49 protein-coding genes and 1 pseudogene are annotated in these 43838 nt (G+C 37.6%); 46 read left to right on the top strand and 4 right to left on the bottom strand.

From position 1 onward, the window contains the following. Positions 1-285 precede the first annotated feature (285 nt). Together ACW2QC_RS17720 and ACW2QC_RS17715 are read left to right on the top strand one after the other, a co-directional pair. Positions 286-717, top strand: a complete 432-nt coding sequence (locus ACW2QC_RS17720; RefSeq protein ID WP_106497203.1) for a BrxA/BrxB family bacilliredoxin — start codon at positions 286-288, stop codon at positions 715-717. Positions 718-846: 129 nt separating this feature from the next. Next, positions 847-1839, top strand: coding sequence for an aromatic acid exporter family protein (locus tag ACW2QC_RS17715; protein WP_457545266.1), 993 nt, complete (start codon positions 847-849; stop codon positions 1837-1839). 21 nt (positions 1840-1860) lie between these two features. Here ACW2QC_RS17715 and prli42 read toward each other — a convergent pair whose 3' ends face one another. Beyond that, positions 1861-1998, bottom strand: coding sequence for a stressosome-associated protein Prli42 (gene prli42 / locus ACW2QC_RS17710; RefSeq protein WP_457545265.1), 138 nt, complete (start codon positions 1996-1998; stop codon positions 1861-1863). 116 nt (positions 1999-2114) lie between these two features. Between prli42 and ACW2QC_RS17705 the strand changes: the two genes are divergently transcribed. From ACW2QC_RS17705 to ACW2QC_RS17685, 5 genes are all read left to right on the top strand, one after another. Continuing rightward, complete coding sequence (locus ACW2QC_RS17705; protein ID WP_457545264.1) at positions 2115-3770, top strand: acyl-CoA mutase large subunit family protein; 1656 nt, start codon at positions 2115-2117, stop codon at positions 3768-3770. Positions 3771-3876: 106 nt separating this feature from the next. Further along, complete coding sequence (gene mce, locus ACW2QC_RS17700) at positions 3877-4701, top strand: methylmalonyl-CoA epimerase (protein WP_457545263.1); 825 nt, start codon at positions 3877-3879, stop codon at positions 4699-4701. Further along, on the top strand, positions 4701-6248 hold the full coding sequence (locus ACW2QC_RS17695; RefSeq protein ID WP_457545262.1) for an acyl-CoA carboxylase subunit beta: 1548 nt from the start codon (positions 4701-4703) through the stop codon (positions 6246-6248). The genes mce and ACW2QC_RS17695 overlap by 1 nt, the downstream gene beginning before the upstream one ends. Before the next feature lie 26 nt (positions 6249-6274). Continuing rightward, positions 6275-7399, top strand: coding sequence for a M20/M25/M40 family metallo-hydrolase (locus ACW2QC_RS17690; RefSeq protein WP_457545261.1), 1125 nt, complete (start codon positions 6275-6277; stop codon positions 7397-7399). Positions 7400-7495: 96 nt separating this feature from the next. Then, positions 7496-8746, top strand: a complete 1251-nt coding sequence (locus ACW2QC_RS17685) for a DNA polymerase IV (protein ID WP_457545260.1) — start codon at positions 7496-7498, stop codon at positions 8744-8746. A gap of 242 nt (positions 8747-8988) precedes the next feature. Here ACW2QC_RS17685 and ACW2QC_RS17680 read toward each other — a convergent pair whose 3' ends face one another. Next, entirely contained in the window at positions 8989-9159 is a 171-nt protein-coding gene (locus tag ACW2QC_RS17680) for a hypothetical protein (RefSeq protein ID WP_457545259.1), read from the bottom strand. A gap of 212 nt (positions 9160-9371) precedes the next feature. Here ACW2QC_RS17680 and argC point away from each other — a divergent pair, with 212 nt between their 5' ends. The 37 genes and pseudogenes from argC (at position 9372) to ACW2QC_RS17495 (ending at position 40012) form a co-directional block, all read left to right on the top strand. Next, positions 9372-10415, top strand: a complete 1044-nt coding sequence (argC, locus tag ACW2QC_RS17675; protein WP_457545258.1) for an N-acetyl-gamma-glutamyl-phosphate reductase — start codon at positions 9372-9374, stop codon at positions 10413-10415. A 12-nt stretch (positions 10416-10427) separates the two neighbouring features. Next, positions 10428-11654 carry a bifunctional ornithine acetyltransferase/N-acetylglutamate synthase gene (gene argJ, locus ACW2QC_RS17670; protein WP_457545257.1) on the top strand — a complete coding sequence of 409 codons (1227 nt, stop codon included), beginning with the start codon at positions 10428-10430 and terminating at the stop codon, positions 11652-11654. 14 nt (positions 11655-11668) lie between these two features. Next, complete coding sequence (argB, locus tag ACW2QC_RS17665) at positions 11669-12454, top strand: acetylglutamate kinase (protein WP_457545256.1); 786 nt, start codon at positions 11669-11671, stop codon at positions 12452-12454. Positions 12455-12503: 49 nt separating this feature from the next. After that, positions 12504-13643, top strand: a complete 1140-nt coding sequence (locus ACW2QC_RS17660; protein WP_457545271.1) for an acetylornithine transaminase — start codon at positions 12504-12506, stop codon at positions 13641-13643. A 1-nt stretch (position 13644) separates the two neighbouring features. Next, positions 13645-16839, top strand: coding sequence for a carbamoyl-phosphate synthase (glutamine-hydrolyzing) large subunit (carB, locus tag ACW2QC_RS17655; protein ID WP_457545255.1), 3195 nt, complete (start codon positions 13645-13647; stop codon positions 16837-16839). A 285-nt stretch (positions 16840-17124) separates the two neighbouring features. Further along, entirely contained in the window at positions 17125-18057 is a 933-nt protein-coding gene (argF, locus tag ACW2QC_RS17650; RefSeq protein ID WP_457545270.1) for an ornithine carbamoyltransferase, read from the top strand. 22 nt (positions 18058-18079) lie between these two features. Next, positions 18080-19291 (top strand): argininosuccinate synthase, encoded by a 1212-nt coding sequence (locus tag ACW2QC_RS17645; protein WP_457545254.1) that lies wholly within the window; start codon positions 18080-18082, stop codon positions 19289-19291. 63 nt (positions 19292-19354) lie between these two features. Further along, a complete protein-coding gene (gene argH, locus ACW2QC_RS17640; protein WP_457545253.1) occupies positions 19355-20752 on the top strand; it encodes an argininosuccinate lyase in 1398 nt (465 codons plus the stop codon). 493 nt (positions 20753-21245) lie between these two features. Then, positions 21246-21388, top strand: a pseudogene (locus tag ACW2QC_RS17635) (DUF4017 family protein). 137 nt (positions 21389-21525) lie between these two features. Continuing rightward, the gene (locus ACW2QC_RS17630) at positions 21526-22107 is read left to right on the top strand and encodes a DUF4256 domain-containing protein (protein ID WP_457545252.1); all 582 of its coding nucleotides are present in this window, start codon (positions 21526-21528) and stop codon (positions 22105-22107) included. A gap of 399 nt (positions 22108-22506) precedes the next feature. Beyond that, the gene (locus tag ACW2QC_RS17625) at positions 22507-22716 is read left to right on the top strand and encodes a hypothetical protein (protein ID WP_457545251.1); all 210 of its coding nucleotides are present in this window, start codon (positions 22507-22509) and stop codon (positions 22714-22716) included. 142 nt (positions 22717-22858) lie between these two features. Beyond that, complete coding sequence (locus tag ACW2QC_RS17620) at positions 22859-23326, top strand: Rpn family recombination-promoting nuclease/putative transposase (protein WP_457545269.1); 468 nt, start codon at positions 22859-22861, stop codon at positions 23324-23326. A gap of 477 nt (positions 23327-23803) precedes the next feature. Then, complete coding sequence (locus ACW2QC_RS17615) at positions 23804-24004, top strand: hypothetical protein (RefSeq protein WP_457545250.1); 201 nt, start codon at positions 23804-23806, stop codon at positions 24002-24004. A 72-nt stretch (positions 24005-24076) separates the two neighbouring features. Then, positions 24077-24538 carry a GNAT family N-acetyltransferase gene (locus ACW2QC_RS17610; protein ID WP_457545249.1) on the top strand — a complete coding sequence of 154 codons (462 nt, stop codon included), beginning with the start codon at positions 24077-24079 and terminating at the stop codon, positions 24536-24538. A 259-nt stretch (positions 24539-24797) separates the two neighbouring features. Beyond that, positions 24798-24986 (top strand): helix-turn-helix transcriptional regulator, encoded by a 189-nt coding sequence (locus ACW2QC_RS17605; RefSeq protein ID WP_457545248.1) that lies wholly within the window; start codon positions 24798-24800, stop codon positions 24984-24986. A gap of 4 nt (positions 24987-24990) precedes the next feature. Beyond that, the gene (locus ACW2QC_RS17600; protein ID WP_457545247.1) at positions 24991-25488 is read left to right on the top strand and encodes a DUF3278 domain-containing protein; all 498 of its coding nucleotides are present in this window, start codon (positions 24991-24993) and stop codon (positions 25486-25488) included. A 347-nt stretch (positions 25489-25835) separates the two neighbouring features. Continuing rightward, positions 25836-26426 carry an AAA family ATPase gene (locus ACW2QC_RS17595; RefSeq protein ID WP_457545246.1) on the top strand — a complete coding sequence of 197 codons (591 nt, stop codon included), beginning with the start codon at positions 25836-25838 and terminating at the stop codon, positions 26424-26426. A 122-nt stretch (positions 26427-26548) separates the two neighbouring features. Continuing rightward, positions 26549-26749 (top strand): hypothetical protein, encoded by a 201-nt coding sequence (locus ACW2QC_RS17590; RefSeq protein ID WP_457545245.1) that lies wholly within the window; start codon positions 26549-26551, stop codon positions 26747-26749. A 17-nt stretch (positions 26750-26766) separates the two neighbouring features. Next, the gene (locus tag ACW2QC_RS17585) at positions 26767-27117 is read left to right on the top strand and encodes a hypothetical protein (RefSeq protein WP_457545244.1); all 351 of its coding nucleotides are present in this window, start codon (positions 26767-26769) and stop codon (positions 27115-27117) included. Between the two features lie 169 nt (positions 27118-27286). Next, the gene (locus ACW2QC_RS17580; RefSeq protein WP_457545243.1) at positions 27287-27538 is read left to right on the top strand and encodes a hypothetical protein; all 252 of its coding nucleotides are present in this window, start codon (positions 27287-27289) and stop codon (positions 27536-27538) included. A gap of 526 nt (positions 27539-28064) precedes the next feature. After that, positions 28065-28499, top strand: a complete 435-nt coding sequence (locus ACW2QC_RS17575) for a hypothetical protein (protein WP_457545242.1) — start codon at positions 28065-28067, stop codon at positions 28497-28499. Positions 28500-28577: 78 nt separating this feature from the next. Beyond that, positions 28578-28766, top strand: coding sequence for a hypothetical protein (locus ACW2QC_RS17570; RefSeq protein WP_457545241.1), 189 nt, complete (start codon positions 28578-28580; stop codon positions 28764-28766). A gap of 244 nt (positions 28767-29010) precedes the next feature. Next, positions 29011-29193 (top strand): PspC domain-containing protein, encoded by a 183-nt coding sequence (locus ACW2QC_RS17565; RefSeq protein WP_457545240.1) that lies wholly within the window; start codon positions 29011-29013, stop codon positions 29191-29193. Positions 29194-29459: 266 nt separating this feature from the next. Continuing rightward, on the top strand, positions 29460-29690 hold the full coding sequence (locus ACW2QC_RS17560; protein WP_457545239.1) for a hypothetical protein: 231 nt from the start codon (positions 29460-29462) through the stop codon (positions 29688-29690). Between the two features lie 592 nt (positions 29691-30282). Next, complete coding sequence (locus tag ACW2QC_RS17555) at positions 30283-30456, top strand: hypothetical protein (protein ID WP_457545238.1); 174 nt, start codon at positions 30283-30285, stop codon at positions 30454-30456. A 254-nt stretch (positions 30457-30710) separates the two neighbouring features. Then, positions 30711-31187, top strand: coding sequence for a DUF2975 domain-containing protein (locus ACW2QC_RS17550; RefSeq protein WP_457545237.1), 477 nt, complete (start codon positions 30711-30713; stop codon positions 31185-31187). A 10-nt stretch (positions 31188-31197) separates the two neighbouring features. Beyond that, positions 31198-31419 carry a helix-turn-helix domain-containing protein gene (locus tag ACW2QC_RS17545; protein WP_457545236.1) on the top strand — a complete coding sequence of 74 codons (222 nt, stop codon included), beginning with the start codon at positions 31198-31200 and terminating at the stop codon, positions 31417-31419. Between the two features lie 534 nt (positions 31420-31953). Continuing rightward, a complete protein-coding gene (locus ACW2QC_RS17540) occupies positions 31954-32904 on the top strand; it encodes an LCP family protein (RefSeq protein ID WP_457545235.1) in 951 nt (316 codons plus the stop codon). A gap of 235 nt (positions 32905-33139) precedes the next feature. Further along, positions 33140-33790 (top strand): hypothetical protein, encoded by a 651-nt coding sequence (locus ACW2QC_RS17535; protein WP_457545234.1) that lies wholly within the window; start codon positions 33140-33142, stop codon positions 33788-33790. A gap of 611 nt (positions 33791-34401) precedes the next feature. Beyond that, complete coding sequence (locus tag ACW2QC_RS17530) at positions 34402-35217, top strand: lipid II flippase Amj family protein (protein ID WP_457545268.1); 816 nt, start codon at positions 34402-34404, stop codon at positions 35215-35217. 507 nt (positions 35218-35724) lie between these two features. Then, the gene (locus ACW2QC_RS17525) at positions 35725-36030 is read left to right on the top strand and encodes a YfzA family protein (RefSeq protein WP_457545233.1); all 306 of its coding nucleotides are present in this window, start codon (positions 35725-35727) and stop codon (positions 36028-36030) included. 15 nt (positions 36031-36045) lie between these two features. Then, positions 36046-36417: a GntR family transcriptional regulator gene (locus ACW2QC_RS17520; protein ID WP_457545232.1), complete on the top strand. Its 372-nt coding sequence runs from the start codon at positions 36046-36048 to the stop codon at positions 36415-36417. A 5-nt stretch (positions 36418-36422) separates the two neighbouring features. Further along, positions 36423-37289, top strand: coding sequence for an ABC transporter ATP-binding protein (locus ACW2QC_RS17515; protein WP_457545231.1), 867 nt, complete (start codon positions 36423-36425; stop codon positions 37287-37289). Continuing rightward, entirely contained in the window at positions 37282-37887 is a 606-nt protein-coding gene (locus ACW2QC_RS17510) for an ABC-2 transporter permease (protein ID WP_457545230.1), read from the top strand. Before ACW2QC_RS17515 ends, ACW2QC_RS17510 begins: the two co-directional genes overlap by 8 nt. 360 nt (positions 37888-38247) lie before the next feature. Then, entirely contained in the window at positions 38248-38856 is a 609-nt protein-coding gene (locus tag ACW2QC_RS17505; RefSeq protein ID WP_457545229.1) for a LysE family translocator, read from the top strand. A 32-nt stretch (positions 38857-38888) separates the two neighbouring features. Continuing rightward, a complete protein-coding gene (locus tag ACW2QC_RS17500; protein ID WP_457545228.1) occupies positions 38889-39401 on the top strand; it encodes a GNAT family N-acetyltransferase in 513 nt (170 codons plus the stop codon). A gap of 80 nt (positions 39402-39481) precedes the next feature. Next, positions 39482-40012, top strand: a complete 531-nt coding sequence (locus ACW2QC_RS17495) for an AAA family ATPase (protein WP_457545227.1) — start codon at positions 39482-39484, stop codon at positions 40010-40012. 908 nt (positions 40013-40920) lie between these two features. Here ACW2QC_RS17495 and ACW2QC_RS17490 read toward each other — a convergent pair. Continuing rightward, positions 40921-41349 carry a GNAT family N-acetyltransferase gene (locus tag ACW2QC_RS17490; protein ID WP_457545226.1) on the bottom strand — a complete coding sequence of 143 codons (429 nt, stop codon included), beginning with the start codon at positions 41347-41349 and terminating at the stop codon, positions 40921-40923. Positions 41350-41456: 107 nt separating this feature from the next. After that, a complete protein-coding gene (locus ACW2QC_RS17485; RefSeq protein WP_457545267.1) occupies positions 41457-41882 on the bottom strand; it encodes a GNAT family N-acetyltransferase in 426 nt (141 codons plus the stop codon). 696 nt (positions 41883-42578) lie between these two features. Here ACW2QC_RS17485 and ACW2QC_RS17480 point away from each other — a divergent pair. Both ACW2QC_RS17480 and ACW2QC_RS17475 read left to right on the top strand, forming a co-directional pair. Continuing rightward, positions 42579-42719: a YpzI family protein gene (locus tag ACW2QC_RS17480; RefSeq protein ID WP_457545225.1), complete on the top strand. Its 141-nt coding sequence runs from the start codon at positions 42579-42581 to the stop codon at positions 42717-42719. 491 nt (positions 42720-43210) lie between these two features. After that, positions 43211-43615 (top strand): pentapeptide repeat-containing protein, encoded by a 405-nt coding sequence (locus ACW2QC_RS17475; protein WP_457545224.1) that lies wholly within the window; start codon positions 43211-43213, stop codon positions 43613-43615. Positions 43616-43838 lie beyond the last annotated feature (223 nt).

The raw sequence follows: 43838 nt of genomic DNA, 5'->3' as shown, positions 1-43838 counted from the left end.
TGGGGGAAGAGAGGCATCGGTGAGACCCCGCAGTGCGTTAGCACGAGGAGGCTCAACAGCCGCCCCCGGAAAGCGAAGTGTATTTCCGGAGCGGTGTAAGAGCGCCAATCATCGTCTCAAATAACGTCGCATTTTATCTATTGTGTAAAAACAACAATCATTTATGAAACATCCTTACTAAATGATTGGCACCTACAATCTATTTGAATTGAAATCTGTTGATAAAATTGATAAGCTAAGAATATGTTTTACAATACTTAATTATTTAAGGGGATGGATGTTCAGATGGATTTCAATCTATTTATGAATGACGTTGTCGACGCTGCTCGCAAAGATATAATGGAAGCTGGCTATGAAGAACTAAAAACGCCAGAGCAAGTAGACGACGCACTTAACCGTGAAGGTACAACATTGGTAATGATCAATTCGACTTGCGGTTGTGCAGGCGGCGTAGCACGTCCGGCAGCTGCAAATGCGATCAATTATGATAAACGACCAGATAATTTGGTTACCGTTTTTGCAGGTCAAGATGCCGAGGCAACAGAAAAAGCCAGAGAATATTTTGAAGGGTATGCACCATCATCACCATCTTTCGCTTTTCTAAAGGATGGAAAAATCGTGACAATGCTTGAACGCCATGACATAGAAGGTTTTACAGCAGTTTCCGTAATGGGCAAGCTTCAAAATATCTTTGATGAACATTGTGAGGAAGTATAATTTATACTAGGCTATCCTAGTTTTGATGGGGCTGTCTCAAGTAAACCGGGTCAGCCCCATTTTAATCAAAATTCGATTCCAGACAATTTCAATTTTCTTATATCAGCTTTTAATAGGGGAGATTTTATTGTGAAAATTGGCTATCGAACGATTAAGACAGCAATAGGAACTCCCATTGCAATTACGTTGGCTCAATTGGTCGGTGTAACGAATTATGTTTCTGCTGGAATTTTAACGATATTATGTATCCAACCTTCCAGGAAACGATCTGTCCTAAGCGCTTGGCATCGTTTTTTGGCTTGTACATTAGCCATTATATTTTCCTATGTTTTCTTTGAAACACTAGGATACAATCCGATTTCAGTAGGGATTATGTTAGCATTTTTTATCCCAGCAACCGTATTTTTGAAAATATCACCTGGCATCGCAACGAGCTCTGTTATTATTTTACAACTGTATGGTGCGGGACATATTTCGACTACATTTATTATCGAAGAGTTTTTACTAATTCTAGTTGGTGTAGGGACTGGGTTATTACTAAATTTATATATGCCAAGCTTAGATAATGAATTATACAAGAAACAAGTCAAGCTTGAGCAGAATTTCCAAGCAATTTTGCTGGAAATTGCATTATACATACGGGATAAAAATCAAGTATGGGATGGCAAGGAATTAACGGAGGCAGAAAAAACGCTGCAAGAGGCAAATGATTTGGTGGCACGTGATAGGGAAAACCATTTATTTCGCAACAAGCATCCATATTATGATTATTTTACGATGCGTTCGAAACAATTTGAATTATTACAACGAATGCTGCCGCTTGTGAGCAGGTTACCAAATACAGATTCAGCATCGGAGCCAATTGCGAGTTTTTTTGAAGAACTGGCAAATGCGGTTCATCCTGGTAATACAGCAGTCTTGTTTCTAGATGAATTGGATGATATACGCAAATCCTTTAACGAGGAACCGCTTCCAGTAACAAGAGAGGAATTTGAAACGAGGGCTAATTTATTCCGACTGCTGCATGAAATTGAGGATTATTTACGTTTGAAAAAGAAATTCAAAACGAGTGATGTCGTACGGAAAAATAAAAAGACTGGATCTCAGCAATCCGCTGATTAACCAGTCTTCTAACCTTTTTTATTATAGGAACATTGCCAAACCTGTTGTAAGCGATGTCAAAACCATAGCAAGTATCATAAGATAAACAACTAATCTAAATCGTCTGTCACGTTTTGAACGTTTCTTTGGCGCTTGTTTATTTGCTTGTTTTGTAGCCAACTTTTACTCCTCCTTCACTCCCACATGCTACCTGTATTTTATCGTTAAAATGACTATTGGACAAGTATAAAAAAAATAAGGAAAATAGAAACAACGCCTAGAGGAGGAACTACCCAATGACGAAAAGTGAATTCCAATCTGATCAGGAAAAAGAATGGATGGAGCACGTTGAGAAAACCGTTGAACGTTTTCCGGAACGAAAAGATACGTTCACAACCTCATCTGACATTGAAGTAGATCGGTTGTATAGGGATAAAAAGGATAAAGCTTACGAAGAGAAACTGGGATATCCTGGTTCCTTTCCCTATACACGTGGAATCCAGCCAACGATGTATCGCAGCCGATTTTGGACGATGCGACAATATGCAGGCTTCGGCTCTGCTCAGGAGACAAACAAGCGTTTTCGCTATTTACTGGAACAAGGTCAAACAGGGCTTTCCGTTGCCTTTGATTTGCCAACACAAATTGGCTATGATTCGGATGATTCAATGGCAGAAGGGGAAGTTGGCAAGGTTGGAGTCGCCATTGATTCCTTACATGATATGGAGCAACTATTGGATCAAATTCCACTCGATAAAGTTAGTACCTCAATGACAATTAATGCACCAGCATCTGTGCTGTTATGTATGTATATTGCCGTTGGGGAAAAGCAAGGTGTCCCCTTGGAAAAATTAACCGGTACGATTCAAAATGATATTTTAAAAGAATACATTGCTCGTGGAACTTATATTTTCCCACCGAAACCATCGATGCGATTGATCACGAATATTTTTGAATTTTGCCAGCAGTATGTACCAAAATTTAATACGATCAGCATTTCTGGGTATCACATTCGCGAGGCAGGCTCTACAGCGGTACAAGAAGTGGCATTCACCATTGCGAATGGCATGGCATATGTCGATGCAGCGTTGGAATCGGGACTTGACATTGATGCATTTGCGCCAAGATTAGCTTTTTTCTTTAATGCACACAATCATTTTTTTGAAGAAGTCGCAAAATTCCGTGCAGCTCGCAGAATTTGGGCAAAGATTATGAAAGAACATTACAAGGCAAAAAATCCAAAAAGTTGGAAGTTACGCTTTCATACCCAAACTGGTGGATCAACATTAACAGCACAACAACCGGATAATAATATTGTTCGCGTAACATTGCAAGCGCTAGCAGCCGTGATGGGTGGGACACAAAGTTTGCACACGAATTCCCGTGATGAAGCTTTGTCATTACCAACTGAAGAATCTGCTCGAATTGCCTTACGCACACAGCAAATTATCGCAAATGAAAGTGGTGTAGCTGATACCATTGATCCATTTGGTGGCTCGTATTATGTGGAGGAATTAACCGATCAAATCGAAGCTGAAGTGAACAAGTATATTGAACGGATTGATGAAATAGGTGGGGCAGTAAAAGCAGTTGAAGAAGGGTTTATGCAACGGGAAATCCATCATAATGCCTATGAAACACAAAAACGAATTGAGAAAGAAGAAGAAGTTATTGTCGGCTTAAATAAATTTAAATTGGATGAGGAAGTAAATCCTGATTTATTAAAAGTGGACGAGGCATTGGAACAAGCACAGATTCAATCGATCCAGTCGATTAGGGAAAACCGGGATCAGGAGAAAGTGGATCAGGCTTTAGCGGAACTGAAAAAGCATGCTAAAATAGAGAAAGCAAATTTGATACCATATATATTGGATGCTGTAAGAGTATATGCAACAATCGGTGAAATTTGTAATGTGTTACGTGATGAATTTGGCGAGTATGTAGGAGTGTAAATAAAAAGCGTTCTGATGGGAGGAGAATGCTGATAGAAATCATCGGCTTCTTTTTCCGGAGCGCTCAATGGTCTTCGTGACGTTTAACGATAAAGGGGAGAGACAGATGGGAAAAATACGTGTTTTAATTGCAAAACCTGGATTAGATGGGCATGACCGTGGTGCGCTTGTCATTGCACAAGCATTACGTGACCATGGGATGGAAGTAATCTATACTGGTTTACGGCAGTCACCAGTCCAAATAGCACAAGCAGCTGTACAGGAAGATGTGGATGTTATTGGGTTGTCATCTTTGTCTGGTGCACATCGGACTTTATTTCCAAAAATTATCGAAGCATTGGCAGAGCGAAATGCGAGCGATATTCCGGTTGTTGGTGGTGGTGTGATCCCAAGCGAAGATATTCCGTTTTTGATTGAAAAAGGGATTAAAAAGATCTTTACGAGCGGATCATCAACAGACGCACTGGCGAATTATATTAAACAGTTGATTCAGCCGGGAGCAACCTATATGGAAAAGCCAAAGAAAATCTCGCATATTGGGATTGCCGTTCAGTCAATTGATGATACGATTTCCTTTTATACGGACACATTAGGTCTGGAGCTTGAGGCGGTAGAGGAAGTTGAATCAGAAGGTGTAAAAGTAGCATTTTTAACGATTGGGGAAACACGCTTTGAGTTACTGGAACCACTTAGTGAAACATCGCCTATCAAGAAGTTTCTTGACAAAAAAGGAGAAGGAGTCCATCATATTGCGCTTGCAGTTGATAATATTGATGAACGACTTGAGCAGTACAAAAATGGTGGTATTAAATTAATTAACGAAGAAGCAAAACCTGGTGCACATAATAGCCAAATTGCCTTTATCCATCCGAAAGCTGCAAATGGGGTATTATTTGAGTTGTGCCAAGAGAACGAGGGAAGTGATGCATAATGGATATTTTTGATAAAATTAACGAACTATATGACAAACGCAGACAAGTAGAGCTTGGCGGTGGCGATGAACGAATTGATAAACAACATGCGAAAGGAAAAATGACTGCACGAGAACGGATTGATTATCTGTTGGATGACGGCTCATTCGTTGAACTAAATCCATTTATTGAACACCGTACGTCAGACTTTGGGATGGATAAGTCAATTGCTAAAGGAGAAGGCGTTGTAACCGGATATGGGAAAATCAATGGCAAGCCAGTCTATTTATTTGCACAAGATTTTACCGTTTATGGTGGCGCGCTCGGTGAAATGCACGGGAAAAAAATTGCCGCGGTCATGGATCTTGCAGCCAAAAATGGTGTGCCTTTTATAGGCTTGAATGATTCTGGTGGTGCCCGGATCCAAGAAGGTGTATCTTCACTAGATGGTTATGGCCAAGTGTTTTACCGCAACTCAATTTATTCTGGTGTGATTCCGCAAATTTCTGTGATTATGGGTCCAAGTGCAGGTGGTGCCGTTTATTCTCCGGCAATTACTGATTTTGTAATCATGGTTGAAGAGACTTCCCAAATGTTTATCACCGGACCGAAAGTAATTGAAACCGTAACTGGAGAAAAAATTTCATCTGAAGATTTAGGTGGGGCACACATTCATAACGCAAAAAGCGGGAATGCTCACATTAAAACAGCGAGTGAAGAAGAGGCACTAGACAAGGTTCGCGAGTTGCTTATGTATTTACCAGCAAATAGTCAAGAAAAACCTCCACTACAGTCACCGGATGAACGTGCAGCTGAATGTCCTGACTTAACAGAGGTTGTTCCATTTGACGCTGCAAGGCCGTATGATGTTAAGAAAGTAATCGAACAAGTTGTAGATGCGGATAGCTTTTATGAAATTCACCAAGACTTTGCGAAAAATATTGTTGTTGGCTTTGCCCGGATTAAGGGACAAGCAGTTGGCCTTGTTTGCAACCAGCCAAAATATATGGCAGGTGGGCTTGATATTGATTCAAGTGATAAAGCAGCGCGGTTCATTCGCTTCTGTGATGCCTTCAATATTCCGCTCATCACGTTTGAAGATGTGACAGGGTTTTTCCCTGGCGTTAAACAAGAGCATGGTGGTATCATTCGTCATGGAGCCAAAATTTTATATGCTTATTCGGAGGCAACTGTACCGAAAATCACTGTCATTACTCGCAAAGCGTTTGGTGGTGCTTATGTTGCGTTGAATAGTAAATCTATTGGCGCTGATTTGGTGTATGCATGGCCAAATGCAGAAGTTGCTGTCATGGGGCCTGATGGTGCAGCAAATATCATTTTTGCCAAGGAAATTGCGGAAAGTGAAAATCCAGAAAAAACACGTCAGGAAAAAATTGATACATATCGTGAAAAATTTGCCAATCCGTATGTTGCTGCTGGACTTGGCATGATTGATGACGTGATTGATCCCCGGGAAACTCGGATTAAACTTATGCAGGCTTTAGAGATGCTATACAATAAACAAGAGGATAGACCGAAGAAAAAACACGGGAATATTCCATTGTAATTTCACAAGAAGGAGCTTTTATAAAAATGGTCCAAGTAAATCAAGATCGCTTAATTAATGAATTTATGGAATTAGTACAGATTGATTCAGAAACAGGGCATGAAGAAAAAATTTCCGACGTATTGAAACAGAAATTTACTGACTTGGGACTTGAAGTGATTGAGGATAACAGTAAAGAAAAGACTGGCCACGGTTCAAACAATTTAATTTGTAATTTAAAAGGAACAAAGGATGGCGTTGACTCGATTTATTTTACATCCCATATGGATACAGTTGTCCCAGGGAATGGGATTAAACCATCCATTAAAGATGGCTATATTGTGTCAGATGGTTCAACAATACTTGGTTCAGATGATAAAGCCGGACTTGCAGCAATATTCGAGGCAATCCGTACATTGCAAGAGAACAATGTGGAGCATGGCGATATTCAATTTGTCATTACAGCTGGCGAAGAATCAGGATTGGTTGGTGCCAAAGCATTGGACAGTTCGTTGCTCCATGCGAAATACGGCTATGCAATTGACAGCAATGGTACCGTTGGCGACATCATCGTTGCTGCACCAACGCAGGCGAAAATTTTTACCGTGATGAAAGGAAAAACGGCACATGCGGGTGTTGCTCCAGAAAATGGTGTTTCGGCTATTACCTTGGCAGCAAAAGCAATTGCGAAAATGCCATTAGGCCGAATTGATGATGAAACAACCGCAAATATCGGTCGATTTGAAGGTGGACAACAAACCAATATCGTTTGTGATTATGTTGAAATTTTAGCAGAAGCTCGTTCACTTGTACCGGAAAAAATGGAAGCACAAGTTGCGAAGATGAAAGAGGCATTTGAAACGACTGCTGAAGAATTTGGCGGAACTGCAGAGGTTGACGTGCAAGTTATGTACCCTGGTTTCAAACAAGCAGCAGGGGATCAAGTAGTTGAGGTTGCCCGTAATGCAGCGAAAAAAATTGATCGGGAAAGCAAGCTGCTAAAAAGTGGCGGTGGAAGTGATGCCAACGTTATTGCAGGTTATGGTATTCCAACAGTTAACCTTGCTGTTGGCTATGAGGAAATCCATACGACAAATGAACGAATTCCAGTTGACGAACTGGTGAAAGTTACTGAATTGGTTACAGCGATTGTTCAGGAGGCAGCAAAATAATTGGCAACATAAGTGGAGGAGATTGGATAATATCCAGTCTCCTTTTTTTATGCTATAATAAATAAAAAGAAACAACCGTTCGTAAAGGGTGATAGAATGTCGCAATGGTATCCGAAAAAAGGCCGTGTTATCTTCCATATTGATATGAATTGTTTTTATGCATCCGTTGAAATGGCCTATAATCCAAAGCTAAAAGGAAAACCACTAGCAATTGCTGGCAATCCGGAAGAGCGCAAGGGAATTATTGTGACGAGTAGTTATGAAGCTAGGGCTAAAGGGGTAAAAACAACAATGACATTGTGGCAGGCAAGAAAGCTATGCCCGCAATTAATTGTTCTTCGACCCAATTTTGATCGATATCGTGCAGCCTCTAGAGAAATGTTTAAAATGCTCGCTGATATAACGCCATTTGTTCAGCCAGTCTCAATCGATGAAGGATACATGGATATTACAGAATGCGAACATCTCGGGAACCCAATCAAAATAGCGGAAAACCTGCAAAACAGGATTAAAGACGAGCTGGATCTGCCATGTAGTATTGGGATCGCCCCAAATAAGTTTTTAGCAAAAATGGCTTCTGATATGAAAAAGCCAATGGGGATAACAATTCTTAGAAAGCGTGACCTATCTCATAAATTGTGGCCATTACCTGTTGAAGAAATGTATGGAGTTGGGGAAAAGACGGCACGGAAATTAAATGCGATTGACGTGAAGACGATTGGAGATCTTGCCGGTTGGGATGCTTACCAGCTGAAACAAGTATTAGGCATAAACGGCGAACGTTTGAAAAACCGGGCAAATGGGATTGATCCAAGACAAGTGGATCCGGAAGCAGTAAATGAATTCAAAAGCATTGGCAGTTCGCAAACATTGCCTGAGGATACAACAAATGAGACCGAAATTCAAAAATTAATGGGGCAACTTGCGGACAATGTAGAGCGCCGAATGAAACGAAAGCAAGCTGCAGGGCGCAGTGTTCAGATCATGATTCGTTACCATGATCGCAAGACAGTTACACGAAGTAAAAAGCTTCAATCTTATATTGAGAAAAAAGCGGATATTCTCTTTGTTGCGAATGAATTATTTCAAAAACATTGGAATTTAGAACCGATACGCCTACTGGGAATTACAGTTCAGGATGTGGAAGAAAAACAAAACATTGCACACCAACTTGATTTGTTTACCTATGAAAAAGAGGCAGGAAAGGAAAAATTGTATACGGCAATTGAAGAATTGACAACGAAATTCGGGAAAAATCCGTTTACACAGCTGGAAAACCAAGATCAAGCTGACCAGCCACACACAAGTTTTCAAAAGGATTTCTTGGATGACTATAGGCGGTCATAAGCATACATTCGCAGATTTAACGGGTTTACTTGTGAGGTGCAAAATAAAATGTATCCGTGGGTTTAGACACTAAAAATGAAAAAATAAGATATTCACATTATGAATCTCAGTTAGCAAAGCTTAGAGAAAAAGTTTTATCTCTAAGCTTTTTTTATATTCCTTCAATAATAACAGGGCGTTTTTTAGTCTGACGAGTTCCCTTAAAAAGGACATCTGCCAACCAAACATCACCCTGTTTCACCTTACTGCTCATTATAGATGTCATCCTCCTCATTATCCCACCAGGCATAATTTTCACTCAGTAAAATAACATCTCTAGACATATATTTATCTTTAATTTTATCGAGTAACTTTTGTCTTTCCTTCTCATTTAACATGTCTATTTCTTTAATAATTTTATCCGGAAGAGACATATCACACACCTCCAATAAACTTACTCTTATTATAACTCATATTCAATTAGACATAAAATGTTCAAATAAATGCGTCTTTTATTGTATCATATGAAAAGGGTTAATGTTTCTCTCGTTTCAGAGAATAATTAAAATATTTTAAAATAACTATTGTATATTTATTCAATATTTATTATAATGATACACAATTAATTTTTAAGGGGCTGACAGTTGTGAAGGTAGGAATTGTAGGTGCGAATGGTTATGGGGGTGCAGAACTGATCCGGCTCTTGCACCATCACCCAATGGTTACGGTTGAATTACTGGTTTCCAACTCTACGCAAGGTCAGAAAATAACGGATCAGTATCCTCAGTTGCAACATATTTTAGAGTTGCCATTGGAAAAACTGCACGTAGAGGAAATTATCAATCGGGTGGATGCGGTATTTTTTGCAACGCCCTCAGGAGTGACGAAAGATATTGCTCCTCCATTTGTCGAAGCAGGCATTCCGTGTATTGATCTTTCAGGAGATTTCCGGTTAAAAGATCAGCAATTGTATAACGAATGGTATAAAAATGCACCCGCCGAGCAGGAGTTTTTGGATATGGCTGTGTACGGGCTGCCCGAGATTTATCGCAAAGAGTTGAAGGACAAAACATTTATTGCTAATCCAGGTTGTTATCCGACAGCAGCACTGCTCGGTATCGTTCCAGCACTTAAGGCATCCATAATTGACACAACTTATCCGATTGTCATTGACGGAAAAACGGGGATATCTGGCGCTGGTAGAAAGCCGACACAAGGGACATTATTTTCGGAAATTAATGAGAACACAAAGGCATATAAGCTAGGTAGCCACCAGCATACACCGGAAATAGAACAAGTATTGACCACAATTCAGGGGGCGGAGACAAAGGTTACATTTAATGCCCATTTGGTTCCTATGACAAGGGGGATTTTATGCACAATTTATGCACCGTTGAAAAATAAGCACCTAACAGATGCAGATGTTGTGCAATTATACAACGAAACTTATCAAGATGAGCATTTTGTTCGGATTAGACCGGAAAAATACTGGCCAGCAACAAAGGAAGTATACGGAACAAATTTTTGTGATATTGGCGTTTCAATTGACCAACGGACGAATATGTTAACGATCATTTCGGTCATTGACAATCTTGTGAAAGGTGCAGCCGGTCAGGCAATCCAAAATCTAAATCTAATAAACAATTGGGATGAAAAAACAGGACTGGATACTATTCCGGTTTACCCATAGAAGGAGGTCATAATGGAGACATATACAAAATCAAAACTTATCGAGATTGATGGTGATGTTACAACTGCCAAAGGGTTTCATGCAGGCGGTTTACATTGTGGGATCAAGCGGAAACGAAATGATTTAGGCTGGCTGTATTCAGAGGTACCTGCTAATACATCGGCTGTATATACGACAAATCAGTTCCAGGCAGCGCCACTTGTCGTAACAAAGAAAAGCATTCAAGTAGAGGGAAAAATTCAAGGATTAATTGTTAATTCTGGTGTTGCGAATGCTTGTACAGGTGAAGAAGGCGTGGGCAATGCCTATCACATGCGACATCTATTTGCGGAAAAACTAGCGATTGCGGATCATCTTGTTGCCATCAACTCAACCGGTGTTATCGGCCAGCAGTTGCCAATGGAAAAGCTAACGGAAGGGATTGCACAAATTGATTTATCCGATTCCGTTCAGGAGAATTTTGAAAAAGCGATTTTAACGACTGATACGTTCACAAAACATGCATGTGTACAGTTAGAAATAAACGGACAGCAAGTGACAATCGGTGGTGCGGCAAAAGGTTCGGGAATGATTAATCCTAATATGGCAACAATGCTCGCCTTTTTAACAACCGATGCAGTGATTGAACCGGCTGCCCTGGATTTGGTACTAAAGTCAGCAGTGGATAAGACGTTTAATTGTATTACCGTTGATGGAGACACAAGTACAAATGATACCGTGATGGTAATGGCAAATGGGCTGGCAAACAATTCATCGATAACACAACAAGATCCGGAAAGTTTTCAGTTATTTGTTGATGCGTTAACAGTTATATGTCAGAATCTTGCAAAACAAATTGCTAGAGATGGTGAAGGAGCAACGAAGCTGATTGAAGTACGAGTCAAAGGGGCAAAAACGTATGATGATGCACAAGCAATCAGTAAAACGGTCGTCGGTTCAAGTCTTGTAAAAACAGCAGTATTCGGTGCGGACGCTAACTGGGGCAGGATCATTTGTGCTATTGGGTATAGTGGAATCGAAATCGATACGAATAAGGTAGATGTCTCCATTGGCAACACACTAGTTGTTCATCGTGGAATGCCTGTCATTTTTGATGAAGATACAACTCAAGCTTATTTGCAACAAAAGGAACAAATAACAATTTTAATAGATTTGAATAGCGGGAATCAGGGGGCAACTGCATGGGGCTGTGATCTTTCCTATGAATATGTGAAAATTAATGCTTCCTACCGCACGTGAGGAGGGGAAAGCCTATGTCCTATCTCGTTATTAAATGTGGCGGCAGTATATTGGAGCAACTTCCAGCATCTTTTTATAAAAACATTGCTTCGATTGCGCATGATTATCCATTTGAGCCGATTATCGTACACGGTGGCGGGCCAATGGTTTCCTCATTACTCACGGAGCTGGATATAGAAACCAAGTTCGTTGAGGGGATGCGTGTGACAACAGAGGAAGTTTTAGATGTGGTGGAGATGGTTTTATCCGGATCGGTCAATAAGAAGATCGTTCGTAATATCATTGCGAATGGCGGATCAGCGGTTGGATTAAGTGGGGTTGATGGCATGCTGCTAGAAGCTCAAAGATTCACGCAACAGCAGGACCTTGGCTTTGTTGGGGAGGTTATTGCTGTTGACACGACGGAACTGGAGTCAATCAGTAGCCAAGGCAAAATCCCTGTCATCTCACCAGTTGCGATTGATAAGCAAGGCCAACGCTGGAATGTCAATGCAGATCTAGCGGCGGCTGCGGTTGCAAAAGCACTGCAAGCACCATTGTATATGATGACAAATGTTCCGGGAGTTTTAATGCAAGGCAATTTACGAACAAGACTGACCACCTCTGAAGCAGAAGCAATGATAGCCTCTGGCCACATTCATGGTGGAATGATTCCAAAAGTTGAAGCAGCACTGGATAGTTTGCAACAAGGGGTAAACGAAGTCGTCATTCTAAGCGGAATAGAAGCAAACAGCCTCCCACGTCTCTTACAAGGGGAGGAAATAGGGACGTCATTCAGCCTAGATAAAATTGAAACATAAATGAGGAGGGATTGAGTTGGCAGAAACAGATACCGTAACTTCTTCGTTAATGAACACCTATAATCGTTTTCCTGTTGCCATTAAACAAGGAAAAGGAAGTTATGTTTGGGATTCGTCAGGGGAATCGTTTTTAGATTTCACCTCAGGGATTGCAACATGTAACCTTGGCCATGTTCCGGAAACAGTGAAATACGCTGTTGGTCATCAATTAGAAAAACTTTGGCATTGTTCGAATTTATATCAAATTGAAGCACAAGAACAATTGGCGACTTTATTAACGGATAATAGTTGTTTTGATCAGGCGTTTTTCTGTAACAGTGGAGCAGAAGCGAATGAAGCGGCATTGAAACTAGTTCGCGCCTATCACACGAAACGAAACACCATTGTCACGTTCAACAAGTCCTTCCACGGCAGAACGCTGGCAACATTAAGTGCAACAGGACAGGAAAAAGTGCAAACAGGTTTTGCCCCTTTACTGCCAGGGTTCACGTATTTGACTTATAACGATAATGCTAGTCTGGAAAGCCTTAAGTATGATCCTCCAGCGGCTGTTATGTTTGAACTTGTTCAAGGAGAAGGCGGTGTTATTCCGGCAGATCAGGATTGGATAGATGAGCTCGTGCAAATTTGCTCGGATCAACAGATTTTGCTTGTCGTTGATGAAGTGCAAACAGGGATGGGAAGGACTGGAACCTTATTTGCCTATGAACAATATGGCTTTGAACCAGATATTGTCACACTCGCAAAAGGGCTGGGGTCCGGATTTCCAATTGGAGCGATGCTTGCGAAAGAGGGAGTTGCTAACGCATTCCAACCAGGCAGTCACGGCAGTACGTTTGGCGGGAATCCACTAGCAGCAACAGCGGGGCTAGCAACGGTAACAGAACTTGTTCATTCTCCCGTTATAAAAAGTAGTGCAGAGAAAAGCCTGTTGCTGATTACCCAGTTAAAGCAGCTTATGGATGAATTTCCACAACTGAAAGGAATCCGTGGAAAAGGGCTGCTGATTGGGATTGAAATGGATGGTTTAGCGGGTGAGATTGTACAGACAGCGATTGAGGAAAATTTATTAATCTTAACGGCAGGACCAGATGTGGTACGACTTTTGCCACCGCTTACCGTGACAGATGATGATATTTTGTTGTTCTCAGAGAAGTTTCGCACCGTTTTGGAAACATATTTTTCATAAATTGAATAGGAGGTTTTGGCTTATCAATACGATAAAAAAAGTACTTGTTATTGGTTCTGGACCGATTGTCATCGGGCAGGGCGCCGAATTTGATTATGCTGGTACGGAGGCATGCCTAGCTTTAAAAGAAGAAGGAATAGAAGTTATTTTGCTTAACAACAATCCAGCTACCATTATGACCGATGAATCGATTGCAGATCATATTTACATGGAGCCGATGACCGTCACAACGATCGAGAATATTTTTCAAAAGGAACGTCCTGATGGCATGATTGGAACACTTGGCGGGCAGACAGGATTGAATTTAACACTGGAAGTCTATCAATCTGGGTTACTTGAAAAATATGATGTTCAATTGTTAGGGACATCGGTGGATTCGATTCAACAAGGAGAGGATCGGGAAAAATTTCGTGCACTGATGCAGGAGATGAGGGAACCGGTTCCAGATTCACACATTATTACGACGGTTGATCAGGCTATCCATCATGCGGAAGAAATGGGGTATCCGGTAATGGTTCGGCCTGCTTACACACTGGGTGGAGCAGGTGGTGGTTTTGCGGAAGATGCACCATCATTGCAAACGATTGTGACGAGTGGTCTGCAGGTAAGTCCGATTCATCAGGTTTTGCTGGAGAAAAGTATCAAAGGCTGGAAGGAAATCGAATTTGAAGTCATTCGTGATCGAGATGATGATTGTGTGATTGTTTGCAGTATGGAAAACGTGGATCCAGTCGGTGTCCATACCGGTGATTCCATTGTCGTTGCACCACAGCAGACATTGACCGAACAACAATACACGTTGCTTCGGGATGCAGCGGTGAGAATTATTCGCAAGCTCGGTGTTGTCGGTGCCTGTAATATTCAATTTGCACTTGAGCAAGATTCAAACCGCTATTATATTATCGAGGTAAATCCACGGGTGAGTCGCTCATCTGCTTTGGCATCAAAGGCAACAGGCTGTCCGATTGCAGTAATAGCAACAAAATGTGCGCTCGGATTTAAGTTGGATGACTGTTTTCCATCCAAAACGGAGGCGGTTCATGAACTTATGATCGATTATACCGTCGTAAAAATGCCGCGTTTTTCCTTTGATAAATTTCCAACAGCAGATAGAAAACTAGGAACACAAATGAAGGCGACCGGGGAAACGATGGCAATTGATCTCACATTTGAAGCTGCCCTAAATAAAGCCATTCGCTCGTTGGATAATGGGTTGACAAAATTAACACATCCGATGATTTCCGGTCAAACCGATACTGTTCTGCTTGAGCACATGCAAATGCCGACCGATTTACGTTTGTTTGCCATTGCAGAAGTATTTCGACAAGGAAAAAGCATTCAAGAAGTCTATCAACATACGTCCATTAGTCGGCCATTTCTAGAAAAAATCAAGCAGATCGTGGAGATGGAAGTAGCTTTATCGCAAATGTCGTTAGCTACGATTTCAGCTGAACAATTACGTCAAGCAAAACAGATGCAAATAAGTGATAAGACATTAAGTGAATTTTTCCAAACGACCGAATTAGCGGTTCGGGAAAAAATCAAAGCGTGCCATTTATCGCCTACTTATCAAGTCGTCGATTCCGAAAATCATTTTCCGTATTATTATTCGACATGGCATGATAGTCTTAATCATGATGCAAGATGTAGTGGTGATAAAAAGATGCTTATCATTGGGTCTGGACCGATTCGTATCGGGCAAGGCATGGAATTCGATTATGGTTCGGTACAGGCGGTATATGCGTTGAAAAAAATGGGCTATACAACAATCATCGTCAACAACAATCCCGAAACAGTTAGTACCGATAGCACTGTTGCTGACCGGTTGTATTTTGAAGCGTTAACCGCCGAGGATATTTTAGCGGTGGTCAATCGGGAAAAAGTAGAGGGAGTGTTGATTCAATTCGGCGGGCAAACAGCGATTCACCTTGCGAAGGAATTAAAAGCAGCTGGTGTTTCTATTTATGGAACAACACCTGAAAAAATTGATCAGTTAGAGGATCGCAAGCATTTTTATCAGTTGCTAAAACAATTAAACATTCCCCATATTAAAGGGGAAATGGCCTATAGTTTAGATGAAATAAAAGCTGCTGCAAATCGAATTGGTTACCCGGTTCTCGTTCGTCCTTCTTATGTAATTGGTGGGCAATCGATGTATATTCTTTATCAAGAAAAGACGATGGATGCGTATTTAGAAACACTGCGTTATTCGGATCAGCGAATCTGGCCGATCTTAATTGATAGCTATTCACCTGGGCTTGAAGTGGAATTGGATGCGATTAGCGATGGCGAACATATTTCGGTACCGGGAATTGTGGAACATGTGGAAAGAGCTGGGGTTCACTCAGGTGACAGTATTGCCGTGATGCCACCTGTTCACCTGTCTAAATCGCAGCAAAATATGTTACTCGACTATACGAAATCCATTTGTAAACAAGCAAACATTGTCGGCTTGGTAAATATCCAGTTTGTCATGACGGATGAGCAAATCTATGTATTGGAAGTAAATCCACGGGCATCACGAACGGTGCCGATGATCAGTAAAATAACCGGCGTTCCAATGGTCGAGCATGCTGTCCGTACACAAATGGGGGAAAAACTAAAAGCGGATTGTCTCCCAGAATCACTCGGGTACTATGCAGTGAAAGCACCCGTGTTTTCTGCGGCACAGTTAGCCGGTGTCGATCCGAAGTTAGGGCCGGAAATGAAATCCACTGGCGAAGTGATCGGCCTAGCAAACTCATATCAAAAGGCACTTGCTAAGGCAACATATTTTCCGGCGTACTCATTAAATAAGGATACGAAAAGGCCTTATCTACTATGTTCCATTGCGGACAGAGAAAAGGCGTCATTTCTACCAGTACTTAGCACACTTATTCAGGACTTTTCATTACTTGCGACATCGGGAACGAGTGCATTTTTAACTGCTCACGGTGTTGCTAATCAAGCTATTGATGGCAGCCCGGAGGCATTGTCGGATTTATTTCAGAAGCAATCTTTAGCGGGGGCAGTTGTCATTCCGAGCGGTTTTCAAGAAAAGCGAAGCGGTAACGAGATCAGAACGTTGGCAATCACACATCAAGTTGCCTTGTTTACTTGTTTGGAAACATTACAAGCAGCAATAAATTGCATGAGTGAAACGCTACCCCCGATTACTTCATTGCAATCGTACCATCGTCTTTATGCAATCATTTAAACAGAAAGAGCTCACACTATTGTAATTGCAAGTGTGAGCTTTTTATCGCTTGAAAGGAATCCATTAAAAATTATGATATTCAATTTTATCAAAATTATTTGAAATAGGTGTTGTATATTTATACGTATTTAGTTATAATAATACACAATTAGAAATAGAATCCTTTATATAGGGACATATTCGAGTTGCGGACTAAATAGCAACATTCTATAGGAAAAGAGCGTTATTTTAAAGAAAGGGTTGATTCCATTGGCTAGTACACTTTCAAAACAGAAAGCACGACCCATGTTAAGCAAAAAAGATTTTTTAGCTTTAGGCGAGCTTAGCAGTACGGAAATAATGGCATTGCTGGATGAAGCGGTCCGGCTTAAAAAACAAACCAAATTAGGGATTCGGGAACCCCATTTACAAGGAAAAGTTCTTGGAATGATTTTTGAAAAGGCATCTACCCGAACAAGGGTGTCATTTGAAGTAGGTATGCTTCAGCTTGGTGGGGAAGCAATTTTTCTTAGTGGCAACGACTTACAGCTTGGTCGCGGGGAATCTGCGATGGATACGGCAAAAGTGTTATCACGTTATGTTGATGGGTTGATGATCCGGACATTTAGCCATGACATGATGGAAACTTATGCAAAACATGCTCAGGTTCCAGTTATCAATGGGTTAACTGATTTACATCATCCAACACAGGTGTTAGCAGATTTATTAACCATCTATGAGCATAAAGGAAAATTTAAAGGATTAAAACTTGCCTATTTCGGTGATGGAAACAACAATATGTGCCATTCGCTGATTGAAGGCGCGGTGAAGGTTGGGATGGACATTGAGATTGCGTGCCCGGCTGATTATCGGCCAAATCAGGATATTTTTCAACGGATGAAACAAGAGGCCGAGAGAAACGGTACGACAGTGGAATGTAGTGAGGATCCATTCGAAGTGGTGGGTGGAGCTGATATTGTTGTTACGGATGTATGGGCAAGCATGGGGCAGGAACAAGAAAATGAGCAACGAAAGAAAATTTTCACGCCTTATCAAGTAAATGAAAAGTTATGTCAGGAAGCAAAAGCGGATTTTACTTTTTTACATTGTCTACCAGCCCATCGCGGGGAAGAAGTAACAGCCGGAATTATTGATGGTCCACATTCCGTAGTATTTGACGAAGCAGAAAATCGTCTGCATGCACAAAAAGCACTCTTAAAACTGTTATTAGGTGAATAATTAAAATATGGAGGGGTTATACATGGGAGAGGGAAAAGTCGTATTAGCCTATTCAGGTGGATTAGATACATCGGTTTCTATTAAATGGTTACAGGAAAAATATAACTATGACGTCATTGCATTGGCCATTGATCTCGGGGAAGAAAAGGATTTGGAGTCTGTAAGGCAGAAGGCGTTAAATGTCGGAGCGATCAAAGCCATTGTTATTGATGCAAAGGAAATGCTTGCGATAGACTATTTAATGCCAGCATTGCAAGCCAATGCTTTATACGAAGGAAAGTACCCATTATCTTCGGCGTTAAGCAGACCGTTAATTTCCAAATTGCTTGTCGATGTAGCCGAACAGGAAGGTGCTGTTGCTGTAGCCCATGGGTGCACTGGCAAAGGTAACGACCAGGTGCGTTTTGAAGTTTCGATTCAAGCACTGAACCCTAATTTAAAAGTGGTGGCGCCGGTTAGAGAATGGGGCATGACGAGGGACGAGGAAATTGCTTATGCAGAGAAAAAAGGAATTCCTATCCCCGTTGATCTTGACAATCCGTTTTCGATTGATGCAAATATCTGGGGAAGAGCGTGTGAAGCGGGTGTGTTAGAAAATCCGTGGAATGAAGCACCAGAAGCAGCATTTGCTTGGACGAATCCGGTTGAAGCAACACCAGACCAGCCTGAACTCGTCGATATTTCATTTGAAAATGGCATTCCAGTGGCGCTTAATGACCAACCAATGGAACTTGTTGACATGATCGAAACATTAAATGAGGCTGGCGGCAAGCATGGAATCGGACGGATCGATCATATTGAAAATCGTTTGGTTGGCATTAAATCCCGGGAGGTCTATGAAAACCCAGCGGCATTAATCTTAATCAACGCTCATCAGGAAATGGAGTTTCTAACACATACAAGGGAAGTCAGCCAATTTAAGAAAACAGTTGATCAACAGTTTGCCAAAATGATTTACGAAGGGCTATGGTACTCTCCATTGCGTCCAGCCGTTGATGCATTCGTAGCGGAAACACAAAAAACGGTATCAGGCAAAGTCCGTGTGAAGCTGTTTAAAGGGAATCATACAGTTATCGCCCGGAAGTCCGACTATAGCTTATATAATGAGGAACTGGCAACCTATGAAAAAGGAGATATGTTCGACCATACAGCTGCAATTGGCTTTATCAAATTGTGGGGATTGCCAACGAAAGTACACGCCGAAATCCATCAAAAGGAGAAGGTATACAATTAAGCAAATGACGGGACTAGGGGCTGAATCCCCAGTAGTCCCGGATTGAAATGGGGAGGTTTACATATGTCAAAGCTTTGGGGTGGCCGGTTTACCAAATCTACCAATCAGCTTGTTGAGGAATTTACCGCATCGATAGAATTTGATCAGCAATTTGCACAAGAAGATATTGCAGGAAGCATTGCCCATGTTACGATGCTTGCTGAATGTGCGATTATTACAAACGAAGAAGCAACAGAGATTATCACTGGGTTAAAGATTGTCGAGGAAAAGATCGAAGCTGGATTGGTCACGTTTTCCGTTGAAGATGAGGACATCCACATGAACATCGAAAAAATGCTTACGGATGAAATCGGCCCACTTGGCGGCAAGCTTCATACTGGAAGGAGTCGAAACGATCAAGTTGCAACGGACATTCATTTGTATGTAAACAAGAAAACACATGAAATGATTGAGCTTGTCACCGCTGTTCAACAGGCTTTCGTTAACCAAGCGGAAGCAAATATAGATGTGATTATGCCAGGGTATACACATCTCCAGCGTGCACAGCCAATTCTATTTTCCCATCATTTACTTGCCTATTTTTGGATGCTTGAGCGGGATAAACAGCGTCTTGTTGACAGTTTGCAACGAGTAGATTGGTCACCGCTTGGCTCAGGCGCCTTGGCGGGGACGACATTTCCGATCGATCGCGAGCGTACCGCGGCATTACTGGGATTTGGAAAAGTCTATCCAAATAGTCTTGATGCTGTTAGTGATCGGGATTTTGTGTTGGAATTTCTGTCAATTGCATCGATTTTAATGACACACATTTCAAGACTTTCAGAAGAGCTTGTCACATGGTCAAGTCAGGAATTTGATTTTATCGAATTAGATGATTCATTTTGTACCGGTTCAAGCATCATGCCACAAAAGAAAAATCCTGATGTACCAGAGTTGCTTAGAGGGAAAACCGGGCGTGTGCATGGCAATTTATTCGGGCTCCTGACAGTCTTAAAAGGTCTCCCATTAGCCTATAACAAAGACATGCAGGAGGATAAAGAAGGATTGCTCGATACGGTCAAAACGTTGGAGGGAGCATTACGTTTACTGGCACCAATGATTGATACAATGCAGGTGAAGCAGGGTAACATGTACAATGCCGTTGAACAGGACTATTCCAATGCGACCGATATTGCGGATTATTTGGTCACGAAAGGATTACCATTCCGACAGGCTCATGAAATCATTGGAAAAATCGTGCTGTTTGCGATCCAGCAGAAAAAATATTTACTTGCGTTGACATTAGAGGAATATCAAGGGTTCAGTACATTGTTTGAAGAAGATATTTTTGACGTACTCCAGCCAAAGCATGTGGTTGATGCTCGGATAAGCGCAGGTGGTACAGCGAAAAGCCAAGTCCGTAAACAGTTGGAGGAAGCGAGGGTTTCGTTAAAAATGGATGATCAGAAAGTCAATAACTGAAACGGCGAATCTCCTTTTTTAATACTGTTAAACGAGCAGATCATCAAGGTTGGAAATTGATTCGAAGTTATAGTGAGGTAGGAGTTTCTTTGGACAAATTAAAAGAGATGACTTTTAGACTAACGGGTTCAAATTAATGAGGAGAAAATACGAATTAGGGGTCCAAATCGCATTACGATTTGGACCCCTAATATTATTGTTATCGTGGTACTTATTTTATTTTGATGCAATTTACTTATGTCATGGGCTTATAAAATTATGAAATATTCAAATGATTTGGGGTGTATTATGTTAAACTGAATATAAGATGTGAAGAAATATACTAAAACTAACTGGCAAGATTATCTAACCTTTAACAGGAATATTACAGGTATTGTTTGGTAAATGAACAAGGAAAAACACTAATGCAAGAGTTGAATATCAATTTCTTTAGCTACTATTATTAAAAGGGGGGATCAAATGAAATATATTATTTCGCCGTTACTAGCTTTCCATAATTTCAGTCTTAATTACTGCATCAGAGGGCTATAATACGGTAGGCTGGAAGTTGCTTGTTGGACAAATTTATGCAATACCAGTTTTAATCATTGCTGCATGATATCACTCTATGTTCACAAAAAAAAATCACACAACTAATTTGAAAAGGATAGCTTTTTGGGTTAAGGGGTGCGTTTGCTTGTTTTTACCGATATAGGGAGATTATGATAAAAACAAATAATATTTATATATACTTAAACCACATTATAAGTAAAAACAATAAGGAGGAAACTAATATGACACAGACAAATAAAATCAGCAATAAAAAGGAGTTGTTATCGGAACAACGTGAAGAACTACTCAGCGCATTGAAAGCCCGTTTTGAGAAAAACATGAACCGCCATAAAGGGCTTGAATGGGATAAAGTACAAGCAAAGCTGAAGGCAAATACTGAAAAACTGTGGTCGCTCAATGAGATGGAAAGAACTGGCGGTGAACCGGATGTTGTTGGATATGATGAAAAGTCGGACGAATACATTTTTTATGATTGTTCAGCAGAAAGTCCTAAGGGTCGCAGAAGTGTTTGTTACGACCGTGAAGCGCTAGAGTCAAGGAAAAAACATAAACCAGAAAATAGCGCTATTGATATGGCAACTGCTATGGGCATTGAACTTTTAACGGAAGAACAATACCGGGAGTTGCAGAAACTTGAAAATTTCGATATGAAAACGTCGAGCTGGGTGCAAACACCTGCTAATATTAGAAAACTCGGCGGGGCTATCTTTTGTGATCGTCGCTATGACACTGTCTTTGTGTACCACAATGGAGCAGAATCCTACTATGCTGCAAGGGGTTTCCGTGGCTCGCTAAGGGTCTAAATTTTGCACAGACAGCCAAATGGTAATGGTTGAGAAATTTAGAGTTTATTGCAGTTAATTGGTATTTTAGCCGTCTTTTTCCCGGGTGAAAACGAAACACCTGATACATTCGGACCATATATATGGAATTGTACCTTGTTCCATTAAAGATGTAGCATACTTAAAAAATGGTATATTATTTGTAATTCAAGGAATGTAACGGTTAAGGAGAGAAGTAAGTGTCTTGACAAGCGGGCGCGTTACACACAGCCAATGAAAAGCACCATCCTTGACATAGTTTTTGAATCAAGAATGATATATTTGTTTTAAATTTGATTGATTTTAAATAGAAGTAGTCTTCCAGCAATAAAGCCATTTTGTTTAGGCTGTTTAAAGTCACTATTAATGGGGGGCGGTAAGATGGCGGAATTTATGCCAATTATAATTTTAGTATTAAATGTGATATTGCTAGTGATTATTGTTACAGCAGTTGTATTCGGAATTAGATTTGGGAAAACGTGGCTTAGTAATAGATCTTTAAAGTATTCTAATCAAAATCTGGAACAGCGAATGGAAAAATTAGAACAAGAAATAGAAAATATAAAAGTGCGTGTTCAAAAAGGAGGATAAAAAGGATCGCGTCGGCTAAGTACGCTGGCGTCCTGGGTCTGCGATTTACTAGCATGTCCTGTGCGTCGAAAGTTCGAGGCAGCGTAGCTTTGAGTACCGGAACAGGCTTACATAGGATATGGTGACTTCTGCGTTGCCTAGGGTGGATAATAATCAATATCACAATATTTTTCATTTGCGTGAGGATACGACCCATATTCTTTTAACGAATGACATTGAAATTCACTTCATGGAGCTTCGTAAATTGGAAGAGGATCATTATGATTTATCGGATCGATTAACAAAATGGCTGTTATTTTTGAAGGGAATTCAACAAGATGAATGGGAGGAAATAGCGATGGAAACACCTGAGTTGAAAAAAGCCATGACCACCCTAGAATTTTTAAGTCAGGACAAAGAGACGCGCCGACTTTACGAAATGCGTCAAAAGGCGCTATTAGATGAACGATCAGCGTTGGGTAAAGCTCGAAGGGAAGGGAAAGAGGAAGGGAAAGCAGAAGAGAAAAAAGAAGTAGCCATCAAATTATTAGCAGACGGCATGAGCATAACGAAGGTTGCAGAATTGACAGGACTATCCGAGGTGGAAATTGAAAGCTTGAAAAGTCAATAGTTCAAGACTTACAAAAAATAAGTAGCAGCGTGCTGCTTATTTTTTGTAAGTTCTTCCGCAAACGGGCGCGTGACAAACAGGAGATTCCACGAAATGAATCTTAACCTTACAACAGAGGATGGGATCTGTATGACAATAACCTCTAAATCTATTTTTAAGCTGTCTTCAATACTCGCTCTACTCTAGTTTCAACAATAGTATTATTATTTTTGAACGTGGCAGGAAAAATTGAAACTCCAACTCCAGCCTTAATAATACTAACTTCGATTAGTGTTTCAATTGTTTCAATGGCTCTTGTTTTGAACAAGAAAGAAACAGAATAAGGATAAAACCTACATTCACATTAGATAAAGACCTATTGTTCAATTATTGGGTGTAGTTGCGAAACAAAGGAAATCGATTCTTGTACTTAGCAGCAGGATGATTAAATTAAGGGATTATTGCTAGGTAAAGTAAATATGCTAGGGGTGTTACATAGTGGCAAGAACTGAAAAAAAGAGAAATGAAGGACTAACATTAATATCTGTAATTGCAGGAGGAGTAGGGGGATGGGTGGTTAATATTGGATTAAGTATTATAACCGATATTGATATGACTCACCTTTATGGAATCTCAATATTTTTAGGCGTTATTGTTGGTTTGCTATGGGATATAGCAGATAAGTTAAATAAAGATTAAGAATAAATATTGCAGGTGGTTACAACATTAAAAAATTTACTGGAATTGTATTTAAAGTAAGAGGGGGATTATATGAATATTAGACTTGCTGAAACAAAAGACATTAAGCAATTGATAAAAATGAGATGGGATTTTACAGTCGAATTTGATGAAAGTAAAGGAGACGAATTATATGATGGTTTCGAAAAGGAATGCCAATCTTTTTTAGAGAATGCACTTAATAGCCATCAATGGTTTATTTGGGTTGCGGAAGAAAATGAAAACATTGTATCGCATATCTATATAGAATTAATACAAAAGGTACCACGCCCCGGTAGAATAACATATCCATTTGCATATATGACAAACGTATATACAGTTCCAGAATATAGAAATAAAGGTGTCGGTGGTAAAGTGCTAAACTTAATAAATAAATGGATTAAAGAAAACAATTATGAATTTGTAATCGTATGGCCAAGTGAAGAAGCCATTAATTATTATAAGAAAAATGATTACGATCATTGTACGGAGCCTATGGTATATTTTCCTTCTTGAAGTCGATAGGGCTATTGCTTTTTGCTTTAATATCCAACTCTTAAAAAGCACAACAAAGTATGTCTGACATGGAGAGAACATCCTCTTTATAACTTTTTTCATCACAAACAAGTCTTCTTATTAGAATTACTCAAATTTAATGTATCCTATAGAAGTAATCACGGGAAATGTATGATGTTTTAGAATACCATGTGTCACATATATTTGACACACGGTGGGATGTCATATATATTGCACATATACTGAAAGGGTGTTTGTTTTGAATAGAGTCAAGGAGTATAGGGTACAAAGGAAAATTACGCAGATAGAGTTAGCCAAAAGAGTTGGCGTAGCGAGACAAACGATTAATTTAATTGAAAATAATAAATACAACCCCTCTTTGTCTTTGTGTATTTCTTTAGCCAAGCAACTCAAAACAGACCTTAATGCATTATTTTGGGAGGAATGAAACAGTGAAAAGTAAATTACTCAATCGTTTTATTGGTGCATTAGACGAAAGAGATGAATACCAACAACAAGAAATCTATAAAGAATTAGCCTTTTCAGGAATGCTGTTATGGTGCTTGACCATGTTATTGATGCTCATAAGTCTTGTAACTGATACAATTCATAATAAACTATCATTTGTAACACCATCACTTTTCCTCATTAACATGGTTTACGCAATCTTCATCCTTGTAAGATTACGAAAAAAACATCTGGATGACACAGATTGTGCTTCTATAGAAGAATATGAGGATAAAAAGAAACGGTTAAGAAAATCATCGGCTTTAGCTGGTATTCTGTGGGGCCTTTTCATGTTGATTATGATGCAGTATTTATTTCCTTATTTATCTACTGGTGAAATAGATGTAAGTTGGCAGAATATATTGATATGGGGTATTGCAGGAATATTTTTTGGTACGGCGCTATATTGGATTTCAAAATCAAAACTGAAAAAACAATTTTGAAAAGTTGCGGTCTGACGACTACACGTAAAAGAATGTTTTAGTTATTGGATGCGATTGCGAAACAAGTGCAATTTCTTTCTTATACGATAGACGGGATTAATGTGGTTAATTTGTATAATAGGTATCAGGAACACTAAAATTGCATTTAGGAGACGTAGTGTAGAGGTGAACTTTGGATTATTGATTATTGGCATAGCTCTTTTGCTTGTATCATACTTATTATCTGTGAAAAAGCAAGCTGGTTATTAGCAGGATTTAATGAAAAAATGATCAAAAATAAATCTTTACTGGCTAATGAATACATATGTTTCAGAATTAAGTTCTCCTGTAGGAAAGGAGTGGCAGTCATGAAAAGGTTAGCGATTATTACAGTTGGTAAAACACATAGCGGGAAAACTACATTTGCCAGGGCTTTAGAACATGAGTTGAACAACTCTATTGTAATGGACCAAGATAACCACGCTGAATTTATAAATACTTATTATAATTCCCTACAACCTAAACAAGGACCCAATACTCTTAAGCACTCCATCTCTCAGCTTATTGTCAATTATGCTATAGAACAGACAAAATTCCACCTTATTATTTGTAACTCAAATCGAAGTCGAAAGGGTCGCTTGTATCTGCTTGAACAGTTGTTTCATAAAAATAAATTTATTCGCATCCTTGTGCATTTTGATAGTCCAGATCATGTTCTACAGGATCGAATTACTCAAAGCAGGCGTAGTACAAATATATTTAGAGGGGCTTCTAATTTTGCGGAAGTGCTTGCGCGGCAACAGGCCGATTCTCTAAAAGAAGATGTGACTGATCCAGTTGAAGGAGAAGCAGACCATTTATTCGTGATTAAAGATAATGAGGAAGTTGATTTTGTCATACAAAGAATTATTCATATTGCAAAATGTCGACACGTTGATGAACATTCAAATAATGATTAAACATCGTCGCTTCTTACTTAACTTTCCATATAAATTAACGGGAGCTAATTAGAAATTACAGCTTATTTCACTATAGTGCAGATTAGTGAAAGTTAATATTCAATAGTTAGGGGACGTTTATCTTGATAGATGATAAAGTAAAAGAAAGAATTGAACAGTTAGATGAAACCGATGCCAAAGCAATGCTAAAAATAATTTATGGGTTTGTTGAAACTGCTGTAACGGGTAATGGTGGGGATGAAATGATAAAAGAATGCGTGGATAAGGTGTCTAACTTTTATAAAAGCATTCCGGATATAAAAGAGCTAGATGGAAAAGAATGAACTAAAAGGAGTCTATAATGAAAATAAATTTAATGCTTTTTGTATCATCTGTAAAGGAGCAAAAAGAAAACAATATCTCCGAACTAATGATGAAAACATTTGAATCTAATGTTCGTCCTGCTAAAGGGGACATCCTTGATGATCCAGGCTTTCATCCAGGTTTTCATAATGGATATGAGGTTGTAAGAATCACGATCAATTATGCTTCAAATGAATGCTTTGTTTCCTTGCAACCACTAGTGTTAGAAAGGGAAGAAATCAGGATAGAAACCTATATAGAGAGACTTAAAGCACACGGATGGCGTGATATCTCAAAGGAAGAATTAAAAGGACAACCTGAACAAGACGATGATCTTAACAAACTTTAGGGTTGTTTTGTTATTTTGCTAATACAACAACGGGTGCGTTTCTAGGGTAAAATGAATGCTTGTTATTTGTTTGCTGAACGCATTGCAGAAGTTCATAAAAATTCTTTGGTGGTTACTGTAAATGCTGTATAATGAAAGTAAAGTAATAACCGAAATGGAGGGTGATTGCTTGAAAAGGTTAGAAGGTTACGCAGCCGAAATTATAAAAGATATTATTCATGATGAAGAGTCTGTTTTTGAAATAGATGGTAAAAGATATCATCTTACTTTCATGGAGGAACCCATGACTACAGTCAAAGACGATGTTCAAACAGATCCCGAATTGGAACAAAAATTACGACATGCAAAAACAGATATATTAGACAACAGGGTATACTCTACAGAAGAGATCTTAGAAATGATTGAACAAGGTGAATTATAATGGAAGTAAAATGGACTAAACAGGCTTTAGAAGGGTTTAGCAGTATCCGTAGCCAACATTTTGCTTCTGAGGAGACAATGGAATATAAAAAAACGTTAGCAATCAGAATATGAGAAAAAATTTCCATTATGGGAATTAGTCTCGAGGCAGATCAACCAGAGTGGGAAGGTAGCTATAAAGTGATTGTTGATAAGTATATCGTTTACTATTCATTTTCAGAAGATAGAACAACCTGCTATATTGAATACTTTAAGCATTTTAGACAAAATAGATAGCTGAGAAAGACATTAACGTAATATCTTTTTTAGCTATTTAATTTCGTTTTTTTACTTGCATATAGGATGTTCTAAAAAGACTTTAGAATGAATATACAGAATTTTGATAGTATAGAGTATTTACTGTCGTATTTGAAGGTGAAATTATTTCATATCATCCCCAAACTATAAACAAATTTATGAAACTGTTGGGAAAGTAAAAATTTACAAGAAAGAGCATTGGATGTAATTGGTATTATAGGGGGGCAAGCATGGTCTATGGTATAAACCCAAAAAAACTATCATTTTTTAGTATTCTCTTTTTGGTTCTATTATGGAATATGTTAAAAGATTATTTTGGGATGTCTTTTTCCTTAATTTTAGTGGTTTTACTAATGGCTGTTGGATTAGGGTCAATTCGATTTAAACTTGAACTTAACAAGGACCATTTCGTATATCATATGCAATTTTTTCAGATGAGCCTTTTTAAGAAACATGTTTACCCTAACCAAATCGTGCAACTAAAATTTGTGCGTGTTGGCTGGAATGAAAAAGGTGCAATTATCAAAGTCGACAAAGGATGTAATATTAGACTAACTATTCTTGAATCACAGAAAGCTTATGAAGATTTAATGGATTTTGCTCATGATCATGAAATACCTATATTTAAAACGAAGGATTATTTAATTTTAGAAAAAATGAAATGAAGTTCTGGGGGTAAATTTGTACATATACATATCGAGCGGGAAGAAACACTCCAATTTTTGTGAGAGGATGAATCAACAGTGTTTTTGTTTTCTGTGGTAGGTGACGTGGTTGTAGGAGATATCATCTTTCAAATATTTTTATTGTTATTTGTTGCTGCTATAGTTGCAGGGGTTATTTTATTGTTCGCTAAGTTTAAGAAAAGAAATAAACGATTATTGAGAATAGAAGAAAAGTTGGATAGGGTCTTGTCAGAAAAAGAAAGATAAAAGTTATAAAGTTAGCGGGGCGATTGTCTTGAACTTAAAAAAGTATATAGTAGCATTTTCTGCAGGATATGTTGTTAGTATGTTGATGGGATACTTCATTTTTGATTATTTTTCATGGGGATTCGTTGCTGGTCTTCTAATTAGCATCATTTTGTTCGTATTTATAATAAAGGTGCTTAGTAAGAAGAAAAGTTCATGATGCGTTAAGGCTAAGCAGTAGGAGTGTAAGCGAGGAGGGGTTGCATTGAATAACAAATTAAGAAAATCGTCAACAGATAGGTCATTATCTGGAGTTTGTGGAGGCATAGCTGAGTTTTTCGGTATATCTTCGTTCGTAGTAAGACTATTATTTATTTTTCTACCTGCTAGTTTGCTTATCTATCTAATTCTTGCCAACATAATTCCTGATAGTCCTCCATCATTGTGAAGTCAATATCTAAACCCATCTATCTGTAGGCAGACATTCATTTCTCAAATAGATAATAGGGAGAACCGCCAGATGGGAAAGGATGATACATGAAACGTGTTTTAATTTTGCCCAATAAAATGTATCCTGACATTTTCTATTATTTTTGGTGCATATTCGGTAAAAAGTCTTCAATCGATTTACCTGATTTTAAAAGGTATTCTGAATACTTATGGTAAAATAAATTAATGGGAAAGGTTAGTAAAACTAGAGCAATAGGAGAGGTTATGATGACAGAAACCACTGATACCAATGGGTTTGATAATACTTTAGATGCTGTTAATAATCTTACAGAAGAGGATGCTAAATCATTGTTAAAAATAATTTATGGATTTGTTGCTACTGCTATGATTGGAGGTGGCGGGGATAAGGTGAAGTTGGAGGTTATAAATAAGCTATCAAATATATATAAACGTATCCCAGACCTAAATAATTTAAGAGATAAAAAGAATCCTTAAAAATTGATCAGTGTTTAAGTATTGTGAAAAAATGTACATGAACTATAGGATCTTTTCTTCAATAGGAATTGTACCTTGTTCCATTAAAGAGCGGTTACATAAGATAGGAGGTATTAAAATTAAAGATAAGAATAATAACGATGATAGCAATAGCACCTCATTAAAAATTGTATCTTATTGGTTTTCTATTCCAAGGATTTTGCGTGCAGGTCTTTTTTGGATTGTAATGCTCATACTCGCAATATTTGGTTGGATAAAAATACTAGAAAGTTATTTTTAATTTAACATCATAAACAAGCAGGTGCTTATCTTAAATGTAGTATTGAGTGCAAGTGTTAATATGAAATAGTTCTGTTAGTGGCTTAGAAAATGGGGTGACATTGTGTTTATTATTTTTATTTTTATTATTCTAATCGTATTCTTATTTGATTTCACAAAATTAAGAGGACAAAATCAGAAGCTAATTGAACAAAATGACCATATCATTAGTTTATTAGAAGATATAAAAAATCAAGGAAAATCAAAGTGATAGATATTTTCTTTAGGTAACATGTTTAAGCGTTGAGCAAGGATTTTGCAAGGGGAGGGAAATTTGCTAAAAGTATTAAGTATTATTTTGTCGGTATTTGTTGTCACATTAGGAGGCATTGCTTTAATAACTCAAAACTTTGATTTACTACCCTATATGTTGTTTTTATTAGGTATCCATTCTTTTGTTTTGGGATTTAATATAAAAAAGACCGAAAAGATTTTGGGGGCTATGTGAACATTGGAGCTTCTGTATTTGTGATTTTGTTGGTATATATATTACAATTCTGGAATATTGTAGCAGGGTGTTTAAGATCCACTATATATTTTTGAAGTATCTCTCTCTAAGCAGAGATGTCTTTTATTTCATCAAAAAAGAAAGGATATTTCGTAATAACGATAATATTATATCCAAAATTAATAACTATTTATTGTAAAACGATAAACTTTGTATTAGGATTATAATAACAATAAATAGTGAGGTGCTTCTTTATGGAACGGGGAAGAACTTTCTTTTTAAAGTCAGCAGTTTTTCTTATTGGGATCACGGTGCTTGCATTATGTATATTTTGGTTACCTTGGTTAGCAAATGATACGACAAAAATGTTTCCGGAGTTTGCTTATTTGCAATATCCCGTTTTAGTTGGATTGTATGTAACAACGATACCGTTTTTCATTGCTCTATACCTGGCTTTAAAACTTTTGAACTACATTGATAATAACAATGCTTTTTCTGGATTGTCTGTAAAATTTTTAAAGTATATAAAATACTGTGCAGTTACGATCAGTTTCTTATATGTGATAGGGATTATTTTTCTTATGTCACAAAAAGCTTTACACCCAGGAATAGCAATAATCGGATTTACAATTATTTTTACTTCTGTTGTTATTGCTGTCTTCACTGCGGTTCTTCAGAGATTATTAAAAAATGCTTTAGATATAAAACTGGAAAATGATTTCACAGTCTGAGGTGTAGGCAGTGCCAATTATAATCAATATTGATGTGATGTTAGCGAAAAGAAAAATGAGTGTAACAGAACTATCCGAAAGAGTCGGAATCACTATGGCTAACCTTTCTATTTTGAAAAATGAAAAGGCAAAAGCAATCCGATTATCAACTTTAGAAGCAATTTGCAAATCATTAGAATGCCAACCAGGAGATGTTTTAGAATACAAAAGTGATGAAGAAATACAAGAATAATAGGCTTCATTTTTTTTAAACAATTGATGCTTTTACTTTAATAAGGCCTTGGAAAGATCTTCTGTAATCGGGTACAAGAATAAAATTAGAGTCAGCGCCTGTCTTGTATGTCAGTTCCAGATTGTTGAAAATGAAGTAATACTTGTTTATGTAACGGGGCAAGGGTTAAACATGGCGATATTAAATTGCGCCTATTTTATTGCTAATATTATGTTAGTATTGAAATACCAAAATATTAATCTAAATATAAGGTTCAAGATGGTTTACGGTTAATTCAAGAGAACGGTCGACAAAGAGGACTTATTGAATATATCCCCGGTATATATACGTGAAGAGCTATAAATGAAAAAATAATATATGGTGATTGATTGCTTTTGGATTATAAAAAAACAGACTATTCCGATAAAAAGATGTACAAAAAGGCATTATGGTTTGAAAGAAAAATAAGCCTTGCGTATAAAGAAATGGCAGATATATAGAAAATCTGACTATCTACCTGCTGACCAAACCAAAATAAAGAAGGACAGAATAATTATGGAAACTAAACGAGTAGTAAAGAGAAGGAAACTCCGAAGAAAAAGGGTACTTCTTCTAGTACTTATTACGATCTTCACCCTTGTCATTGGAACCTTTGGCTATGCTTACTGGCAGTATAAGTCTGCATTAAAGGCATCTTTAGCTGAGGTTGGTGATGATAACGAATCTGAAACAGAATTCCATGGTGTGAAAGACAAATTTGGCAATGTCAATGTATTACTGATTGGTGTGGACTCAAGGGGAGAAAAACACTCACGATCAGATGCAATTTTGCTTGCCCAATATAATCAGGATACCAAAACACCAAAATTAGTATCTATTATGCGAGATTCCTATGTTAACATTCCAGATCACGGAATGAATAAAATCAATGCAGCAGAAGCTTTCGGGGGCCCGGAATTACTACGTCAAACGATAAAGGAAAACTTTGATGTAGATATTCAATATTATGCGTTAATCGATTTCAAAGGTTTTACTAAAATGATTGATAGGGCTTTTCCGGATGGTATAGAAATAGATGTTGAAAAACAAATGTCAAAAGAAATTGGAGTAACCCTATCCCCAGGTGTACAAACGCTAAATGGAAAAGAATTGCTAGGATATGTACGATTTAGAAAAGATGCTCAAGGGGATTTTGGTAGAGTTAACAGGCAACAGGAGGTTTTAAAAACCCTTGCAGATAATGTAGTTAGTTTTTCTGGAATTACACAAGTGCCAAAAATGGTTGGAACCATTCAGCCATATATTGACACCAATGTAGACAAGAAACTCATACTATCTGTGGCCACTAGCTTTATATCTGATGACAATAGTATTCAATCTTTTAGAATACCTGTAGAGGATGGATATAGAAATGCTAGGGTCATGATAGGCGGTTATAATAGTGCAGTACTTGAACTAGACTTGGATAAGAATCGTTCAGCTTTAAACGACTTCTTAGAAAATTAGGGATTACAAGCTTGCTTAGTTTTGATTGTGTCCACCTGTAATGCGTAATTAGCCTGGGGTCTAAATCGTTAAAAGAAGGAATAGGTTTTGGAAAGCGGAAAAACATAGTCCACTAAGAAGGTGGAAGGTGCTTTTTAATTTGTCTATATTTTTACTTTCTGTGCAGATTTTGTCTGAATATGTTTCTGTATGTAAAAAACTATAAGTCTATCACATATTGTAGGGGGGAGAGAAAATGCGTTGCAAACGACCAATAACGATTCTATTTATAACTGCTTTACTCCTTATGGCTTGCAGTGATAACTCAGAAGAGAGTCAAATTGTAGAGGAGCAGGACAGTGAAGGAGCAAGCAACTCTCTCCATCAAAAAGAAGATAAATCGAAATCCGTACCAGAATTAGAAGAAGCTGTGACTGATGATTCTAAGGGAACATCTTCAAAAGAAAAAGAAAACAAAAATTCAAATGATCAATCTAAAGTCAAGGAAGATAGTGTACTGTCTGAATACTCTTCTAATGAAATTGAATACGCCCGTGTTTGGTTACAAATTGTGGGAAATAAAGATATTGAAGAATTAAACGTTCGACATATTTCAGCTGGAGAACAGGTTAATCCTTATGATGATGACAGTGTTGATTATCCAGAAGATGTTATTGCATTAGGAGGCAAAATTATGGCAGCTGGAACCGTCACTTATAGCGGAAATGGAGATGGCACGATTAATTTATACAATGTTCCCTCGCATTGGCCTAATTATAAACAGATAGATGTATCCATGGAAAAATACACGGAGGATATCATTAAAAATACAGAGCAAATTTACATTGATCCGGGTGATGATGAAGAAATTATAAAGGTAATCAAAAAGCTAAATATTGGAAGTTAAGCAATCGGGGGCTAATCACGAATAAGGATTAGCACCAATGCACCAATACTGAAGATAAGGGCTATTTTTCGGAATTAGGTTAGAACTAACTGGCAGAAGAATTGAAGTAGATGTTCTTTTAACTTCGGTGGAAGGGGTGATCTATTATCAAGAAAGTAGTTGCTGTTCTCATCCTTCTCTTACTATTATTAGCAGGATGTATTAATGTTCAACACAATACAGATTTAGGCAAGTCAATTTATTCAATTGTAGAAGATAAAAGTATTAGTGAAATAAGTCTTAAATCATTAACATCTTTTGATTGGGATAAGGCATTCCTATTTACACCTTATAGTACCCAAGATGGAATAGAAGAACAATTAGGTGTTAATTTTAATGACCCAAGTAATATCTACTTGAGAGACGATATATACCTGTTAGTTTTTATGAACGATGAAAAGGTTGTTCAGTATGTTGAAGTCGAACGTCAGGGTGTTGATTTTACAATAGGGGAGAAGAAATTTCTAACCCCTTCCGATGATTTAATAATTATTGATAGGCATTAAAGAAACTTACTTTTTGTAGTAACGGGGGCAAAGGTTAAAGAACGGAAACAAAAAGAAGGTGTTATGTTGGAGGTTGTTACTGAGAAACTAATATACATAGCTTTATTTATTTTTATCATTCATTCTATTGAAACACTTGCCTATGCTGTTAGGTTATCGGGCGCGAGGGTAAAGATGATCGCCTCAGCTTTATCTCTTTTTAATATAATGGTGATGGTTTCAAGATTGGCGAATATGATGCAGCAACCTTTTACAGGAAGTTTAATTGACACTGCACCAAGTAATAATGCACTAGAGTTTGTAGCGACACAATTTCGCTTTCTCATAGGTGCCTCAACAGTTGGAACAATTTTTGGGATACTTTTACTGCCTACTTTTATCGCTCTATTTTCAAGGGCAATCATTCATTTATCTGAAGAAAAGGGTTCTGTTCCATCTTTATTTAAAAGACTATTTTCCTTGCAGTACATAAAACGTGGTATTACGCATTTTAATTTACCTAAATTTTCTTACTTGAAAGATACTAAAATTAAAGATATTCCAATAAGATTGTTTTTGGTAAATATGATAATAACGGCAATATATACAATTGGTGTGTTATCTGCATTATATGCAGCTTTACTAACACCTGATCGTGCATCAACAGCTATTATGGCCTCAGGTTTAATAAATGGTATGGCGACAATACTGTTAGTTATTTTTGTTGATCCAAAAGTCTCTGTGGTTGCTGATGACGTTGTTAACCAAAGAGGAAGTTATCAAACACTAAAAAACATTTCCTTGATGATGGTTACATCAAGACTATTAGGAACATTGTTGGCACAATTATTTTTTATACCAGGTGCAAAATATATTGCTTGGTTTACACAGTTCATTGTTTAAGGTATTCAATAGTTTCGAAGACTCCAGCCCCTTTCTGTTGGGAGTGAGCTGACCACCCTTGAGAAGTCTTATATTATTGTTATTATTATAACATATTGATTATTGTATAAATGACTTAAAAAAAATAAGCTTATAATGATTTTTTACTTCTAATAAGAGCATGTTTTGATAATTTTTTATCAAAACATGCTTTTTCTGTTTGTTTATATGTATAAAAATGGGGTCAAATCTTATTGTAAACGTGTTGATTCAGGCTTCTGTTTTATTGTGGTAAGTTTGTCTTTTTAAAAAATTTTCTTTCTTTTTGAATAAAAATGGTTGCACGACTGTTTTACATGTGTATATAATGTTAATATAGTATATATACATTATACAAAAATGTTGAGGAGATAAATCGGTTTTTCAATGACAATTAAGAAAGGCAACAACCTCTACACTTAAGCTCTATCGAAGGTTTGAATTTAGTACATACTCAAAATGTTGAAGCGTGAGAGGAGAAATGTTCAAATGACAGGTGCAGAAAAAACACAAAACATTAATCTGACAAAACGCTGGATGATCACTATTGGTATATTTTTATTGGTTCAATTGATCTTTTTTAATGTTGATGGCACTCTTCTGGAGCCGAACATAAACGATAGTGATAATTTATTTGCCAGGATAGGAAGATGGATTTTGGACTCGAAGCTCTTTACGGAATGGATTACCCCTTATTCTTTTCCATTTTTTAATTTGCTCCTAACAATTCATGTTATTGTTATATTGATTCAAGCAGTACAGGATATTATTTCAAATATGTTTTCAAAAAAATAAAGAAGAGGGATTGACATGCAAATAATTATTTCCAATAGTTCAAAGGAGCCGATTTATGAACAAATTACAAATCAAATTAAATCGTCTATTTTAGCAGGTGAATTACAGGAGGGTGCGCCTATACCTTCCATGCGAAAACTCGCAAAGGATTTACAAATTAGCGTTATTACGACAAAACGGGCTTATGAGGAATTGGAGAAGGCGGGCTTTATCTATTCCATTGTTGGGAAAGGCTCTTTTGTTGCAGAGCAAAATTTAGAGGTCATAAGAGAGAAGAAGCTGAAGGTCATTGAGGAGCAGCTGAGTGCGGTCATAACGAACAGCAAAGAAATTGGGCTGTCAATTGATGAGCTACAGCAATTATTGAAGATTTTATATGAGGAGTGAAATAATTGGAAAATGTGGTTGAATTAAAAAATGTAACGAAGAAATTCAAAGATTTTTCCGTTAAAAATATTGATTTACAAGTGAAGCAGGGATTTGTAACGGGATTTATTGGAGCAAATGGTGCTGGTAAATCGACAACGATAAAAATGATGATGAATTTATTAAAGCCGGATGTCGGTGAGGTTAAGCTTTTCGGCTTGGATTACACGACGCATGAGAAGGCGATCAAGGAGCGTATTGGATTTGTGTACGATGGCAATGTATTTTTTGAAGGGCTGAACTTAAAAGATATAAAACGCATTGTTGCACCAGCTTACAAACACTGGGATGATACACTATTTTATCAATATGTTGAACAATTCGAATTACCGCTTAATAAGGCGATGAAAACTTTTTCAAAAGGGATGCAAATGAAGGCTTCATTGGCGATTGCATTATCACATTATGCAGAGCTGATCATTATGGACGAACCAACAGCAGGTTTAGACCCGATTTTTAGACGGGAGTTGTTGGATCTCTTACAGGAATTAATGATTGATGGTAATCGTACCATTTTCTTCTCTACGCATATTACAACAGATTTAGACCGCATCGCAGATTATATAGCTTTTATACAGAGAGGGGAAATCGTATTTAATCAGTCCATCCACGACGTAGCAGAAAACTATGCGCTCGTTAAAGGAAGAATGGATCTTCTGGATAGAGACACCGAAAAGGCCTTTGTTCATATTCATCGTGCACCAACAGGATTTGAGGCATTAACGGATAATATTAAAGCAGTGAAAAATATTTTTGAAGACACGGTTATAATTGAACGGGCATCTCTGGAAGATATCATGTATTACTTGAAAGGGGGCATACACCATGTTTAATTTAATCAGACGTGATGTCATCCTGCAGAAGAGGCAGTTATTAATCTTTATTCCTTTTATTTTAGTTTTTATTATTATGGGCGTTCCTCCTGTTTTGACTTTTCTGGTTGCCAGTATTTTTATTCCCTTTAATACTTATGGTTACGATGAAAAAGTAGAGACAAATATATTATTGAATTCCTTACCTTACACACGGACGGAAATTATCGCAGCACGCTATCTTGGTGCTATCGTTTATATGATTTTATCCATTGTGGTGACAAGTCTGGCATTATTTTTATTCCATAAACCTTTTACGTTTAACGATATTTCGATTGGTAGTGGATTATTCTTGATATTTGCAGCATTTACTTTTCCATTATTCCAAGTATTCAAACCAGGATATATTACAACAGTCGTTCTTATTAGCTTTGTTCTTTTAACATGGCTGGCATGGCCTGTTTTATGGTTTATAAATGAACATTTAACAGTAATAACTGATTTTATTGTTAATACATCTACCTCTGCTTTATATACGGGAGCAACAATTATTACCTTGGTAGTCTATTCTCTATCTTGGTGGATTACCACTACCATTTATAAGCGAAAAGCGTTTTAAGTCGGTTCTTTGCACTAACTAACTTGAAAATTCAAAATGAACTATGACTATAACTATGCAAGAAATTGCGATATTCTTTTTGGATGTGAAGCCATTTTTCTGGATGTTTAATCCTACACAGGTTTCGGTGGGGTCCTTATATATATTTTGCTGTACTAAATGTAAGATTGGGAGGCCTAGTGGAAATGACTATCAAATTGTATATTGATAGTCATTTTTTTGATATATGTATATTTGAAAAAGGTGAACTATAATTTTCAGAATTAATCCATTTTATTGAATGGTATATGTTAAAATTAAATGAGTCATTAAATTACATAAGGAGGGAGGACACCTATGTTAGAAACATAAACTTTTGGCATGTTCACGATTTCTGCGCTGGTACTACTTGTGATTCCTGGACCGTCTGTTCTTTATATAATAGCACGTAGCATGGACCAGGGGCGTATGGCAGGTCTTGTATCTGTCTTGGGAAATGCGCTGGGAAGCGTCATACTATCTGTTGCTGCTGCAGCAGGATTGACAGCAATTCTGGCTTCAACTGATATGGTTTTCAACGTTGTGAAGTATCTTGGTGCCGCCTATCTAATTTATCTGGGGATAAGCCGCTTGTTCAGTAATGATAGTCATGCCCAGATAGTACCTCAGCGTAAACGACTTCTACATATATTTAACCAGGGGATCATTGTTGCGGTATTGAATCCGAAAACTGCTCTATTCTTCGTTGCATTTGTCCCCCAGTTTGTTGATGCATCACAAGGAGGCATATGGGAACAAACACTCTTTTTCGGACTTATGCTCGTTATACTTGGAGTTTGTACCGATAGTATTTATGCTTTACTAGCTGGAACGGCCGGAAACTGGTTGAATCGGCGGGGGAATTTTAGTGGAAAGCTGCGCTACGTCTCTGGTGGAATTTATGTGATTCTTGGCGTGGTTTTTGCCTTCACGGGTTCCGGGAAGCGATGAAACGGTCGTAAATGATGAAAGGGATGTTGTAATTGCCAATTATTTCAGAAAGACTGTTATTTCGTCCATACAATGATGATGATTTTGAATTTCTTATGTCCTTGTTATCAGATCCTGAAGTAGTAAGATTTATTGGAAATGGGAAGACGAAGGATAAAAACGGTGGAAATGATTTTTTGAATTGGATATATCGTACATATGAATTTGGCGAAGATATGGGATTAAGGCTTTTAGTCAATAAAGAAGATAACACTTTAATTGGACATGCAGGTTTAGTTCCCCAAACTATTGATGGTGAGGAAGAAATAGAAATAGGCTATTGGATAACGCGTGAACATTGGGGAAAAGGGTATGCAACAGAAGCGGGCAAAGCACTGCTGGAATATGGACATAAACAACTTGATAGACAAAGATTTATTGCACTGATTCAACCTGGTAATGTAGCTTCTCACAATGTTGCAAAGAAACTAGGGATGGAGTTAGGGAAAAAAGTTGTATTGGGCGGGGAAGACGTGGATGTGTATTCCACGATTACAGATAATTGACTCGGTAGATTGTACTTAACTGCGGGCAGATAGATCAAAAAGGACTTTCAAAATAATATTTGAAATGGAGTAAAAACTAAATGATTGTAATGATAAATGGAGCATTTGGCGTAGGGAAAACAACAATTTCTAATGAACTGTTAAAAGAGATAAAAAATAGTATGATATATGACCCTGAAGAGGTAGGTTTCATGTTAAGAAATGTGATCCCAGGGAATATAAAACAGCTTGAAGCAGAAACAGGAGATTTTCAAGATTTACAATTATGGAAGGAGTTAACTGTTCACGTAGCAAATCTTTTAATTACTACATATAAAAAGAACCTAATCGTACCAATGACTATTCGCAATTCAGATTACCTTCATTATATTAGAAAGGGATTTAAACGCATCGATAAACAAACATACCACTTTTGTTTAACAGCAAGTAGGGACACTATTTACGAAAGACTTAGGAAACGGGGAGAGGACGAAGGTAATTGGTGTTTTCAGCAAACTGATAAATGCTTAAACGCCTTTCAAGACAACAGCTTTGAGGAGTACATAGATACTGAAAATGTAAGTATTATTACTGTTATTGATAGGATTAAGCAGACGGTTGATCTTTCTTGATAGGGTAAATATGATACTGGGTGTTTCTTAATAAACAGAAATGTGCTATTTCCAGAAGGATTCACAATATGATTAGAGTTTAGAAGGGTGTTATAATAATGGTATCAAAAGAATGGGGCGGTGAAGGTTATGAAATGGCCAGAGGTTCCTGGGAACTGAAAAGCATCGTCATCAATAGTAAAGTGAAAGGATATTTACTTGGATACGGATAGTACATTATTGGCACTAAATAGTTTAGGATTAACAAATAACTAATTATGGTGGACACCTCACAAGCTAGCAGTTTATTAATCATTTTTCTCTTGTATTGCTCCATAACCGCACCCTTTTACGGAACAATGATTTATGCTATTTGTTGTTAAACTTTTGACCTAATTTGAAAAACAAAAATAACCTAGTAATTAAAGTATAAATGAAAGCAATATGTTATAATAGACTGGCTCCGCATGAGGGGTTTGGCAGCACTGTCGCTCGTCTTCGGTGGGAGAATTCCCGGGGAGGGGGGTAGCCAATGGACATTGTTAGTGCGCTAACGCTTATGATATCCCTCGGGATGAAAGCACGCGTTTATCGTTTCTGATAATAACCGCAAAAAATAACCCCTCATATGCGTTTCACCGGCGCTGAGGGATTTTTTTGCCTTAAGCTTGCTTAGCCCCTCTTGATGGGGTTCGGTCTATTGCGACCGCTCCATGATCCAACATGGGCGGTCTTTATTAGTGTATGCACTTATAATTATACAACGAAATCAATGTTTGTACACATTTTATTCATTTTTACTTCTTTGTTCCTTCAATTCGATTTTTAAGCAAGCTTCAGACGCAATTTATTATTTATATGAAACTTACACCATCACGTATCAAAAAATCTTTCTTATTCGATTAGCGCGCCCGTTTGATGAACAAAATTTAGTTTTTAGTCCACTCCATTAAATACTCCTGCTTATTAGTTTGCTCATCTGTTAATTCTTTTTTTATAATAAAGCCATTCTTTTCATAAAAACGTACTGCCGAAATATTTTCTTTATATACTTTCAACTGAATTATATTTCTTTGTCTTTTTTCAAAGTTCAATAACTCTTTCCCAGCTCCATTATTTTGATATGCCACATCAATAAAAAGTGCTGCCAAATAGTCGTCTACCATTGAAATAAATCCTACAATCTTTGTTTTACTAGTTATGACATGCGTTTCTGACATTGGGATATACTTTTCCTTCATCTCTTCAATTTGGGATTTCCAATAACCAGAATCAATAAAATCGTGTGCCTGCAATGAACCTTTGTACCAAATGTCAACCAAAGTATCAATATCCTTATCTTTATATGCTCTTATCATAATATCCCTCTTTTTCCGATTAACCCACACTTACACAATTTGGACCGATTCTTCAAGGTTGGCCGCTGATCCTTATGCCATTAAAGCGCTACGTTTGCAGTATATTTTCACAAATCTTTTTCAAGAATTATTTTCGGTTCACCACTACTGTCTGTATATGTTCCAATTACATCAAAACCGTTTTTTATATTCAAAATGAGCATATTACGCCATTTGTTTTTTGTCTTGGTTTGAATGACTTTATAACCTTTTTCCTGTAAGTACAAATGTTGCTGGTTCATCAATTTGGAAGCAACACCTTTATTTCTATGGTTTTCATCAACACCGCCAAGCCAACTATAAAAGCTGTCAGATTCAAGTTCGTAACCAATCTTATATCCTACAACCACATCTTTTTCTAATCCCACTGTAAATAATATTTTTGGTTTGCTTTGTGCTTTGCTAACTAGCGTATCAGAGTCTTTAAAAATAATTTCGTGTAACATTAAAATTTGATTTAGTAATTTTGGATCGGGAAAACCGTCGATATTCACAATATCCAAAGAACCACCATCTTTCCCTTATGCCATAAATGGCCCTTATATGGCATAAAGGGCGCAATGCTTTATGCTGCAATCGCGCCCGATGCTTTAATAAGGTATTATGTTAAACCTGTTAATTTTGTTTATTTGTCTTCATTGACCGCCGTAAACACAAACCCGTTAAATGAGGTTTGCTATTCATATACACAAGTAAAAAGGATACTACAATAAAAAGTAAAAATTTCACATTATCCCTCCTCTTAATATCATTATGGATTTGTCACTACAAAACTTTCACTAACTGGCCCTATTGTTGAATTATCCTTTTCCTTCATTGCTTTTTTTATCAAAGACCCCAAATTACAACTGCCAATGAAATAATTATCCCAACCAATGCAATAAATAACGGAGAAATGGTTAAATCACCCTCCCTATTAAATGGCCAAATTCAAGAAGTGGCCAGTTTTCGGAAAAAAGTTCTTGAAGATTAATCTAATTAGTACAACAAGTATAACATTTATAATTCAAAATACGTATGGCTATTTAGGCTATTTTCGTATATGGTTATTATCTACGGGTTACTTGTGAGGAAACAAATACTTAAAACACCCCCAATTTACTGCAAAACTTATGCAATCACAATACAACAATACATGATGCATAATCTTTTGCAGAAGACTCATGTTAAGATTGGGAGGTGCTAAAAAAATGGGTAGGGATCGGCAAGAGAAAAAGTTAAGAAAAAGTGGGCTTGTTGAATCAGATCGAGATGTGGGTCTTCGCTATAAAGGTACAACAAAAATGTCCAGCCCTGAAGAGGCCAGAAGGTTAAACGATGGGAAGAAATAAAAATGGGAAATAGCGAGCGATCATCTTTAAACATAAGTAGTTCAGCTTTTGTGGAGAAAAACAGAAATATCATTACAAATGGAGTGCTAAATCGAAAAAGTTTTAGCACTCTATTTTTTTTGTTGTTAATTATATGTAATTTGAACCTAAATTGACACTGAAATCTGTAATTTACAGAGTGACAATAGCTGTTGTCAATGTACTAATTGACATGTTAATTGGTTTGCTTTTATTTGATATGTTAATTTTTAGTTGTAAGGCAATTTAGAATTTGATGGGAAAAACATGTTATAATGGATACTCCCTGCATGAATTTACAATCTGATTATAGTTGCCAAGTTCATAGCCGGTTAAGAGAAAAAGGTTTCAAAGGCTGTACAGTATTTGACTGTTTAGGTGCTGGATAAGTCGTTTCGCAGTTTATTTTTAATGGTAAAAGTTGGCGAGATAATCCTGAAACTGGGAAAAAAATGTTCCAAGTGTTTCCCGTAATGGAACAAATCCATGAAATGATTGCCTATGCAGCAGAAGCCTTGTCGTACGATATTCCTACTGCCTTGTCTGATAAATTGGTAGAGAAATTAAAGGGGCTGCAGAATTTAACGAAACTGGATGCTGATGAATTATTCTCTCTTGATCTGGTGATGTACCGATTTTCTTTGAATGAATTGCTTACAGTAGCAAGTGCTTCTATTAGAGAAAATACTATTGCAAAGTTACCTGGTGCTAAAAAGGTTAAAGATTTTGACCATGCAGTAGTTGATTGGATGTGTAAAAAATTAAAGGACAAGGATTTGAGAGCAACTGATTTCAGGGGAGTATATTTAATTGCTGCCGATTTGCGGGATGCTGATTTTAGTGGGGCTAATCTTTCTGCAAGTATGTTTTTGACATAAATGCAAATTAATTCAGCTAAAGGTTGATGTAAGGACGATATTACCTTTTCATTATACAACGGCCTCCCCATTCCATTGGATTAACAAATTTTGTTCATGTTATGTATAGAAGAAGATTTTCAAAGATTATCTCCGTTCAATGATACAGAATCACTTATTCAATTATCGGGTACGTTAGCAGAAGTACCTTGATTTGATTATTTCGCAATCGGGCCATTTTGTC

This window comes from Virgibacillus sp. FSP13 (assembly GCF_054048505.1).
The sequence above is the reverse complement of the archived record's forward strand: the minus strand, read 5'-3'. Positions and strand labels throughout refer to the sequence as shown.

Coding starts and splice junctions, on each gene's coding strand:
- ACW2QC_RS17720 (WP_106497203.1), top strand. CDS start 286: ATGGATTTCAATCTATTTATGAATGACGTTGTCGACGCTGCTCGCAAA.
- ACW2QC_RS17705 (WP_457545264.1), top strand. CDS start 2,115: ATGACGAAAAGTGAATTCCAATCTGATCAGGAAAAAGAATGGATGGAG.
- mce (WP_457545263.1), top strand. CDS start 3,877: ATGGGAAAAATACGTGTTTTAATTGCAAAACCTGGATTAGATGGGCAT.
- ACW2QC_RS17695 (WP_457545262.1), top strand. CDS start 4,701: ATGGATATTTTTGATAAAATTAACGAACTATATGACAAACGCAGACAA.
- ACW2QC_RS17690 (WP_457545261.1), top strand. CDS start 6,275: ATGGTCCAAGTAAATCAAGATCGCTTAATTAATGAATTTATGGAATTA.
- ACW2QC_RS17685 (WP_457545260.1), top strand. CDS start 7,496: ATGTCGCAATGGTATCCGAAAAAAGGCCGTGTTATCTTCCATATTGAT.
- ACW2QC_RS17680 (WP_457545259.1), bottom strand. CDS start 9,159: ATGTCTCTTCCGGATAAAATTATTAAAGAAATAGACATGTTAAATGAG.
- argJ (WP_457545257.1), top strand. CDS start 10,428: ATGGAGACATATACAAAATCAAAACTTATCGAGATTGATGGTGATGTT.
- argB (WP_457545256.1), top strand. CDS start 11,669: ATGTCCTATCTCGTTATTAAATGTGGCGGCAGTATATTGGAGCAACTT.
- ACW2QC_RS17660 (WP_457545271.1), top strand. CDS start 12,504: ATGAACACCTATAATCGTTTTCCTGTTGCCATTAAACAAGGAAAAGGA.
- argF (WP_457545270.1), top strand. CDS start 17,125: ATGTTAAGCAAAAAAGATTTTTTAGCTTTAGGCGAGCTTAGCAGTACG.
- ACW2QC_RS17645 (WP_457545254.1), top strand. CDS start 18,080: ATGGGAGAGGGAAAAGTCGTATTAGCCTATTCAGGTGGATTAGATACA.
- argH (WP_457545253.1), top strand. CDS start 19,355: ATGTCAAAGCTTTGGGGTGGCCGGTTTACCAAATCTACCAATCAGCTT.
- ACW2QC_RS17630 (WP_457545252.1), top strand. CDS start 21,526: ATGACACAGACAAATAAAATCAGCAATAAAAAGGAGTTGTTATCGGAA.
- ACW2QC_RS17625 (WP_457545251.1), top strand. CDS start 22,507: ATGGCGGAATTTATGCCAATTATAATTTTAGTATTAAATGTGATATTG.
- ACW2QC_RS17610 (WP_457545249.1), top strand. CDS start 24,077: ATGAATATTAGACTTGCTGAAACAAAAGACATTAAGCAATTGATAAAA.
- ACW2QC_RS17595 (WP_457545246.1), top strand. CDS start 25,836: ATGAAAAGGTTAGCGATTATTACAGTTGGTAAAACACATAGCGGGAAA.
- ACW2QC_RS17585 (WP_457545244.1), top strand. CDS start 26,767: ATGAAAATAAATTTAATGCTTTTTGTATCATCTGTAAAGGAGCAAAAA.
- ACW2QC_RS17575 (WP_457545242.1), top strand. CDS start 28,065: ATGGTCTATGGTATAAACCCAAAAAAACTATCATTTTTTAGTATTCTC.
- ACW2QC_RS17560 (WP_457545239.1), top strand. CDS start 29,460: ATGATGACAGAAACCACTGATACCAATGGGTTTGATAATACTTTAGAT.
- ACW2QC_RS17550 (WP_457545237.1), top strand. CDS start 30,711: ATGGAACGGGGAAGAACTTTCTTTTTAAAGTCAGCAGTTTTTCTTATT.
- ACW2QC_RS17540 (WP_457545235.1), top strand. CDS start 31,954: ATGGAAACTAAACGAGTAGTAAAGAGAAGGAAACTCCGAAGAAAAAGG.
- ACW2QC_RS17535 (WP_457545234.1), top strand. CDS start 33,140: ATGCGTTGCAAACGACCAATAACGATTCTATTTATAACTGCTTTACTC.
- ACW2QC_RS17525 (WP_457545233.1), top strand. CDS start 35,725: ATGACAGGTGCAGAAAAAACACAAAACATTAATCTGACAAAACGCTGG.
- ACW2QC_RS17520 (WP_457545232.1), top strand. CDS start 36,046: ATGCAAATAATTATTTCCAATAGTTCAAAGGAGCCGATTTATGAACAA.
- ACW2QC_RS17510 (WP_457545230.1), top strand. CDS start 37,282: ATGTTTAATTTAATCAGACGTGATGTCATCCTGCAGAAGAGGCAGTTA.
- ACW2QC_RS17505 (WP_457545229.1), top strand. CDS start 38,248: ATGTTCACGATTTCTGCGCTGGTACTACTTGTGATTCCTGGACCGTCT.
- ACW2QC_RS17495 (WP_457545227.1), top strand. CDS start 39,482: ATGATTGTAATGATAAATGGAGCATTTGGCGTAGGGAAAACAACAATT.
- ACW2QC_RS17490 (WP_457545226.1), bottom strand. CDS start 41,349: ATGATAAGAGCATATAAAGATAAGGATATTGATACTTTGGTTGACATT.
- ACW2QC_RS17480 (WP_457545225.1), top strand. CDS start 42,579: ATGGGTAGGGATCGGCAAGAGAAAAAGTTAAGAAAAAGTGGGCTTGTT.
- ACW2QC_RS17475 (WP_457545224.1), top strand. CDS start 43,211: ATGGAACAAATCCATGAAATGATTGCCTATGCAGCAGAAGCCTTGTCG.